The organism is Bradyrhizobium cosmicum (genome assembly GCF_032290525.1).
Lineage (GTDB): Bacteria > Pseudomonadota > Alphaproteobacteria > Rhizobiales > Xanthobacteraceae > Bradyrhizobium > Bradyrhizobium cosmicum_A.
On sequence record NZ_JASXTA010000027.1, the window covers coordinates 1 to 57,671 of the forward strand.

44 protein-coding genes, 1 tRNA gene and 2 pseudogenes (1 of these 47 running past the window's edge) are annotated in these 57,671 nt (G+C 63.2%); 21 read left to right on the forward strand and 26 right to left on the reverse strand.

What is annotated here, in order from left to right; translation table 11 throughout:
- Window positions 1–592: 592 nt before the first annotated feature.
- The 3 genes from QSV46_RS33655 to QSV46_RS33665 form a co-directional block, all read right to left on the reverse strand.
- Window positions 593–736, reverse strand: a complete 144-nt coding sequence (locus QSV46_RS33655) for a hypothetical protein (protein ID WP_314961788.1) — start codon at window positions 734–736, stop codon at window positions 593–595.
- Between the two features lie 468 nt (window positions 737–1,204).
- A complete protein-coding gene (locus tag QSV46_RS33660; protein ID WP_314961792.1) occupies window positions 1,205–4,525 on the reverse strand; it encodes an ATP-binding protein in 3,321 nt (1,106 codons plus the stop codon).
- Between the two features lie 276 nt (window positions 4,526–4,801).
- Window positions 4,802–5,320 carry a cytochrome c gene (locus tag QSV46_RS33665; protein WP_409997244.1) on the reverse strand — a complete coding sequence of 173 codons (519 nt, stop codon included), beginning with the start codon at window positions 5,318–5,320 and terminating at the stop codon, window positions 4,802–4,804.
- Window positions 5,321–6,111: 791 nt separating this feature from the next.
- Here QSV46_RS33665 and QSV46_RS33670 point away from each other — a divergent pair.
- A complete protein-coding gene (locus tag QSV46_RS33670) occupies window positions 6,112–6,852 on the forward strand; it encodes a methyltransferase domain-containing protein (RefSeq protein ID WP_314961795.1) in 741 nt (246 codons plus the stop codon).
- Here the strand turns inward: QSV46_RS33670 and QSV46_RS33675 are convergent.
- Entirely contained in the window at window positions 6,849–7,109 is a 261-nt protein-coding gene (locus tag QSV46_RS33675) for a hypothetical protein (RefSeq protein ID WP_314961798.1), read from the reverse strand. The genes QSV46_RS33670 and QSV46_RS33675 overlap by 4 nt on opposite strands.
- Window positions 7,110–7,134: 25 nt before the next feature.
- On the opposite strand from QSV46_RS33675, the gene QSV46_RS33680 reads away from it, so the two are divergent.
- A complete protein-coding gene (locus QSV46_RS33680; protein WP_314961800.1) occupies window positions 7,135–7,437 on the forward strand; it encodes a hypothetical protein in 303 nt (100 codons plus the stop codon).
- A gap of 452 nt (window positions 7,438–7,889) precedes the next feature.
- Window positions 7,890–8,840, forward strand: coding sequence for a P-loop NTPase fold protein (locus QSV46_RS33685; protein ID WP_314961803.1), 951 nt, complete (start codon window positions 7,890–7,892; stop codon window positions 8,838–8,840).
- Window positions 8,841–9,673: 833 nt separating this feature from the next.
- Here QSV46_RS33685 and QSV46_RS33690 read toward each other — a convergent pair.
- From QSV46_RS33690 to QSV46_RS33705, 4 genes are all read right to left on the reverse strand, one after another.
- Window positions 9,674–10,600 carry a hypothetical protein gene (locus QSV46_RS33690; RefSeq protein WP_314961805.1) on the reverse strand — a complete coding sequence of 309 codons (927 nt, stop codon included), beginning with the start codon at window positions 10,598–10,600 and terminating at the stop codon, window positions 9,674–9,676.
- A gap of 422 nt (window positions 10,601–11,022) precedes the next feature.
- On the reverse strand, window positions 11,023–12,135 hold the full coding sequence (locus QSV46_RS33695; RefSeq protein WP_314961808.1) for a hypothetical protein: 1,113 nt from the start codon (window positions 12,133–12,135) through the stop codon (window positions 11,023–11,025).
- Window positions 12,116–12,721, reverse strand: coding sequence for a DUF2924 domain-containing protein (locus QSV46_RS33700; RefSeq protein ID WP_314961811.1), 606 nt, complete (start codon window positions 12,719–12,721; stop codon window positions 12,116–12,118). The genes QSV46_RS33695 and QSV46_RS33700 overlap by 20 nt, the downstream gene beginning before the upstream one ends.
- A 731-nt stretch (window positions 12,722–13,452) precedes the next feature.
- Window positions 13,453–13,542, reverse strand: a tRNA-Ser gene (locus QSV46_RS33705).
- 194 nt (window positions 13,543–13,736) lie between these two features.
- Here QSV46_RS33705 and QSV46_RS33710 point away from each other — a divergent pair.
- Window positions 13,737–14,078: a hypothetical protein gene (locus QSV46_RS33710; RefSeq protein ID WP_314961814.1), complete on the forward strand. Its 342-nt coding sequence runs from the start codon at window positions 13,737–13,739 to the stop codon at window positions 14,076–14,078.
- A 64-nt stretch (window positions 14,079–14,142) separates the two neighbouring features.
- Here the strand turns inward: QSV46_RS33710 and QSV46_RS33715 are convergent, their stop codons facing one another.
- From QSV46_RS33715 to QSV46_RS33725, 3 genes are all read right to left on the reverse strand, one after another.
- Window positions 14,143–15,606 (reverse strand): trehalose-6-phosphate synthase, encoded by a 1,464-nt coding sequence (locus QSV46_RS33715; RefSeq protein ID WP_314961817.1) that lies wholly within the window; start codon window positions 15,604–15,606, stop codon window positions 14,143–14,145.
- A gap of 239 nt (window positions 15,607–15,845) precedes the next feature.
- Window positions 15,846–16,676: a trehalose-phosphatase gene (gene otsB, locus QSV46_RS33720; RefSeq protein ID WP_314961820.1), complete on the reverse strand. Its 831-nt coding sequence runs from the start codon at window positions 16,674–16,676 to the stop codon at window positions 15,846–15,848.
- 3 nt (window positions 16,677–16,679) lie between these two features.
- Window positions 16,680–18,161, reverse strand: coding sequence for an MFS transporter (locus QSV46_RS33725; protein ID WP_314961822.1), 1,482 nt, complete (start codon window positions 18,159–18,161; stop codon window positions 16,680–16,682).
- A 181-nt stretch (window positions 18,162–18,342) separates the two neighbouring features.
- Between QSV46_RS33725 and QSV46_RS33730 the strand changes: the two genes are divergently transcribed.
- A complete protein-coding gene (locus QSV46_RS33730) occupies window positions 18,343–18,729 on the forward strand; it encodes a DUF3175 domain-containing protein (protein WP_314961824.1) in 387 nt (128 codons plus the stop codon).
- Window positions 18,730–18,872: 143 nt separating this feature from the next.
- Here the strand turns inward: QSV46_RS33730 and QSV46_RS33735 are convergent, their stop codons facing one another.
- Together QSV46_RS33735 and QSV46_RS33740 are read right to left on the reverse strand one after the other, a co-directional pair.
- Window positions 18,873–20,900, reverse strand: a complete 2,028-nt coding sequence (locus QSV46_RS33735; protein WP_314961826.1) for a HAMP domain-containing methyl-accepting chemotaxis protein — start codon at window positions 20,898–20,900, stop codon at window positions 18,873–18,875.
- Window positions 20,901–21,060: 160 nt separating this feature from the next.
- Window positions 21,061–23,100 carry a HAMP domain-containing methyl-accepting chemotaxis protein gene (locus QSV46_RS33740; RefSeq protein ID WP_314961828.1) on the reverse strand — a complete coding sequence of 680 codons (2,040 nt, stop codon included), beginning with the start codon at window positions 23,098–23,100 and terminating at the stop codon, window positions 21,061–21,063.
- 232 nt (window positions 23,101–23,332) lie between these two features.
- Here QSV46_RS33740 and QSV46_RS33745 point away from each other — a divergent pair, with 232 nt between their 5' ends.
- From QSV46_RS33745 to QSV46_RS33760, 4 genes are all read left to right on the forward strand, one after another.
- Window positions 23,333–23,818 (forward strand): (2Fe-2S)-binding protein, encoded by a 486-nt coding sequence (locus tag QSV46_RS33745; protein ID WP_314961830.1) that lies wholly within the window; start codon window positions 23,333–23,335, stop codon window positions 23,816–23,818.
- A gap of 86 nt (window positions 23,819–23,904) precedes the next feature.
- On the forward strand, window positions 23,905–26,247 hold the full coding sequence (locus QSV46_RS33750; RefSeq protein WP_314961832.1) for a xanthine dehydrogenase family protein molybdopterin-binding subunit: 2,343 nt from the start codon (window positions 23,905–23,907) through the stop codon (window positions 26,245–26,247).
- A gap of 13 nt (window positions 26,248–26,260) precedes the next feature.
- A complete protein-coding gene (locus QSV46_RS33755; protein WP_314961835.1) occupies window positions 26,261–27,061 on the forward strand; it encodes a xanthine dehydrogenase family protein subunit M in 801 nt (266 codons plus the stop codon).
- Between the two features lie 199 nt (window positions 27,062–27,260).
- A complete protein-coding gene (locus tag QSV46_RS33760) occupies window positions 27,261–28,367 on the forward strand; it encodes a CaiB/BaiF CoA-transferase family protein (protein WP_314961838.1) in 1,107 nt (368 codons plus the stop codon).
- Between the two features lie 221 nt (window positions 28,368–28,588).
- Here the strand turns inward: QSV46_RS33760 and hppD are convergent, their stop codons facing one another.
- Window positions 28,589–29,707 carry a 4-hydroxyphenylpyruvate dioxygenase gene (hppD, locus tag QSV46_RS33765; protein ID WP_314961841.1) on the reverse strand — a complete coding sequence of 373 codons (1,119 nt, stop codon included), beginning with the start codon at window positions 29,705–29,707 and terminating at the stop codon, window positions 28,589–28,591.
- A 120-nt stretch (window positions 29,708–29,827) separates the two neighbouring features.
- Between hppD and QSV46_RS33770 the strand changes: the two genes are divergently transcribed.
- Complete coding sequence (locus tag QSV46_RS33770) at window positions 29,828–30,307, forward strand: Lrp/AsnC family transcriptional regulator (protein WP_314961843.1); 480 nt, start codon at window positions 29,828–29,830, stop codon at window positions 30,305–30,307.
- A gap of 72 nt (window positions 30,308–30,379) precedes the next feature.
- On the forward strand, window positions 30,380–30,691 hold the full coding sequence (locus QSV46_RS33775; protein WP_314961845.1) for a DUF1272 domain-containing protein: 312 nt from the start codon (window positions 30,380–30,382) through the stop codon (window positions 30,689–30,691).
- A gap of 116 nt (window positions 30,692–30,807) precedes the next feature.
- Here the strand turns inward: QSV46_RS33775 and fahA are convergent, their stop codons facing one another.
- The 5 genes from fahA to QSV46_RS33800 all read right to left on the reverse strand — a co-directional run bounded on the left by fahA (window position 30,808) and on the right by QSV46_RS33800 (window position 36,362).
- Window positions 30,808–32,079 carry a fumarylacetoacetase gene (gene fahA, locus QSV46_RS33780; protein WP_314961852.1) on the reverse strand — a complete coding sequence of 424 codons (1,272 nt, stop codon included), beginning with the start codon at window positions 32,077–32,079 and terminating at the stop codon, window positions 30,808–30,810.
- A 109-nt stretch (window positions 32,080–32,188) separates the two neighbouring features.
- On the reverse strand, window positions 32,189–33,535 hold the full coding sequence (gene hmgA, locus QSV46_RS33785; RefSeq protein WP_314961854.1) for a homogentisate 1,2-dioxygenase: 1,347 nt from the start codon (window positions 33,533–33,535) through the stop codon (window positions 32,189–32,191).
- A gap of 2 nt (window positions 33,536–33,537) precedes the next feature.
- Window positions 33,538–34,494 carry an MBL fold metallo-hydrolase gene (locus QSV46_RS33790; protein ID WP_314961857.1) on the reverse strand — a complete coding sequence of 319 codons (957 nt, stop codon included), beginning with the start codon at window positions 34,492–34,494 and terminating at the stop codon, window positions 33,538–33,540.
- A gap of 18 nt (window positions 34,495–34,512) precedes the next feature.
- The gene (locus QSV46_RS33795; RefSeq protein WP_314961860.1) at window positions 34,513–34,737 is read right to left on the reverse strand and encodes a DUF2783 domain-containing protein; all 225 of its coding nucleotides are present in this window, start codon (window positions 34,735–34,737) and stop codon (window positions 34,513–34,515) included.
- Window positions 34,738–34,745: 8 nt separating this feature from the next.
- Window positions 34,746–36,362 carry an FAD-dependent oxidoreductase gene (locus QSV46_RS33800; protein ID WP_314961863.1) on the reverse strand — a complete coding sequence of 539 codons (1,617 nt, stop codon included), beginning with the start codon at window positions 36,360–36,362 and terminating at the stop codon, window positions 34,746–34,748.
- A gap of 110 nt (window positions 36,363–36,472) precedes the next feature.
- Between QSV46_RS33800 and QSV46_RS33805 the strand changes: the two genes are divergently transcribed.
- Window positions 36,473–37,015 (forward strand): MarR family transcriptional regulator, encoded by a 543-nt coding sequence (locus tag QSV46_RS33805; protein ID WP_314961864.1) that lies wholly within the window; start codon window positions 36,473–36,475, stop codon window positions 37,013–37,015.
- 113 nt (window positions 37,016–37,128) lie between these two features.
- Here QSV46_RS33805 and QSV46_RS33810 read toward each other — a convergent pair whose 3' ends face one another.
- Window positions 37,129–37,935: an N-acyl homoserine lactonase family protein gene (locus tag QSV46_RS33810; protein WP_314961867.1), complete on the reverse strand. Its 807-nt coding sequence runs from the start codon at window positions 37,933–37,935 to the stop codon at window positions 37,129–37,131.
- A 368-nt stretch (window positions 37,936–38,303) separates the two neighbouring features.
- On the opposite strand from QSV46_RS33810, the gene QSV46_RS33815 reads away from it, so the two are divergent.
- The 6 genes from QSV46_RS33815 (at window position 38,304) to QSV46_RS33840 (ending at window position 45,530) form a co-directional block, all read left to right on the forward strand.
- Window positions 38,304–39,815 carry a caspase family protein gene (locus QSV46_RS33815; RefSeq protein WP_314961869.1) on the forward strand — a complete coding sequence of 504 codons (1,512 nt, stop codon included), beginning with the start codon at window positions 38,304–38,306 and terminating at the stop codon, window positions 39,813–39,815.
- A gap of 145 nt (window positions 39,816–39,960) precedes the next feature.
- A complete protein-coding gene (locus QSV46_RS33820; RefSeq protein ID WP_314961871.1) occupies window positions 39,961–40,632 on the forward strand; it encodes an OmpA family protein in 672 nt (223 codons plus the stop codon).
- A gap of 158 nt (window positions 40,633–40,790) precedes the next feature.
- The gene (locus tag QSV46_RS33825; RefSeq protein WP_314961875.1) at window positions 40,791–41,720 is read left to right on the forward strand and encodes an efflux RND transporter periplasmic adaptor subunit; all 930 of its coding nucleotides are present in this window, start codon (window positions 40,791–40,793) and stop codon (window positions 41,718–41,720) included.
- A complete protein-coding gene (locus tag QSV46_RS33830; protein ID WP_314961877.1) occupies window positions 41,720–44,863 on the forward strand; it encodes an efflux RND transporter permease subunit in 3,144 nt (1,047 codons plus the stop codon). The genes QSV46_RS33825 and QSV46_RS33830 overlap by 1 nt, the downstream gene beginning before the upstream one ends.
- Before the next feature lie 65 nt (window positions 44,864–44,928).
- A complete protein-coding gene (locus QSV46_RS33835) occupies window positions 44,929–45,168 on the forward strand; it encodes a DUF433 domain-containing protein (RefSeq protein ID WP_314961880.1) in 240 nt (79 codons plus the stop codon).
- The gene (locus tag QSV46_RS33840) at window positions 45,165–45,530 is read left to right on the forward strand and encodes a DUF5615 family PIN-like protein (protein ID WP_314961882.1); all 366 of its coding nucleotides are present in this window, start codon (window positions 45,165–45,167) and stop codon (window positions 45,528–45,530) included. The genes QSV46_RS33835 and QSV46_RS33840 overlap by 4 nt, the downstream gene beginning before the upstream one ends.
- A gap of 2 nt (window positions 45,531–45,532) precedes the next feature.
- Here QSV46_RS33840 and QSV46_RS33845 read toward each other — a convergent pair whose 3' ends face one another.
- Window positions 45,533–46,207, reverse strand: coding sequence for a Crp/Fnr family transcriptional regulator (locus QSV46_RS33845; RefSeq protein WP_314961885.1), 675 nt, complete (start codon window positions 46,205–46,207; stop codon window positions 45,533–45,535).
- A gap of 263 nt (window positions 46,208–46,470) precedes the next feature.
- Here QSV46_RS33845 and QSV46_RS33850 point away from each other — a divergent pair, with 263 nt between their 5' ends.
- Together QSV46_RS33850 and QSV46_RS33855 are read left to right on the forward strand one after the other, a co-directional pair.
- Window positions 46,471–48,552, forward strand: a complete 2,082-nt coding sequence (locus QSV46_RS33850) for an AsmA family protein (RefSeq protein WP_314961886.1) — start codon at window positions 46,471–46,473, stop codon at window positions 48,550–48,552.
- 237 nt (window positions 48,553–48,789) lie between these two features.
- A complete protein-coding gene (locus QSV46_RS33855; RefSeq protein WP_314961888.1) occupies window positions 48,790–51,237 on the forward strand; it encodes an adenylate/guanylate cyclase domain-containing protein in 2,448 nt (815 codons plus the stop codon).
- Window positions 51,238–51,390: 153 nt separating this feature from the next.
- Here QSV46_RS33855 and QSV46_RS33860 read toward each other — a convergent pair whose 3' ends face one another.
- The 3 genes and pseudogenes from QSV46_RS33860 to QSV46_RS33870 all read right to left on the reverse strand — a co-directional run.
- On the reverse strand, window positions 51,391–51,627 hold the full coding sequence (locus QSV46_RS33860; protein WP_314961891.1) for a hypothetical protein: 237 nt from the start codon (window positions 51,625–51,627) through the stop codon (window positions 51,391–51,393).
- A 22-nt stretch (window positions 51,628–51,649) separates the two neighbouring features.
- Window positions 51,650–52,696 (reverse strand): annotated as a pseudogene (locus tag QSV46_RS33865) (GIY-YIG nuclease family protein); the annotation flags it as partial.
- Between the two features lie 2 nt (window positions 52,697–52,698).
- Window positions 52,699–54,066, reverse strand: a pseudogene (locus tag QSV46_RS33870) (DNA methyltransferase); the annotation flags it as partial.
- A 322-nt stretch (window positions 54,067–54,388) separates the two neighbouring features.
- On the opposite strand from QSV46_RS33870, the gene QSV46_RS33875 reads away from it, so the two are divergent.
- Entirely contained in the window at window positions 54,389–55,216 is an 828-nt protein-coding gene (locus QSV46_RS33875; RefSeq protein ID WP_314961893.1) for a hypothetical protein, read from the forward strand.
- Here the strand turns inward: QSV46_RS33875 and QSV46_RS33880 are convergent, their stop codons facing one another.
- Window positions 55,217–56,500, reverse strand: coding sequence for a Spy/CpxP family protein refolding chaperone (locus QSV46_RS33880; RefSeq protein ID WP_314961895.1), 1,284 nt, complete (start codon window positions 56,498–56,500; stop codon window positions 55,217–55,219).
- 299 nt (window positions 56,501–56,799) lie between these two features.
- On the reverse strand, window positions 56,800–57,671 hold the 3' portion of the coding sequence (locus QSV46_RS33885) for a LysM peptidoglycan-binding domain-containing protein (protein ID WP_314961898.1). The gene runs 205 nt beyond the window's last position; only the last 872 of its 1,077 coding nucleotides appear in the window; its start codon lies beyond the right edge, outside the window; its stop codon occupies window positions 56,800–56,802.

Consider the following 57,671-nt stretch of genomic DNA (forward strand, 5'->3'; position numbering starts at 1 on the left):
CGAATCGTGGGAGCCTTAAACGGCGCCCAGTCTTTGGCACTCTCGTGCCCGTGGAGGAGCCGTCCACAGCATCAAAAGCGGACCTTGCTTGCGCGCCAGATGAGGCCGCCGCTGAGACAGCATCAAGCTCGTTGATTGCGAGTTCCGGGACGGTAGGTAGTGGGCTGGATTACTGCCGCGTAAGGGTGCGTAGCTCGGCTGCTAGCTCAGCTCTCAGTTCGTCCTCAAGCTCCCGGACGTGCTTCGCGGTTGGCCCCTCCGGAAACTCTTTCATGAGCTCGCGACAGCGCGCCAGCTTCCGTTTGATCGCTAAGATATCCTGATGATCTTCCATCTTCGGAAAATCCTCCACCCCAGCTAGTTCTTGTAAAGCAATATACCCTGTTCGCGAGCTTGCCGACGCACCGAGCTAACGCGGCGCCCCAACACCTTGGCCGCCTTGGCTGCGGTGGCCCGTTGTCTGGCAAGCAGGATTAGTCGGGCTAATTCGTGCTGCGTCCAAGCGGGCTTAGCTCTCGGCGAATCCTCGATGCTGTCCATGTCGCAAGGTGGCGCCTCATGGTTAACAAAGTGAAACTGGGCACTCCGTACTTCAAAGCCGGTCGCCAACGCCGAGCGGAATTTCGTTACCAGCGGTGGTGGCGCCAGCCGTAGTGATGGCCTCGGCCTCTGCTCCAACCGTAGTGATGACCACGCCCGCCGCGATGACCCCACCCGTGGCCACCGCCATGTCCATGGCCGCCCTTGACCTCAATAGGGGCAGTCTGAGACGCGCCCAGTGCGTCCGGCTTGGCAGCGGGCATTGCCGAAGCAGACGGCGCCGGAGTTAAGGCAACGGCGCCCGCCACAAAGCCGACCAAGCAAATCCACTTCATGTAAGCGCCTCCCGGTAAGAACGAGACCACAGGCCAGCCGGACACATTAGCCACCGCGTTTGCTCCAGCTCGTCAACAATGAAGCCGGGAAAAAGTTGCAATGAGGCTGACGATAATTGAGGGTAGGATGCCTAACCCCGATTTGAGAGCAGTCGGGGTCTGCTTCGGGTCAACAGCGGCGGCAGATGCCAAGTCAGACCGTAGTCCGGTTTGCCCCTGACACCGGACATGACGCGCGTTCAAGCGACCTTCGGCTACAGGCCAATAGCAGATGATCGTCGGCTGGAGAGGGCTGGCCGTCATTCCGGGCACCCGCGCTGACGCTTAACCTATCGGAGCAACGTCTCCAGCACTTTTCGAGCAGCGGCAAGATCGACGATTTCGTGCTTGGTGTCGAATGCGTCGATGATGGCGCGCAGGCGCGTCTCACCCTCCTGGGCCCGCCCTAGACTTGCGAGAACTGACGCTAGTTGTGTTGTGGCGCGGAGCTCGAATAGCCGCGCTTCCTGCCGCTGGGAAATCGCAATCCCTTTTTCGAATAGGCGCACCGCGTCGGTGAGATCGTTTCCGCCAGCGGCGATTTGGCCACGTATGCGGATGCATTCAGCCAAGGCGCGCGTTCCGTCCGTATTGATAGCGAGGGCATCGGCCTCATCCAGCAAGTGCGATGTTTCATCGAGACGGCCCGCTTGCACTAGAAGATCACAAAGCTGGCAAATTAGCTCTTGGGTATGAATTACCCCGCCCTGACCACGCCAAATCACCATTCCCTCGCGGACATCGTCGATGCCGGCGTCCAGTTCACCCAATCGGGATCGCGCTATTCCCCGCCATAAAAGACCATTGCCTTGCCGGGCCGGGTAACCATGCCACTCGCTGATCTCAATTATTTTCGTAGCGTCCTGCCGCAGCACATCGTTTTGGCCGAGCAGCGCGCATAAATTGCACTTCACGCTAAGGGCCCAGGCGATGTCGTAGGGCTGCTGAATCTGATCAATCTTTTGAACAAAGCGCTCTGTCGTTTCGACAGCCTCATCAATGAAACCCATCGCAAGCAGTGATCGGACAAGTATGTCCTGGGTCGGCATGAGTTGATCCGCGCCGCCCAGCAAAATACGACCGCCGGCGTCGGTCCGATCAATCAGATCTCGGGCCGTACGCAGGGCCTTGATCGCGAAGCGCCATTCTCCCCGATTGAAATGAGCAGTCCCCTTGCTTAACCAAAGGCCGCTCACATAGGCGGGAGATAGCAGATCGGTATGATTCTCCAGTTGTTCATCGGCGAGCGTCAGGTAATCGCGATTGCGTCCGGTGGCATAAAAAAACCCACCGGACGAAAGCGCCACTTCACACTGTAATTCGACCAATGCAGTGTCCGCCGCGGCAAGACGTGCATCTTCAAGCGCCTGACCAAGGCGCTCGGAACGATATCCTTCCGCCTGCATCAAGGCGTTGGCCATCGCCAGATGGAGACGTGTCATCCGTTCGGCGCCGCCGGGCACACTGACTAGCCTCTTGCTGCAGTCAATCGCGTTGCCAAAGTGCGATACGGCCTCTCGGCTGGCCGCCCTGGTCATGGCGGCCGCTCCCGCCTCTTGCCACTGTTCGAGCGCGCCACGCCAATCGCCGGCTCCCTGAAGATGGTGCGCCAGGAGCTCCGGGTTACGTTCGACTGCATCGGAGCGAAGCTCGACCAGGGCAACCGCGATCTGGCGGTGCAATTGAGCCCGTTGGTTACGAAGAAGGGTGCCGATGGCCGCGTCCTGGATCAGCGCGTGTTTGAATTGGTAGCTTTCGTGGGGATCTCTTCGCGGATAGATAAGCTCAGCCTCGATCAGCTCGTGCACCGCCCGTTCGACCGTGGCAGCATCTCGCTCGCTCGCCGCGATCAGAAGATCGGCATCGAACACGCGGCCCAAAAGCGCCGCCACCTGAATGATTTGCCGGATTGGCGCCAGACGATCCAAACGGGTATGAAGCGCGGCCTGCAAAGTCGCAGGGATCTCGATGGCTGCGCTGGAGCCGACGTTTTTGCTACTTTCGGCGACCGACTTGGTTAGCTCTTCGATGAATAGCGGCACACCGTCGGTCTTGGCGACCAATTGCGCCAGGATAGCTGCCGGCAGATCGGGCGCGACGCCACGAACCATCAATTCGGTCTCGCGGCGGCTCAGCCTAGCGAGCGGCAAGGTCACGATCTGCGACGAGTTCGACCATGGCGCCCGAAAGTCCGGTCGGGCGGTCAGCAGCACGAAGAGCCGTTGCGACGCCATGTCAGAGAGCAGCTGACCGACAAATTCGGTTGTCGAGGGATCGATCCAATGGGCATCCTCGACAATCACAAGCACCGGGCTTCGCCGCTGCATGGCAGAAATAATCCGCGACAAGGCAGCGAAGACAGCTCGGCGAACCTGTTCAGGATCCGCTCGGCCCACATCCCACTCCGGATCCGCAGAAAGACCCAGCAGCATGGCGAGCGGTTCGACCACGTCGGCGCTGTCCAAATCGAGATCGCCGAGAAAGTGTCGAAGGCGCTCCCGCCGCCCAATGTCGTTCTCTTCGCCGGCAAAGCCCAACGCCCGCTGCAAGTGTTGGATCACCGGCCAAAGCGTGCTGGTCTGATGTTGTGGAGAACTATAAAGGACAATGTCGCCGTGCGGCGTTTCGCGCAGCTGCATGCGAAGCGTCTGCAGTAAGCGGGATTTGCCGATGCCAGCCTCTCCCTGCAGCAGCACGGCTCGGCCTTCGCCTTCCATCGCGTTCTCCCACTCCCTGGTGAGAAAGCCGAGGTCGGTCCCGCGGCCGACGAGGGGGGTCAAGGAATGTCCACTTCTGGCCTCAAAGCGGTTGGGCGCTGCGCTGGGGCGCAACACCCGATAGATCGCAATCGGTGCGCTGACGCCCTTGAGCCCTTGCGGGCCAAGCGGCTCAACCTCGAAGAAGCCCTCCACCAGGCGATGCGTCGCTTCGCTCATGACCAGGTTACCCGGTGGTGCAAAGGCTTGTAATCGTGCGGCAATATTTGGCGCTTCACCAACGATGCCGTCGTACAGGCGCTTCGCGCCAACGCCCATTTCGCCGACCACAACCGGGCCAGTGTGGACACCGCAGCGGGCTTCGAGATGATCCGGTCCAAGCTCTGTTAATCCAGTCATGATGTCGAGGCCCGCTTGGACCGCACGCTGAGCGGAATCCTCATGGGCCCTCGGATAGCCGAAATAGGCGGTCACGCCATCGCCGATGAAAAGGCCGATTTGCCCTTCGTGGCGCTGAACCACTTCTGCGCACACCTTCTGAAAAGACAGCAGCAGGTTTCGCAGATCTTCAGCATCCAACGTCTCAGCGAGGGTGGTCGAGCCGACGACGTCGCAAAAAAGCACGGTCAGTTGCCGTCGTTCCGCTTCAGTTGCTCGCTCCGTTCTCGGGACGATCGGTGGCGACCCCATTGACTCCATCGCTGCGGCGGAGAGCTTGGGCAGTCCCTCAATCGCCCGGAGCAGGCGCTTGCGGGCACCAACGGGCAGACCGGCCGCCGTGAGGTCTGCATCTGTTAGTTGGGACAGGATGTCGAGCTCGATGTCCTGAGCCAGTAGCGCGTCCGCGTAGCGGCCCAGTCCTCGCGCCTCAAGCCACTCGCGAAGTTCTGCCATACTGGCCCTCGCGGAGTTTGACGTATATCTTCTTGGTATATGCGTCAGGATACACGCAAGTGCTGCTGCAGTCAGCAGTTATCAGCCAGCGTCTGTCTCGAGAGCATGGAGACATTTGGTCGATGCGTGTTGGATCTCGACGCGGTGTTGATTATGGGGCAGCTGCGCTGACCAAGCCCCCCCGGGGTCTCCGCCGGCTTACTCTCAACTCCGGACACCGAGTGTCCCCGCCACGATGGCCAAACAAGTGCGGGTATTGTTTTGGTCAGACCCAGCCTACTTGGCCGCAGCCTCTGCGGTTTCGCCCGGTGGCACAATCCGGAACATGAAGGTCGAAACCTTTTCCCCGGGTTTGAACGGACCGGGAACTTGGTTGCTGACCGGGTTCAAACTTCGGAGGAAAGCCGTGATCGCTATGGCGTCATCCGATGTGAGGTTCGCAAAAGCGTGCCAGGGCATGATCGCCGCCAGGATGCGGCCGTCCGGCCGTTCGCCGGTCTGCATCGCCTTCACGATCTGCTCTGGGGTCCAACTACCGATGCCGGTCTCTTTGTCGGGAGTAATGTTGCGGCCTACAAAGACACCTTGGCCCGGAATCTCGAAGCCCACATCCGAGCCGCCGAGAAAGCGTGACATGTCGGGATTCCCGAAGAAGTATCCCGGCGTGTGGCAGTCGTTGCAGCCGCCGAGCGTGACGAGATATTTGCCGCGCGTGATCTGTGAACCGTCAGCCATGGCCGCGAACGCTGGGAGCGCGATAACTGACGCGGTCAAGAACGCAAGACGAACTGACATCCGCAACATGGTCTGCTCTCCCTGGCTTTGCTTGGGTTTCTCCCTCGCCCTCTGCGCATAGAAGCAAAAGCATTATCACATAATCAGGATGCCTTCACTACGCTCGCGGTCAATTGGAGCCCGCACAGCCGAAGCGCACCGCCTTCTCTCTACCCTTCACGGACGCTTGCGCGGACCAACCGCAACAACCGGTTTGGGTCACGCGCAGACATTCTCAGCCCGGGATGCCTGCTCTCCCGCACGGATCGGACGTGACGGCCCAACACCAAGAAAACCTGGGCGCCACCGGGATCGCAAGCGCTGTTGCAGCGCACAGTCCGCCTCGCTCAATAAGCACGGCCGAAGATATCCTCTTTACCCCGCAGCCGCAGCGGACATTAATGGCTCCTTGACCCAGTGCGGCGGGTTGGGTCGATAGGATTACTCGCAGGTGTGATTGGTGGGCGTGCCCGGCCATCGCCTATGTGCTGCGACTCTGGCTCGGCATCTTCGGCAGTCCGTCCCAGTGGCCGTGGACGTACATATTCCTCGCGATGCTGACGTGTTTGTCATTGGGGGCGCCGGCCGTAGTCTCGGCTTTGCTGCTTCGCTGTGCGGCAAAGTTCGTTCCTGCATATTGCGGGCTAGTGATTTTCTCGGGAGTTTCTGACGCAGTAGTTGAGGCGCAAGGCGCACGGATGGAGTTGCCCGTCACGGTCAAACTCATTGACATCACGGTGGGCCTGAATCTTGAGTCCACAAAACCCGGACGACCGCGCCCAAACCGGCCGAGAAAGCTTCGCAGGCCTGTGATGGCACTGGCCCGTGCAGCGACGCTGCTTGTGGCGTTTTCCGCAACTCGCGCGCCCGCCGCCGACATCGGTTATCTGGCTCCCCCCGGGGTCGCGGCAAAGGAGTTTCCCTCGCCTCAGCGTCCTGTTGCGCGGATCGTCAGCCCACGCCGCTCTGCCGAAGAGCTCCGCGACGTCCTGAATGAAGCCGGCCAAATCGCCCGTCTTCTTGAACTGAAGCCGGGCATGACGGTCGGCGACATTGGTGCAGGCAGTGGCTACCACACGGTCAGACTCTCGTACCTCGTCGGGCCCGCCGGCTCTGTCGTTGCCCAAGACGTCAGGCGGGATTACCTCATGGAGCTTGCCAGGCGAACAGAACTTCTGAAGTTGACGAACGTGCAATTCGCGCTCGGCGAACCACACGACCCACGTCTGCCCGCTTCCTCGCTGGATGCCGCGATCCTTGTGCACATGTATCACGAGATCGCCCAACCCTATGCCTTCCTCTACAATCTCACGCCCGCCTTGAAGCAGGGTGCGCGGGTCGGAATTGTCGACCTTGAGCTTCCGACGTCGAAGCACGGCACGCCAATTGAGCTCTTGCGCTGCGAATTGACCGCCGTCGGCTACCGCGCGGTCGCCACATATGAGCTCGCCGGGGGCGGCGGATACCTCGCGGTGTTCTCCCCGCCGGAGGTAGCCCATCGAACATCTCCCCGGGATATCGTCGCTTGTGCGGACCATACCGGCGCGCGTTAACACGTGATGGACGCCGGCAGAAGGTTGGTCCACTCGGACGCCAGCCACCAGTAGCCTGGATGGGCATGTTCATCCTTGACCCGTCCTTTCGGCCGGTAGTGCTCCACATCAACCGGTGCCTGGGAGGCATAGAGCGATTCGCAATAGGCACATTTGCCGTGGAACAGCTCTTCTAGACGCTTCTTCACACCTTCTGCTTTGTAGGCCTGGAATGGAAATGCCTTCCGCTTCGTGCTCGGAGGAAGTATTTCTGCCATGTGAGCCCGCACTCGCTCAAGCTCCGTGCCCTTTCCACTTCGTGCGGCGAGAGCGGCAGGCGGCGGCTTAAATGAAGTAGACCCTGGCGTAGATGAGAAGGACCTGAAGTCGCTTCTGCGGCGCGCACCGCGGGTGCCGCCCGACCTCAAGGCCACTATCACTCTGCCCGACGACGTCTGGGTGCAGATTGAGAACATGGCGAGACGACGCGAAGCTCTTACCTACGGACGTGCGGATCCTGTGATCACCGGCACCGACCTTCAGGAAGCTGAAGACCTTGTCAAATTGGTGCTGATGAAGCTCCACCATATTCATCTGGATGCGTAGCGCATCTCGCCGCCTCTGTCGTGGCGAGCATCCAGCATCGGACCGCTGTCACGCTCGGCGTGCATGCGACCGCCCGCGCCGGCGTGAAAGGGTAGATGCTCGGATACAACTTCCGCCTCGAAGCCCCTGATCAAGTACGGAGGGAAAGCAGTTGAGCGTAAACAGCATGCGCGCGCAGGAGCAGACATTTGCAAATGAGATGTTATGGAAGAAGTTGGCCAATGGCCCAACATGGCCAGCGGCCCCATACTTTTTGTCGGGTTCAACAGCTCACATCCCGTGGTAGCATCCCCCTATGCTCACGAGATCACGATTCCGACTGAGTAGAATGATTGCGAGACCGCCCTCTCAAGCTCCACTCTTATTTGCCTTTACGACTTTCTGGAGCCATTCGAGTTTGCGGCTGAGTACGCTTATTCCAGAGATAGTACTGACCAACATCGATTCGCCACATGGAAGAGGTCACGGTGAGGCAAGCAGACCAAGATGATCCAAACAAGTCCGTGATGGAGTATCTCCATTACTATTGCGATCCAGACAGCAAATTTGACTACGCGGTTATGCTGAAGGGGAAATGGGGTTCCGGAAAAACTCACCTACTCAATGAATTTTTAAAACAGCGAGAAGAAAAGGACCTCGCGAAGAACCTGTACGTCAGCCTCTACGGCCTTACTTCGTTTCGTCAGATCGAGCAGGAGCTGTACCGGCAGCTTCATCCCGTATTATCGTCGAGGGGAATGAAAATTGCTGCTGTGGTCGGTAAGGGCCTACTCAAAGCTACTACAAAAATCGATTGGAATGGCGACGGCAAGGACGACGTAACGATCAACTCAAGCGTTCCTGAACTCGACTTGATGGATTACTTCAAAACGCCCAACGAATGCCTTCTCATATTTGACGACCTCGAACGGTGCTCCATGAGGGTGTCGGACGTGTTGGGCTACATCAACTCCTTCGTCGAACATGAAGGGTTCAAGTCCATCATAATAGCGAATGAGGATGAAATACTGAGGCGTGACGCGGCCAACACCCGAGAGAATCTGGAAGATCGAAATCGGCCAAGCGAAGAGTTACAAAGATACTCGCAGATCAAGGAAAAGCTGATCGGGCAAACTTTGAAGGTTCGATCGAGTGTTAGGGTAGCACTTCCGCATTTTCTGACGCTCATTCGTAGCAAGAAGACCGAGGCTTACCTCAAGGAGCACCTTGAGGATATTTACACGATCCACTCGCAATCTGAGACTGAAAACCTGCGCTTGCTGAAACAAGCGCTGTGGGATTTTGAGCGGTTTTCGTCGCAGCTCACTGACGTGCATTGGGCGAGCCTCTTCCTTTCTTACTTCTGTGTTCTTCGTGGTGCTCGCCATTTTCACAGAATTGGACCCTCTCAGGCGATGCGCTGACGGTGCGCGTGAAATCCAAGCTCGCCATTCTGGTGAGATAATTTCCACCAGATTGGTGAGGCTTTTGCGGCCTCGGATCGGGCGCTCGATGATCTTCAGATGGAGCAGCCGCCGGCCCTCATGCAAAGTGGTTTGAACGGTGGTCCGACCGACGCCGGCAAGAGCTGCAATCTTGCCGATCGGTAAATCGCACACGCCATGTAGCTTGACCTCGCCTCCGATGATGCAGAGGACGGACCGCTGTCCCTCCGTGTAGTATTGCCGAAGCGTGTCAGGCAGAGCGCTAGACCCACCGAGTCGGCGCCGCCTATCTCGGGAAGCCTGGCGATTGGCTGACCGCGGCTGTTGTCGCGGAATTAAGCGAGAGGCCTTTATTTGCTTTGCGGGAGCCGCTGGCGGCGCCCCCGGGTTCGTGGCTATCAAGCCCTGCTCATATGCCTGAACGATGGGCTCATTCCATGGACGAGCTTTTAGCCGCTCAATGCTCACGGCAAAATCAGGCGCGCGTGGGATATAGGAGGTCATTGCGCGCTGCCGCCTACCGTGGCCCGCGCGCCAGCGGGGCTGGTGGTCGGCTTGTCCGACCACTTTGCAAGCTCCCCCGTCGTGGCGACGTCCAAGAAATTGTGTCGCGTTGAGGGTTACAACGTCGCGAGGGCCGATGCCGCGGAGTTTCCGAGGATAGCGGAGACGAGAAGTTGTCTGATAAGGGGAGGTGATCTTGCTCCGCCGTCTGCAATGAATGTCTAGCTGTTGTGGGCATCAGCCGCTCTCCTCGAGGACACGGCTTACAACTTGAGCTAGGTCGATGATTCGAGCTTGCTGCCTACCTCCTACTTTTTCTTCGAGGTTGACGTTTTGACGCGCCCCAGGGCGGGCGTAAATACGGGTTCAAGCATTTGCTTTTGCTTGTCAAAATAGCGTTGCCGCTCGCGAAGTTTGGCGCACTCTGGGCCATCGCTTGCGAGGCCCCTAATTTTCATCTCGATAGCCCAATATCCCTTATCGGCTCTCTGATATTGATGGAGTGGCGTTATAAGAGAGCGGATCTTGTGGGACAGAGCCGCGCGATCCTCGTCATGCTCACCTGTCGCGTATTCATAAACCCTATGAGTGAACGTATGGAACGGCGCTCCTTCAGTCGAGCTTGCGCTCCGCGGATGATACGAATCAAAAAGACCAAAGGCTTCTCGAACGAACCTTGTTTTGGCGGTTCCTAAGAAGTGTTCATCATGATTTTGTCGTCCACCGCGATCGGCGGGCAGGGACAGCAGCACGCTATCGATTTTACTCACAATTTGCGCAGCGTTCCCAGCAAAGCCTCCGCAACCGAGTTCTCCGACCGGCGGAAGCAATTCGGAGGCAAGCTGCGGTCCCGATGGACTGTGAAGGTGAAGCCGTGACCAGTCGTCGAGTGAAGCGAGTTCATCATAGATATCAAGTAATTTACCACGAAGTCGCTTGTAGTTGGTCTTGATCTCTTTGCTTCTTGGCGCGACACGCGCACGATACAGCAATAAGTTCAAACGCTCGGCCAGATTTTCGACCCACGTCCTGGCTAACGCCTCTGGATCAAATGACAGCAGTTCACTTGGATCCAAACCCGGCCGCTTTTCGGGACGGAATCTAAACGGCGCGAGGAGCGCGACAGCTTCCTCAAGTGCTCGCAGCGGCCCTTGCGCTCGTGATTCATGCGCGGGAATTTCAAATGTGCACGAGCTTCTCAATTGCCTCTCTCTCCCGATGAACCCTGCGGACATCCTGAGTGCATTCAGGATATTTCATGCGCAAACTCGAAGCGCGAACCGGTGCTTCAACTATTGGACGTTACTATGGGAGCGCTTACCGCGAATAAAAATGATAGGCACCTTCTTCCAGGTGCTTCAGATGTGAAGAAGGAATTGTCCCACTACGCTCTCAGCAAGCTAGGCATCAAGGACATCCATAAGAATTACGACAACGGCAGAACGCTATCGGTTTGGAATGTCATTCCTAAGAGGCGCGGCCCAATAGACTAGGTCGCTGAAAAGCAACCGGTTCGGAAGCCCCCGACTGTTCGCCTATTGGGCGACAGAATCATAGCGGATCTGCCTCAGTTTTCAATGACAGCTAAGTCGTTGATAAGACTCACGTCGGCTGTTGAGAACCCTCCCAAGAAGAATTTTGGACCGGTTCTTCGTCGTCATTCTCGCGCTACGACCGTGTCGTAGAGTCCATAGTGAGTGAGACCCTCGTGGCTCTCAATTCCTGTGTAGCGCAGAGAAGCGTCCTCGTAGCGGCGGAAGGCGAAGACAGCCTGATTCATCTGCTCGGTGTTAAACACTTTGAGACGCACGAGAAGGTGAAAGTCCTTCACAGTGAGGCCCGTGACGGTCAGGAACAAATCTGGCTCGAGTTTCGTAATTACGTCTTGGAGCGTGTTCTCGCGGAAGTCGGTCAGATACATGAAGGCGGGGATACGGGTTGCGAACTTAATTAGCTTTTCCTGAATGAGCTTTCGTTTCGACTTGTATTCCTTTTCTTCCTCGGTGAGTTGCTTTTTCTCCTTGGCCGTAAGGTCTTTCGACTTTGCCTTGTTCTTCAGTTCTTTGACCTTGTCGCTCTTGTTTATGATGGTCTCGATGATGTTTTCGCCGAGCGACCGCCAGCCCTCAATACGTTCGACAGCTGCCATAGCCTCGGGGTTGTCGAGGATACGTCGCAGCGTATCGTTGTCGACATTCACCAGCACTGCGCTCTCCCACTTACGCGCCAGCAGTGTGGCCGAGGTGCCCGCCATTGCTATATCCAGAATGCCGCCTGCGTCGATCTGCGTCATGTTCGCGCCATCGTAGGCCAGCACGGGAAGAAAGGAGACGAGTTCCTTAACGGCGTTCTCCGGGTTCTGCTCGTTTGGAGAGAGCCCGATTCCGTATTCGGAGAGTTGCCGTAACGCCCGGGTGGGCGCAAAGTCGAATACGAAGCAGGCGGGTTTGAGGACTTCTTCTTCGTTGGGATCGTCGCCATTTGGGTTTTTGATCGACCATGGCGACTGGACGCGAAAGGCCGCTTGAAAGTAGGTCTCAGGGCTCTTCAAATTTCGCAACATGAGGATCGATGACCACTGCGGTACGGTCACGCCGGTCGTAAGCTTGCCGCACGATAAAGTAATGGACTTGGTTACGAATCCGCTTCCGATGGCTTTGCGAACGGGGGGCAACGCGTCCAGCCCAATCCCTGCCGAAGCTCCGGCCGCGACGATAATCTCGAACTGATGCCAGAACGTGTTGTGCTTCTCAGCGAGTAAACTCGCCATTGCGCGGCAGGCTGCTACGTCGGGCAGAAACCAGAAAGAGTGCTGCAGGTAGGGCAGAAGGCGCACGTCTGAATAGGGAAACGGAGGTCGCGTCCCGACCTTGAGGCTTTCGACAGCCTTCGGCGCGTACTGGCCGCGAATGATGTCTACCCACCGAGTTCTTTAAGCCGAAGAAGACCCAGCCATTCCATTTGGTGCCCGTGATCTGGCGGGCCACCGAGGACAGGGACTTGTAGGGGCGGCCGAGATACTCGAAATCCTCGTAACGAACGGTGACGCAGTGCTCCACACCTTCCCATTCGCGGATCAGCTTCGTCCCGGCGACAGGCCGTAAAACCGGTCGAGCCTTGCGGTCCGCCGGCTTCTGGTCGGCATACTGCTTGGCCAAGGCCTTGAGCCGCTCGGTGGTTTCGCGGGAAAGGCCGCCATAGGCTAATTCTTGGATTCGGAAGGCCAGTCGGCTCTCCAGGAAGCGTCGGTTGTAAGCGGGCGGCTCGGTATCGAAAAGCTCGCGCCAGCGGGCCTTTAGAGCGGGGGCGGGGGCGCCCTTAAGGGCCGCCAGCTGGGCCAAAACAGTGTCTTTCACGGGGTAACTTCCTGGGCTCTTAGAGCCACATCACCCCCACCTGGCCCGGCACAGTCGAGCAGAGTTTTTGCCTCACAGCCGCTTTTTTGACTGGACTTTCGATCGGTAAGACGCTGTTGGGCGGCGGCCAGAATGGCGGCTAGCCTGGGTGCCAGGGCTGCGGCTTGCAGACCGCTCAAATGCGCCAATGAGATTCTCAGAAATCGTGATCTGGTGAGTTCCACAACCTATCCGAGTCGTGGAACTTACAATAGGCCTCGGCGTGTAGCCCAACGACTTCACCTCGCTCCCCCCTCAATTCGTCGATTCGATATTCTAGAAAAAATTGAGAAGGCGGACGCGGGATTCTACACTCGGATTCCCCTGGCCGGACCGGGTCGTGCCGAAACGACGTGCGGCGGCCTCACACGTGCCTCACTTCGGCCGCCTCGGGCTTCGTGACGACAGGCAATCCTTTTGGATTAGAAGCAAGCAGCTCAGCTGGCTCGGCGCAGTAGGTTGGTTCAGCAAGAGAGGTCCAAACCGCCCCACAGCCAAGCCGTTGATGTTCCGAAGAAATGCCGTACTAGACCAAATTTGCGGGTTCAAAGATTCGGAGAAAATTCGGTTCTCCGGCTTATCCCGGCCCGCGTTTGGATGAAGAATGGGAGTTCTCCGCATGAAGAAAAGTGGAAAAACGGCCGAGTTTCCGGCCTGTCTCCCGTTTCTCGTACGAAACTAATTTTGTGAGGTGGCGGAGAGAGTGGGATTCGAACCCACGGTACGGTTTCCCGCACACACGCTTTCCAAGCGTGCGCCTTAAGCCACTCGGCCATCTCTCCGGAGCGCCCTCTCTTGAAGGGGCGCCGGTGATTTTGCAAGAGATCGCGGGGAAATCGGGTGATTTTTCCGTAAACTATTGTATTTTAATAAGAATATCTGATGCCGATCGATTCTTCGGAACCAGCATCGGCTGAACCGACGGCCGGTTTGGCGCGACGATTCACTTAAGGATGCCAAACACGACCGGTACGCCATGACCATCCGCAAGACCATCGCCGCCCTTGGCCTGATTTCCGCCCTTGGCTCCGCCTTCCCCGTGCCGGTGCTCGCCCAGGTCTGCACCCGGCAAGGGGGCGATGTGAGCTGCGATGACGGGCGGCGCGGAATGCTTTCGGGCGATGCCATCCTCTGGCCGGACGGCACGCGCTCGAGCTCGACGCCGCATCCAAGCGTGATCATCGGCAACAAAAGCTCGGTACATGTCGGGTCCGGCGTGTTCGTCGGCCAGGGCAAGGGCATGGTGCCGCTGGATGATCCCAACGCGCCGAACAAGCGGCAGTGCGCGACTCTGGATGGCGTGCCGTACTGCCATTGAAGGCTTGTTGCCGTTGAGGGCTTGGCGCCCGCTCGCGGGCCGCCTGCGGGCCGCAGGAGACGAGCTAGATCAGCCGCACGCCAGAGATGGCCGACTTCAGCCAGCGCAACGCTTGCGGCGGCTGTGTTGCGAGCGGCGCGACGGTTGCCTTCTCAGTCCGGCACTTCTCCAGCTCGGCGACGAAATCCGTCGACCATTGCTGGATGGTGTGGCCGCGCAGCGTCTTCATCATCGCGTCCCAGCGCATCTTGCGCTCGGTGAGCGGCATCGCGGCCGCAACCGCGATCGCACGGGCCATGCCGTCGATGTCGTGCGGGTTGACCAGCAGCGCGGCGTCGAGCTCGTTGGCGGCGCCGGCGAATTTCGACAGCACCAGCACGCCGGGGTCGGCCGGATTTTGCGCGGCGACATATTCCTTGGCGACGAGGTTCATGCCGTCATGCAGCGGCGTCACCACGCCGATCTGCGCGGTGCGGTAGAGGCCCGCGAGCACGGCCTGGCTGAAACCCTTGTTCAGATAGCGGATCGGCGTCCAGTCCACCTCGCCATGGCGGCCGTTGACGTCGGTGACGAGACGCGCAACCTCGTTCTGGAGATTGCCGTAGGCCTCGATCGCCCCGCGCGAGGGATTGGCGATCTGGAGCAGCGAGATGCTGCGCGCAAATTGCGGTTGGTCGGTCCAGAGCCGGTCGAACGCGCTGATGCGGTTGACGAGGCCCTTGGAATAGTCGAGCCGGTCGACTCCGATCGCGAGCCGCTCGCCATTGAGGCTGCGACGCAGCCGCGACACGTCGGGATGCGAGGCCGACTTCGCAGCGTAAGCTGCGAACTTTTCCGCATCGATGCCGATCGGAAAGACCTCGCAGCGCGTACGGCCATACTGCGAGAGCACGACCCCGTCCTCGATGGCAAGGCCAAGCTCGCCGCCGGCATAGCCGAGGAAATTCTGGCAGTCCTCGTTGGTCTGGAAACCGAGAAGATCGTAGGCCAGCATCGCCGTGATCAGTTCGCGATGATTGGGCACGCCCTGCATCACCGCGGTCACCGGCCACGGCGTATGCAGAAAGAAGCCGATCGGATCGTCGACGCCGAGATCGCGCAGCTCCGCGCCGAGCGCGAGGAAATGATAATCCTGCACCCAGAACGCGGTCTTGACCTTTCGGAAGCGCATCAAGGCGCGCGCCATGAAGGCGTTGACCTCGCGATAGCTGACATAGTCGTCGCGAGAGACGCGGATCAGGTCGCTGCGCGAATGCAGGGCCGGCCACAGCGCCGAATTGGCAAAGCCTTCGTAATAGCCGCCGTAATGCGCCGCCGGCAGATCCAGCGTCGCAATCGCGCCCGTGCCGAGCGCTTCGATCTCGGCGAAGGGTTCTTTCTGGTGGCCGTCGCGCACGCGGCCGGAGGACCCCACCCAGATAGCTCCTGAATGCTCCACGACGGGAAGCAACGCCGCCGCAAGGCCGCCGGTCATGGGTTCGTTGGGTTTGCCGCGCGCAACTCGATTCGAAACGACGACTAAGTTCACAGGCCGTTCCCTCCTGTTCATTCCACCTCGTTTAACTGCCGTTCATCAATATGGTTCCTGATCATCATTTGTACGAAATGAAACCAAAATCAGGCGCATGCATTGGAAATGCGATTTCCTTGCGGGAACCCGCCGATTTCACTCAACAAACTCTGTTTTCGTGTGGCTGCGTTGCGTCGCGTCAATTGCGCGCACGAGGGAAGGACGCCCAGACAATGTGGCCCTGAGGTGACGGCGCCCTATTCGAGCCTTGTATCGTCGAGCAGACGCGCGAGGAACGCGCGCACATCGTTCGGCGTATCGAAATGACCATTGACGCCGACGCTGCGGCGGCCGACCGAGAAGGCGAGCCCGTTCATATCAGGCATGATTGCGAACACGGTTTCATCCGTGACGTCGTCGCCGATGAAGATCGGGCGGCGCCCTTTGAAGGGCTCGTGTTTCATCAGTTCGCGCACGCCGGTCGCCTTGGTGAAACCGGAATGCTTGATCTCGCAAACGAACTTGCCCGGCAGCACCTCGATCGGCGCATTTGGCAGGTCGGCGCGGATCAGCGAGACGGCTTCGTAGATCGCCTTCTCCGCATGCGGCGCGAGGCGATAATGCAGCGCCAGCGAATAGCCCTTGTCCTCGAGCAGAATGCCGGGGCTGAGCTTTGCGATCGCGGCCAGACGCCGCTTCAACTCCTTGTCCATCGGCGGCGCGTGCACGTCATCCGCCTCGTTGTCCACCGACAGGCGCATCTCTGCACCATGTCCGGCGACGGCACGAAAGACATCGGGCGCAAAGATCAGATCGATGTCGTTGAGCGAGCGGCCGCTGACCATCGCCAGCGCGCCCGACGTGCGCTCAGTCAGCCGGTTCAGCGTTTCCGACAGGCCCGGCGGAACCCATACCTCGCGCGGCGTCGGCATCAGGTCGAGCAGCGTGCCGTCGATATCGAGCAGGATCGCGGTTTCGCCGAGATGCGGCACGAGCGCGTGCGGCACCGGCACCGCGTCGGGCGCTTCGTCATCGTCGAGCATGGTGGTGGTGGGCTTCTGATCCAGTTCAGCGAGTTCCGATTTCATAGTCTACTCCAAGAAGGCAAGCGGCCGCGCGATTTGTTCGAGCGATTTGCGTTCCGCAGCGATGGCGTAGCGCCACGCCACGATTGCGGCCGCGATCATCAGGAATGCCCCCAGCAGATAGCCGGCGAACACGCTCGTGCGTGATCCCGTATCGATCAGTGCGCCGAACAGCGCGGGTCCGATGACGCCGCCGATGCCGGTGCCGACCGCATAGAACACCGCGATCGCCAGCGCGCGGACTTCCAGCGGAAAGGTTTCGCTGACGGTGAGATAGGCTGCGCTCGCGGCGGGCGAGGCAAAGAAGAAGATCACCATCCAGGCGACCGTCTGCCCCTGCGCGCTCAGTGCGCCGATCGAGAACAGATAGCCTGACAGCGCCAGCAACAGGCCCGACACACCGTAGGTGAACATGATCATGACGCGGCGACCAAGCGTGTCGAAGAGACGGCCGAGCAACAATGGCCCGAGGAAATTGCCGGCGGCGAACGGCAGGAGATACCAGCCGACATGGTCGGCGCGGATACCGTAGAAATCGGTCAACACCAGCGCGAAGGTGAAGAAGATCGCATTGTAGAAGAAGGCCTGCGCGACCATCAGAACCAGGCCGACCAGCGCGCGCTGGCGATAGGCCCAGAACAGCGTGTGCACGACCTCACGGATGGGAGTGTGATCGCGCATCTTCAGGCGAACCTTGGTGAAATGGCCTTCGCCCACGTCCTGGTCGCGTCCGATCACCGAACGCTCGATTTCGTCGACGATGGCGTGGGCCTGTTCGGGACGGCCGTGGATCATCAGCCAGCGCGGACTTTCCGGAATCCACATCCGCATCAACAACACGACAAGGCCGATGGTGGCGCCGATGAGATAGGCCAGGCGCCAGCCGAGATCGGGGCCGATTGTGGCGGGATCGAGCAGCACGATAGCCGCCACCGCCCCCATCGCAGCACCGATCCAGAAGCTGCCGTTGATGACCAGATCGGTCCAGCCGCGATAGCGCGCCGGCACCAGTTCCTGGATGGTCGAATTGATCGCGGTATATTCGCCGCCGATCCCCGCACCGGTCAGAAAGCGGAACAGCGCGTAGCTTGCGACATCCCACGACAACGCGGTCGCGGCCGTCGCCGAGAGATAAAGCGCAAGCGTAATGAAGAACAGCTTCTTGCGGCCAATCCGGTCGGTGAGCCAGCCGAAGCCGAGCGCACCAAGCACCGCACCGGCGAGATAGGCCGAGTTGGCGACACCGAGATCGAGATTGGAGAACTGCATCGTCGGGCTCTGCTTGAGCGCGCCGGAGAGCGCGCCGGCCAGCGTCACCTCGAGGCCGTCCAGAATCCAGGTGATGCCGAGCGCCAGCACGACGCGGGTGTGAAAGCCGCTCCATGGCAGCGCATCGAGCCGCGAGGGAATGCTGGTCTCGACAATGCGGTCGGTCGCGGCCGCTGCCGCAGATCCATAGTTCAGCACCTGGCTTTGCTGCAATTCCATCGCGCTGTTGCGTTTGACCAATGAAGGCGGCCCGGTTCACACGGTGTGGACGCGGCCGATCCGATCATGGGGATGCGACATTCCGCCTGTCCCCTGCGACAACGTCCGCGGCATCGGCAGGTTCCCACAGGAACGCCCGCGGAGGCCGCCCGTTTCCGATGGAGCTGCAAGGAGTTCACGCATGGCTCACGTCAGAAAGACGACACATTCGCGAAAAGCTGGCGCGCGCAAGACAGCGGGCAGGAAGACCAGCACGGGGCGCAGCACCGCTGCGCGCAAGAGCACGAAGCGCGCCGCGCCAAAACGCTGGTCGCAGCGCGTGACCAGGGAGAGCGACGCGCTCGACCTCAAGCAGGGCGTGTTCAAGCTGACCAGCCCGAGGAAGATTGCCGCCTCGCTGAAGCGCTCGGCCGAGCACAGCGCGCGCCGCAAGACCGGCGCCTACCGCTCGGCGCTGTCGATGCTGACCTTCTACATCAACCGCGCCGGCACGACGCTGCCGAAGACACAACGCACGCGGCTGGAGCGGGCGAAGGTGGAATTGAAGCGGGCGTTCGGGAGGGAGTGAGACTCGGAAGCCGCCGCTCGCTCCGCGAGTCGTCCCGGACAAGCGCAGCCTCGGGCAGCGCGTAGCGTTGCTCGAAGCGGCGCGCAGATCCGGGACGACAGTGGAGGGCTGAGCGACAGCGAGGGTTCAGGACCGCAGCGATCCTATGCCGCCCTGATATTGCCCATGAACCGGTCGAGCTCGGCACGAAGACGGGTGCTTTCGCTGGACAGGGTTTTTGCCGAGTTCAGCACCTCTTCCGAGGCCGAGCCGGTCTCGGCGGCTCCGCGGTTGACCTGGCCGATGTCGGTGGCGGCGGTCTGGGTGCCCTGCGCCACGGTCTGGACGCTGCGCGCGATCTCCTGCGTCGCCGCGCCCTGCTGCTCGACGGCGCTGGCGATCGACGTCGAGATCGACGAGATCTGGCCGATGGTCGCGCCGATCTCCTTGATCGCGGCAACCGATTCGGCCGTTGCGCCCTGCATGCCCATGATGTGGGAGGAAATCTCGTCGGTGGCCTTGGCGGTCTGGCTCGCCAGCGACTTTACTTCGCTGGCGACAACGGCGAAGCCGCGACCGGCTTCGCCGGCGCGCGCCGCCTCGATGGTGGCGTTGAGGGCGAGAAGGTTGGTCTGCTCGGCGATCGCCGTGATCAGCTTGACGACCTCGCCGATCTGCTGGGCGGCATGCGAAAGCTTGCCGATCCGGCCGTCGGTTTCCCTGGCCTGCACCACGGCATTTTCCGCGATACGACTGGAGTCGCGGACCTGACGGCCGATCTCCTCGACCGAAGCAGACAATTCTTCCGTTGCGGTCGCGACCGACTGCATGTTGGAAGAGGCCTGCTCGGAGACGCCGGCAACCTGACTCGACAGGTTCTGCGTGGTCTCGGCCGTGCGCGTCAGCGTCGAGGCCGCCGATTCGAGCTGTACGGCGGAGGCCGAGACGTTGGAAACGATGGCGCCGACCGCGCTCTCGAAATCATCGGCGAAACGGATCAGCTCGGAGCGGCGCCTTGCGGCCTGCTCCCGGTTCTGCGCTTCGCTGGCAGCGGCATCGCGCTCCGCTTTCGCTATCGCCTGCACCTTGAATTCCTCGACCGCGCCGGCCATCTCGCCGATTTCGTCCTTGCGGCCGAGCCCCGGCAGCACGACGTCGAAATTGCCCGACGCGAGTTCGCGCATCGCCTTGCACATCGCGATCATCGGACGCGAGATGCCGTTGCCGAGCATCAGGGCCAGCACAGCGCCGATGGCGAGGCCGCCGAGTGCCAGCATCAGCATCAACCGCTCGGTCTCGACGATCGTGGTATTTGTGCTCGCCTCGATGCGCTGCTGATCGGCGGTCAGTTCCGAGCGCAGCTCGCCCGAGAGCTTGAGAATGGACGCGGCCGTCTTGGTCATCTCGCCGTTCGACTTGACGATGACCTTCACATTCTCCGTCAGCTTCGAGAAGGACGTGCGGTACTGCTTCAGCAGATTGCCGATCTCGGTGACGCGGTCGGTGATCTTCTGGTCGTTGGCATAGATCGAGACCAGCAGGGTCTCCAGGAACTTGATGCGGGCGATCACGCCGTCGGCGGTCTTCGGCTCCGGCTTGGCGACGAAGGCGCCGACTGAGGTTGAAACCGCCAGATATTGCGAGGTGATGTCCTTGGCGGTGGTCTGAACCGAGTTCAGGCCCGCCAGCGCCGCAGTGTCGGCGAGGTCGTCGAACTTGAAGCGGATCTTGTTGCCGACGCTGTTGAGCTCATCGGCTGCGATCTTGTTGTTCTCGCGCGTCAGCGTGATGATCTCGCTGAACACTTTCGTGAAGCGTTGAAACTCGGCCTCGAGCTTGCCGACCTGCTCGCGGCGGGCGGCGCCGGTCGTGGCCGCCACCGACTTGGCGATCGCGCCCTTCAGATTCTCTTCGGCCGCCTTGGCCGCGGTCTCGTCATCCGCCGCGCCGGTCAGCGTATAGGCCCGCGTCAGGCCCTGGTAAGCGATCAGATCCCGATCGACCGTCCGCGCGAGGTCCGCTTCGGCGACGCTGGAGCGGTAGGAGGCCACGGCGGCCTGGATCCGCTCGAAGCCGAAATAGGCGAAAGCCATGCTGACGGCGAGGATGGCCAGCACCGCCACGAAGCCCAGGATGATTTTTGCACGAAAACGCAAGGTGAGCAGCTTCGATGTGTTCGACTTGACGGGCATTCCCCACCCCATTCCATTCGCGGAAAACCAGGCGCAGCCGGGAAGCAGCCCGCTGCCCGACTCGCCGGTACGTTACGGGGCAAAGGATAAGCTGTGGTAAATTTGTGGCGCCGCAACTCGCTTGTCCGGGACGAGATCGAGCGAGCGGCGCGGTCCAGCCTTACGCCGCCCTGATATTTGCCATGAAGCGGTCGAGCTCGGCGCGCAGGCGCGTGCTTTCACTGGACAGGGTCTTGGCCGAATGCAGGACCTCCTCCGAGGCCGAGCCGGTCTCGGCGGCGCCGCGGTTGACCTGGCCGATATCGGTGGCGGCGGTCTGGGTGCCCTGGGCGACGGTCTGGACGCTGCGGGCGATCTCCTGCGTCGCCGCGCCCTGCTGCTCGACGGCGCTGGCGATCGACGTCGAGATCGACGAGATCTGGCCGATGGTTGCTCCGATCTCCTTGATCGCTGCGACCGACTCGGCGGTCGCGCCCTGCATGCCCATGATGTGGGAGGAAATCTCGTCGGTGGCCTTGGCAGTCTGGCTTGCCAGCGACTTTACTTCGCTGGCGACTACCGCGAAGCCGCGGCCGGCCTCACCGGCGCGCGCCGCCTCGATGGTGGCGTTGAGCGCGAGCAGGTTGGTCTGCTCGGCGATCGCGGTGATCAGCTTGACCACCTCGCCGATCTGCTGGGCGGCGTGCGAGAGCTTGCCGATCCGGCTGTCGGTCTCCCTGGCCTGCACCACGGCATTTTCCGCGATTCGACTGGAGTCGCGGACCTGGCGGCCGATCTCCTCGACCGAGGCGGACAGCTCTTCGGTCGCGGTCGCGACCGACTGCATGTTGGAAGAAGCCTGCTCGGAGACGCCGGCAACCTGACTCGACAGGCTCTGCGTGGTCTCGGCCGTGCGGGTCAGCGTCGAGGCCGCCGATTCGAGCTGCACGGCGGAGGCCGAGACGTTCGACACGATGGCGCCCACCGCGCTCTCGAAATCGTCGGCAAAGCGGATCAGCTCGGACCGGCGTGCGGCGGCCTGCTCCCGGTTCTGGGCTTCGCTGGCAGCGGCATCGCGCTCGGCCTTGGTCACGGCCTGGACCTTGAACTCCTCGACCGCGCCGGCCATCTCGCCGATTTCGTCCTTGCGGCCGAGACCCGGCAGCACGACGTCGAAATTGCCTGACGCGAGTTCGCGCATCGCCTTGCACATCGCGATCATCGGACGCGAGATGCCGGTGCCGAGCAGGAAGGCGAGGACCGCACCGAGCAGCGTGCCGCCGACCGCGAGCATCAGGACCAGTTGCTCGGTCTGCCCGATGGTCGCTTCCGACTCCGAATCGAGTCGCTGCTGTTCGGCGACCAGATCCGCCTTCATGGCGGTGGCGCCCTGAAGGATCGCGCCGGCCGAGCCGCTCATCTCGGTCACGAGCTCGTCGATCATCTTGGCGTTTGCGATCAACTTCTCCAGTGATTCCCGATACGCACCGAGCAATCCCTTGGCATCCTTCAGGCCGGCGACGATCTTATCGTCCATGGAATAGATCGCGCCGAGCGAGTTCTCGACGAATTTCAGCCGCGCCAGCGCGCTGGCGGCAATCGCCTGATCGGACGTCAGCACGAAATTGGTCGCCGCAGCGCTCGCGGTCTGGAATTGGGCGTTGACCTGCTTGGTCCCGAACTCGATCGCCTGCGCCTCGGAATCGGAGGCGTTGTTGCCGATGTCGTCGAGCTTGTACTTCAACAGGTTGGCGTTGCGCGTGAGCTGGTTCTGCACCAGCAGCGCGCTATCGCGCTTGGCCTGGAGGACTTTTGCGAAAGTCGCGGAGAAGTTCGAAAACTCCTTGGCGAGCTTGCCCAGGCTCTCCTGCCGCGCCGGCCGCTTGGCACTCTTGACCGCTTGGTCGATGGCACTCTTCAGGCTGGCCTCAGCGTCCAGCGCCGCCTTGGCATCGTCCTCCTTGCCGGTAACGACGAAATATTTGACGGCCGAACGGTAGGCGAGCAGTTCGCGGTCGATGTTGCGGGCGAGATCGGCCTCGGAAACGCTGCTGCGATAGGAGCCGACCCCGGCCGAGACCCGCTCGAAGCCGAAATAGGAGAAAGCCATGCTGCCGGCGGAGATCACCAGCACTGCGGCAAAGCCCAGGATGATCTTGGCGCGGAACCTGAGGGTCGGAAATATTGTACGCTTCGACGGCGACGCGATACGCCCGGACATTCCCAACCCCCAATTTTCTATTCAGCCGTGGTCCGGAAAGCGCCCCGCCTCCAGACCCGGATGCGCAAAACTAGGGCAGAATGGATAAGGGGCGGTAAATTCGGCGCGCCGGTACGATTTCCGGCTTTATCGGCCAAAGGCCGACCCGGGCGGCCAAAATCCTAGTTGCCAAGCCCGGGGGCAGCGGTCTCTAATTAGAAACAATCAAAATCATCCCGGGAGGACTCCAACCGTGTCTACAGTCAAACTGACGGTGAACGGCAAGGCCGTTGCCGTCGATGTCGAGGACCGCACGCTGCTGGTCCAACTCCTCCGCGAGAACCTCAACCTTACCGGAACCCATGTCGGCTGCGACACCAGCCAGTGCGGCGCCTGTGTCGTGCATATGGATGGCCGGGCGGTGAAATCCTGCACCATGCTGGCGGGCCAGGCCGACGGCGCCAGCATCATCACCATCGAGGGCATCGCCAAGGGCGACGAGCTGCACCCGATGCAGGCGGCTTTTCGCGACAACCATGGCCTTCAATGCGGCTACTGCACGCCGGGCATGATCATGTCGGCGATCGACATCGTGCACCGCCATGGTGGCCAGCTCGACGAGGCCACCGTCCGCCAAGAGCTGGAAGGCAATATCTGCCGCTGCACCGGCTACCACAACATCGTGAAAGCCGTGCTGGATGCGGCCGGACGCATGAAGGTCTCGCAGGCGGCCGAGTAACGGCGGCGCGCCTCGATAGAACAAATCACCGCTGCCGCTCTCGAAGGAAAGCGCAGCCATAAAATTTCCGGTCGGGAGGACCAGTCATGGGTGTTGAAGGCATCGGCGCGCGCGTCGTGCGCAAGGAAGACAAGCGTTTCATCACCGGCAAGGGCCGGTACGTCGACGATATCAAGCTGATGGGCATGACCCATGCCCATTTCATCAGAAGCCCGCATGCCCATGCCAAGGTGAAGGGAATCGATTCCTCCGCCGCGCTGAAGATGCCGGGCGTCGTCGCGGTGCTCACGGGCCAGCAGATCGTCGAGGACAAGGTCGGCAACCTCATTTGCGGCTGGGCCATTACTTCCAAGGACGGCAGCCCGATGAAGATGGGCGCATGGCCCGCAATGGCGCCCGAAACGGTGCGCTTCGTCGGTCAGGCCGTCGCGGTCGTGATCGCCGACAGCAAGAATCTCGCGCGCGACGCGGCGGAAGCCGTGGTCGTGGATTATGAGGAGTTGCCGGCAGTCGCCGACATCCACTCCGCGATCAAATCAGGCGCGCCGCAGCTGCACCCCGAAGCTCCCGGCAACCAGGTCTATGACTGGGTGCTCGGCGACGAGGGCGCGACCGATGCCGCCTTCGCCAAGGCCGCCAACGTCGTCAAGCTCGACGTCACCAACAACCGCCTCGCCCCCAACGCGATGGAGCCGCGCGCGGCGATCGCCGATTACGACACGGCGGAAGAGCATTTCACGCTGTATACGACGTCGCAGAACCCGCACGTCGCCCGCCTCGTGCTGTCGGCGTTCTACAACATCGCCCCCGAGCACAAGCTGCGCGTGATCGCCCCCGACGTCGGCGGCGGTTTCGGCTCGAAAATCTTCATCTATCCCGAGGAGATGGTGGCGCTGTGGGCTTCGAAGAAGATCGGCCGTCCGGTGAAATGGACTGGCGACCGCACCGAGGCCTTCCTCACCGACGCGCATGGGCGCGACCATGTCACTCATGCCGAGATGGCGTTCGACGCGAACAACAAGATCACCGGGCTCAAGGTGAAGACCTACGCCAATTTCGGCGCCTACATGTCGCTGTTCTCGTCGTCAGTCCCGACCTATCTCTACGCCACGCTGCTGTCGGGCCAGTACAACATCCCGGCGATCCACGCCGAGGTGATCGGCGTCTACACCAACACCACGCCGGTCGATGCTTATCGCGGCGCGGGCCGTCCCGAGGCGAGCTATCTGATCGAACGTCTGATGGAGACGGCGGCGCGGCAGTTGAACGTCGATCCGGCTGCGCTGCGCCGAACCAACTTCATCACCCAGTTCCCGCACCAGACGCCGGTGATCATGGCCTACGACACCGGCGACTTTAACGCCTCGCTCGACGCCGCGATGAAGGCGATCGACTATGCCGGCTTCCCCGCCCGCAAGGCCAAGGCGAAGGCCGACGGCAAGCTGCGCGGCATCGGCGTCTCCTGCTACATCGAGGCCTGTGGCATCGCCCCGTCCAAGGCGGTCGGCAGCCTTGGCGCCGGCGTTGGTCTTTGGGAGTCCGCAGAAGTGCGCGTCAACCCGGTCGGCACCATCGAGATCCTCACCGGCTCGCACAGCCATGGCCAGGGTCACGAGACCACATTCTGCCAGCTCGTCGCCGAGCGCTTGGGCGTTCCCATCAGCCAGGTCTCGATCGTCCATGGCGATACCGACAAGGTGCAGTTCGGCATGGGCACCTACGGCTCGCGCTCGGCCGCCGTCGGTCTCACCGCGATCCTGAAGGCGATGGAGAAGATGGAATCCAAGGCCAAGAAGATCGCAGCGCATGCGCTGGAAGCATCCGAGGGCGACATCGTCATCGAGAACGGCGAGTTCAAAGTCGCCGGTACTGACAAGGCGATCGCCTTCCCGATGGTGGCGCTCGCGGCCTACACCGCGCACAACCTGCCTGACGGGATGGAGCCGGGCCTGAAGGAGAGCGCCTTCTACGATCCCACCAACTTCACCTTCCCGGCCGGCACATATATCTGCGAGCTCGAGGTCGATCCCGGCACCGGCAAGACCTCCTTCGTCAACTTCGTCGCGGCCGACGATTTCGGTCGGCTGATCAACCCTATGATTGTCGAAGGCCAGGTCCATGGCGGCCTTGCTCAGGGAATCGGACAGGCACTGCTTGAGCACGCCATCTACGACGCTAGCGGCCAGCCGGTCACGGCCTCGTTCATGGACTACGCCATGCCGCGCGCCGACGATTTGCCATCGTTCAATCTCTCCCACACCACGACGCTCTGCCCGGGCAATCCGCTGGGCATCAAGGGCTGCGGTGAGGCCGGCGCGATCGGCGCCTCTGCTGCCGTGATCAATGCGATCACGGATGCGATCGGCAAGAACAATCTGGAAATGCCCGCAACCCCTGATCGGGTGTGGCGCACGATCCACGCGGCCTGAAGGAGGAACGAAGATGTACCAGACCACTTATCATCGCGCCTCCACCGTCGACGAAGCGGCAAGCTTGTTCGCCAAGAGCAGCGAAGCAAAGTTCCTTGCTGGCGGCCAGACGCTGCTGCCGGTGATGAAGCAGCGACTCGCCAGCCCCTCCGATGTGATCGACCTCGGCAAGATCAAGGAGCTGCAGGGCGTCGAGCTGTCGGGCGACGTGCTGACCATCAAGGCCGGCACGACCTATTTCGACATCATGCAGAATGCGGACGTGAAGAAGGCGATCCCCGCGATTGCCTATCTCACCTCGGTGCTTGGCGACCCCGCCGTGCGCTATCGCGGCACGATCGGCGGCTCGATCGCCAACAACGATCCCGCTGCCGATTTCCCGGCCGCGTTACTCGCGCTCGGCGCGACCGTGAAGACCAACAAGCGGTCGATCTCGGCCGAGGACTTCTTCCAGGGCCTGTTCACCACGGCGCTCGGAGACGGCGAGATCATCACCGCCGTGTCGTTCCCGGTTCCGGCGAAGGCAGGCTACGAGAAAATGCGGCACCCGGCCTCGCGCTTCGCGCTGACCGGCGTGTTCGTGGCGCAGACCAAGTCGGGCGAGGTCCGGGTGGCCGCCACCGGCGCCTCCCAGAGCGGCGTGATGCGGGTCCCCGCGATCGAAGCCGCGCTGAAAGCGAACTGGTCGCCGTCGGCGATCGACAGCGTGAGCATTTCGGCGAGCAATCTGCTGGCCGATATCCACGGCACGGCCGAGTACCGCGCCAACTTGATCAAGGTGATGGCACAGCGCGCCGTAACTGCTGCCGGCTGACGGCGCCTCAACACAAATTTTCCGCGGCGCGCACTTCGGTGCGCGCCGCTTTTATTTTGGCCATGCGGCACGAATACCGCTTGCCTCGCTGGCGCGAAGGCGAGAAAAGTTAATCAGCCAATTAACTCGCCCACAGAGGAACGTCAGAGGTAGTTGCCGGACCATCCGGCACTTGCCTGCGACCCGAGGAAACAACAACGTGCTCGACAAATCCGCTCCCACCTCCTCCGTCCGCACCTCCGGTCCCCTTTCCGGCTTCCGCATCGTCGAGTTCGCCGGCATCGGCCCGGGCCCGTTCGCCTGCATGATGCTGGCCGACATGGGTGCCGACGTCGTCACGCTCGACCGCGTCGGCGCGAAGAAGAGCATGAAGTCCGTGGCAGGCCGCGGCCGCAAGGTGATCGAGCTCGACCTCAAAGACAAGGCGGCGATCGCAGAGGTGCTCGACCTGCTTGCCAACGCCGATGCGCTGGTCGAGGGCTTTCGTCCCGGCGTGATGGAGCGGCTCGGGCTCGGCCCTGATGTCGTGCTCGCGCGCAATCCAAAGCTCGTCTACGGCCGCATGACCGGCTGGGGCCAGGAGGGCCCGCTTGCCAACGCCGCCGGCCACGACATCAACTACATCTCGATCACCGGCGCGCTGGCAGCGATCGGACCGAAGGAAGCACCGGTGCCGCCGCTCAACCTGGTCGGTGATTTCGGCGGCGGCGCGCTCTATCTCGTCGTCGGCGTGCTCGCCGCGCTGTTGGAAGCGCAGAGATCCGGCAAGGGCCAGGTCGTCGACGCCGCGATGTGCGACGGCGCGGCTTCGCTGATGTCGTTCTTCTTCGACATGAAAACGATTGGCCGCTGGACCGAAAACCGCCATCAGAACTTCCTCGACGGTGGCGCGCATTTCTACGGCGTCTACGAATGCGCCTGCGGCCATTTCGTTTCGATCGGCTCGATCGAGCCGCAATTCTACGCGCTGCTGCGCCAGCATGCGGGCCTGACCGATGCCGATTTCGACGCTCAGATGGAGCCCAAGGCCTGGCCGGCGCTGAAGCAAAAGCTGCAGGCCGTGTTCAAGAGCAAGACCCGCGAGGACTGGTGCAGGATCATGGAAGGCACCGACATCTGCTTCGCACCGGTGCTGACGATGTCGGAAGCGACCGAGCATCCGCACATGGTCGCCCGACAGGTGTTCGTCGAGCGCCACGGCGTGAAGCAACCGGCGCCCGCGCCGCGCTTCTCGCGGACGCCGTCGGCGGTTCGCGAGCCGGAGGGAGCGGAGATCGGAGCGGTGACAGCTGCGTGGAAGAGGTAAAGTCTCCGCTACCGCGCCGAATTCAAATGTCGTCCCGGACAAGCGCAGCGAAGCGGAGCGCAGATCCGGGATCCATATCCGCAGGGCGTGGTTTTGGCGGGGACCGGCCGTTCGGTACTTCTACCGATCTCAATCGATGGCTTCCGCGGTATGGGTCCCGGATCTGCGCTTACGCTTGTCCGGGACGACACCTGTTTTGATGCGGCAGCGCGACCTACGACTTACGCCGCCGTATCCACCTTCAACACCCCGCGCCGGATCTGGTCTTCCTCGATCGATTCGAACAGCGCCTTGAAATTGCCCTCGCCAAAGCCGTCGTCGCCCTTGCGCTGGATGAACTCGAAGAAGATCGGGCCGATCGCGTTCGACGAGAATATCTGCAGCAGCACCTTGGTCTGGCCGCCGTCGACCACGCCCTCGCCGTCGATCAGGATGCCGTTCTTCTGTAAGCGACCGATATCCTCGCCGTGCCCGGGCAGGCGCGCGTCGATGCGCTCGAAATAAGTCTCGGGCGGCGCCGGCATGAACGGCAGGCCGGCCTCGCGCAGGCCTTCGATGGTGCCATAGATGTCGCGGCAACCGCAGGCGATGTGCTGAATGCCCTCGCCGCGATAGATTTTCAGATATTCCTCGATCTGCCCGGAATCGCCGGCGTCCTCGTTGATCGGAATCCTGATCTTGCCGTCCGGGCTGGTCAGTGCACGCGAGAACAGGCCGGAGGCGCGGCCCTCGATATCGAAGAAGCGGATCTGGCGGAAGTTGAAGAGCCTCTCATAGAAGCCGGTCCACACATCCATGCGGCCGCGATGGAGGTTGTGGGTGAGATGGTCGAGATAGAACAAGCCGGCACCGTTGGGGCGCGGATCGCGCGCGCCGAGCCATTCGAACTCGGCATCATAGGCCGAGCCCTTGGCGCCGTAGCGATCGACGAAATAAAGCAGGCTGCCGCCGATTCCCTTGATGGCGGGCACGTCGAGCGTCTTCTGCGCGGACGACACGTCCGCAGGTTCAGCACCGAGCGAAATCGCGCGCTCATAGGCCGCCTTCGCATCGACCACGCGAAACGCCATCGATGGCGCGCACGGGCCGTGCGCTGCGACGAACTCGAAGCCGTGGGTGCCGGGCTGCTCGTTGACGAGATAGTTGATGTCGCCCTGGCGGTAGACGGTGATTGCCTTGGTCTTGTGGCGCGCGACGGGCGCATAGCCCATCAGCTTGAACAGCGTATGCAGCTCTTCCGGATTGGGGTGGGCGTATTCGACGAACTCGAACCCGTCGGTGCCCATCGGATTGTCGGCCGTGATGGTGGCCGGCGGTGCATCGTGCGGAAACGGACCCATGTGCTCTCCCAATTTGCTGCTGCCCTGAACTATCCATCACGGAGCGCGCAATGAGCGTGCAAACGGGACTTGTTTTGGATATATTCTGCACACTCCGTGCATCAAATGGACAAACGACGCATGATTTCGGTTGACGCCTTCGACCTCAAGATCCTCGGCGCGCTCCAGGACGACGGCCGCCTCACCAATCAGGAACTGGCCGACCACGCCGGTCTCTCGGCCTCGCAATGCTCGCGGCGACGGATGCGGCTGGAGGAGGAGAAGGTGATCTCAGGCTATCACGCCGATCTCTCCAGCGAGGCGCTCGGCTTCGGCGTGATTGCCTTCATCCAGGTCGGCCTTGCGACCCACTCGCCGGACAATTCCAAGCGGTTTCGCACACTGGTTGGCCGCATCGACGAAATCCAGGAAGCCTATTCGCTGACGGGCGACGCCGATTACGTGCTCAAGGCCGTGCTGCGCGACCTCAAGGGTCTCTCCAACCTCGTCAATGACGTCCTGATGCCGCACCAGAGCGTGGCGCATGTGCGCTCCTCGATCGTGCTGGATCGGCTGAAGGAAAGCTCGAAGCTGCCGCTGAAGGATTTGAAAGCTGGCTGAAATTGAGGGAACTACGGCATTCGCACGTGACGCGCTGTCTGCGATCATCAGCCCCTCCGCGGAGAATCAACCATGGCCCTCCAGCTACGACCGAACTGCGAATATTGCGACCGCGATCTGCCGCCTGATGCAACGGACGCGCGGATCTGTTCTTATGAGTGTACGTTCTGTGCGGACTGCGTGGAGACGAAGCTCTCCAATGTCTGCCCGAATTGCGGCGGCGGCTTTGCCCCGCGCCCGATCAGACCTGCGCAGGAATGGCGGCCTGGCGTATGCACGACCAACCAGGCACCGTCGGACAAGCGGGTGCATTTGAAGTACAGCGTGGAGGATGTCGCGGCGCATTGCGCGCGGGTCAAGGACGTGCCGCCGGAGATGCGGTAGCTTTCGTAGGGTGGGCAAAGCGTAGCGTGCCCACCATAGCCATCGCGACCGGGAAGATGGTGGGCACGGCGCTATCGCACCTTTGCCCACCCTACGAAACCTGTGTGTGTCGCTCCCTACTCCGCCGCCAAAATCGTCCCCTCGACCTCGCCGAACCCGACCCGGTAACCATTTCCCTGGCACCAGCCGCGCATCACGAGGCTGTCGCCGTCTTCCAGGAACGAGCGTGTGACACCGCCGGGCAGTTCGACCGGCTCGGTGCCGTTCCAGCTGATTTCCAGCAGGCTGCCGCGCTGGTTCTTCTCGGGACCGGAGATGGTGCCGCTGCCTAAGAGATCGCCGACATTCATGGCGCAGCCGCTCGACGCATGATGCATCAGTTGCTGTACCGACGACCAGTACATGTATTTGAAATTGGTGCGGCTGATGCTGGCGGGCGCGTTGGCGCCGGGGGCGCGCAAGGAGACATCGAGCTCGACAGCGTAGTTCTGCGGCTTTCCCTGCCTGAGATAATCGAGCGGCACCGGGTCCTGCTCCGGTCCCTTCAGGCGGAACGGCTCCAGCGCCTCGCGCGTCACCACCCACGGGCTGATCGAGGTCGCAAAGGCCTTGGCGAGGAACGGGCCGAGCGGCACGTATTCCCACTGCTGGATGTCGCGCGCGCTCCAGTCGTTGAGCAGCACGAAGCCGAAGATCATCTCCTCGGCCTGTTGCTCCGTGAGCATGCCACCCATCGGCGACGACTGGCCAACTACGACACCCATCTCCAGCTCGAAGTCGAGCCGCTTGCACGGCCCGAAGCTCGGCACGTCGACATTCGGCGGCTTCAACTGTCCGCGCGGACGCTTCACCTTTGTGCCGGAGACCACGACCGTCGAGGCGCGACCGTTATAGGCGATCGGCATATGCAGCCAGTTCGGCTGCAGCGCATTGTCCTTGCCGCGGAACATCACGCCGACATTGGTGGCGTGTTCTTTCGAGGAATAGAAATCGGTGTAGCCGGAAACTGCGAACGGCAGATGCAGTTTGGCGTCGCGCATCGGCACCAGCGCCGCCTTGCGCAGCTCTTCATTGTCGCGCAGCTCCGGATGATCGGCACGTAAGAGCTCGCTGATCCGCGCGCGCGTCTTGGTCCAGACCTTCGGTCCCAGTGCCATGAACGGATTGAGCGAGGCCCCGGAGAACACACCGAGTGGCCCGACATCAAGCCGGGAATCCTGCTCGATCTCCCAGAGATCGAGCACATAACTGCCGATCGCGACGCCAACCCGCGGCGTCGGATTCACCGCGGTCGAGAACACGCCATAAGGCAGGTTCTGGATCGGGAAGTCGGAAGCGGGATCGACGCCGATGAAGGAGCGGAGGCTGGGGTCGTTGGGGTGGGGCACATGAGTCTCCAATCAAATAGTCGTCATGCCCGGGCTTGCCCCGGGCATCCATCCTTTCGAAGAGGGATGGATCGCCGGGTCAAGCCCGGCGATGACGAGTAACAGAACATCACGGCTTCTTCGGATCGAACCTTTTCTCCAGGCCCTTCCAGCAGTCCGCGTAGTCGTCCTGCAACGTCGCGGCGTTTGCGGCGTGCGCGGTGACACGCTGCGGGTAGCGGGTCTCGAACATGAACGCCATGGTGCCGGTCAGCTTCACCGGCTTCAGCTCCCCATTGCTGGCGTGCTCGAAGGCGTCGCGATCCGGGCCGTGCGGCAGCATGCAATTGTGCAGCGAGATGCCGCCCGGGACGAAGCCCTGTGGCTTCGCATCATACACGCCGTAGATCAGGCCCATGAACTCGCTCATGATGTTCATGTGATACCAGGGCGGACGGAAAGTGTTGTCGGCCACCATCCAGCGCTCAGGGAAGATGACGAAGTCGATATTCGCGGTACCCGCGGTCTCCGACGGCGAGGTCAGCACCGTGAAGATCGAGGGATCGGGGTGATCGAAGCCGATCGCGCCGACCGGAGAGAAGGTGCGCAGGTCGTATTTGTACGGCGCGTAATTGCCGTGCCAGGCGACGACGTCGATCGGCGAGTGGGCGAGCTGTGTCTTGAACAGCGCGCCGCCCCATTTCACGTAGAGCTCGGTCGGCGTGTCCTTGTCCTCGTAGTTCGCGACCGGCGTAAGGAAGTCGCGTGCATTGGCGAGGCAATTCGCGCCGATCGGCCCGCGTTCCGGCAGCGTGAAGGCGCCGCCGTAGTTCTCGCAAAGATAGCCGCGCGCCGGTCCCTTCGGAATCTCGACGCGGAACTTGACACCGCGCGGGATCACGACGATCTCGCCCGGCTCCGCATCGATGCGGCCGAACTCGGTCACGAGGCGCAGATTGCCCTGCTGCAGCACGAACATCAGCTCGCCGTCGGCATTGTAGAAATGCTGGTCCACCATCGATTTGGTGATGAGATAGACATGCGCGGCCATGCCGGCCTGGGTGTTGACGTCGCCGGCCGTCGTCATGGTCTGCACGCCCTGCAGGAAGGTCATATCCTCCTTCGGGATTGGCGCCGGGTCCCAGCGGAGTTGCGCGATCGGCAGATCGTTTTCATGGCAGGGCGCGGAGCGCCACAGGCCAGTGTCGGCCTTCTCGAAGCGGCCGGAATGCTTCACCGAGGGCCGGATGCGATAGAGCCAGGAGCGCTCGTTGCTGCCGCGCGGGGCGGTGAAGGGCGAACCGGAGAGTTGCTCGGCGTAAAGACCATAGGCACAGCGCTGCGGCGAGTTGCGGCCGATCGGCAGCGCGCCCGGCAGCGCCTCGGTCTCAAAGCTGTTGCCGAAGCCGGACATGTACCCCGGCGTCACCTGCGCCGAGCTTCGAATAATCTGATCAGGCGAGGTATTGATGTTCATGTCTATCCTCCTCCTTGCAAAGCAGCCCACATTTCCTGATCGCGCTTGTCGGTCCAGATCACGGGGTCATCGATCCCCGAGGCCTCGTCGAAGGCACGCGAAACGTTGAACGGCAGGCAGTGCTCGTAGATGGCGAAACTGTGGAATTTCGGATCCATCACTTCGCGCGTCGCCGCCATTGTCTCTTTGAGTGTGCGCCCCTTGGCGACCGAGATTTCTGCCGCGCCATAGAGCGAGGTGACGAAATCGCGCGTCATCGCGATGGCTTCGCGCACCGTGGCGACGCCCTTGAGCGCATCGCCGCGGCCCGGCGCGATTGCCTTGGGATTGAAGTTGCGGATCTCGTTCAGCGTCAGCGGCCATTCGCGCAAGTGCGCGTCGCCGCAATAGCAGGCCGAGTGGTATTCGATGAGATCGCCGGAGAACATGACCTCGGCATCCGGCACCCAGGCGACGATATCGCCCGAGGTGTGACCGGCCCCTAGCTGCATCAGGCGCACCTCGCGCTTGCCGAGATAGATCGACATCTCGCCTTCGAAGGTCAGCGTCGGCCAGGTCAGGCCGGGAATGCTTTGCGCATCCTGGAACAGGCGTGGAAAGCGGCCGTATTCGGAATCCCAGTCCTGCTGACCACGCTCCGCGATCAGCCGATAGGTCTCCTGCGAGGCGACGATGCCCTGCGCCTTGTAGGCGGAGGCACCCAGCACGCGCACGGCGTGATAATGCGACAGCACGACGTATTTAATCGGCTTGTCGGTGACCGTGCGGACACGCTCGATCACCTTGTTCGCCATCGCCGGCGTCGACTGCGCGTCGAAAACGAGACAGCCGTCGTCGCCTACGATGATGGCGGTGTTCGGGTCGCCCTCGGCAGTGAAGGCGTAGAGATCGGTGCCGATCTCGGAGAAGGTGATCTTCTTCTCGGAGAGATCGCCGGTGGATGCGAAATTCTTCGCCATCAGTTCATCCTTATAAGGTTATTGCTGTTGCTGTTGTTGCTGCTGGCCGTCGATCATTCGGCGTTTCGCCAGCACAAGCGCCTCCCTCAGCACGTCAATGTCGCCGATATGATTGGCGAGAATCAGCACCAGGGCCGCGTCGAAATCCGCGCTATGTTCATCCGTGAGGCCGCGATGCGCCTCGACGATGGCGCGAAACGCGTCGTCGGGCCGGGCGAAGTTCGAGCTGGTGGAAAGCGGCATGCGAAACCTCAATTCAGACCGACTGCCCGGGACAACGCTGCCGCAATTGCCTCGCGCGTCGGATGACGGAAGCGTGCCGCGACATAACCGTCGGGCCTGAGCAAATATGCGGCGCCCGGTTCCGCGTCATAGCGCTTCGCGACGAGGCCCGACGGATCGCCCAACCCGCCCCCGCCGCCGATGCGGATCTCCTTGACACCATCGGGCGCGCCGATCGCCGCGCCGTTGCTGAACGACAGCAAGGTGAAATCCGTTCCGCCCTTGCGGAATGCATCCGTCAGATAGGCTTGCGCGGCAACGGGCGCGTCGAGCATGGAACAGCCGGGAGACGGTCCGCCGCTCCACGCATCCGCATCGGGCGATGACAGCGGCGAGTCGTAGCTGCACGGCACCGAGAGCCGACCGCCATTGACCATGCGCTTGCCGAATTCGGTCTCCTTGGCGAGCGACAGCACCGCCTTGCGCAGCCGCGCTTCCTGATGCGAGTTCGGCGCCATGAAATCGGTCGAGCGGGTGGATTCGCGGATGTTCTCGTCGGCCGCGAGACTCCGCTCGACATGGTAGCTCTCGAGCAGGCTCGCGGGCGAGGTCCCGCGCAGCACCCGGTCGAGCTTCCAGGAGAGATTTTCTGCGTCCTCAAGCCCGGAATTGGCGCCGCGCGCACCGAAGGGCGAGACCTGATGCGCGGAGTCGCCTGCAAAGATCACGCGGCCATGGATGAAGCGATCCATCCGGCGGCACTGGAATTTGTAGAGCGAGATCCACTCGAACTCGAATTTGTCGTGACCCAGCATGCGCGCGATCCGTGGGCGCACGTTTTCGGGTCGTTTCTCGACGATCGGATCGGCGTAACGATTGAGCTGGAGATCGATGCGCCAGACATCGTCGGGCTGGCGGTGCAGCAGCGCCGAGCGTCCCGCATGAAACGGCGGATCGAACCAGAACCAGCGTTCGGTCGGAAACTCCGCCGTCATCTTGACGTCGGCGATCAGAAACTGATCCTCGAACACCTGCCCGGCAAACTCGGCGGCGACCATCTGCCGCAGCGATGAGCGTGCCCCGTCGCAGGCGACGACATATTGCGCGTGCAGACGGTAGGCGCCCTCGGGTGTTTCGATCGTCACCGCAACGGAATCGTTGCGCTGCTCCAGCGCCGTCACCTTGTTGCGCCAGCGCAGGTCGATCCCGGGCAGATCACCGATGCGATCGACCAGATAGGCTTCGGCGTAATATTGCTGGAGATTGATGAACGCCGGCCGCTTGTGGCCGTCCTCGGGCAGCAGGTTGAATTGATAGAGCTGCGACTCGCCGTGAAAGATGCGGCCAACGCTCCACACCACGCCCTTCTCGACCATGCTGTCGGCGACGCCGAGCCGGTCCCAGTATTCCAGCGAGCGTTTCGAGAAGCAGATCGCGCGGGATCCCTCGCCGATGCGGTCGGCATCGTCCAGAAGGATGACGCGCTGGCCGCGCTGGGCGAGGTCGATGGCGAGCGACAGTCCGACCGGGCCCGCGCCGACGACCACGACGGGATGCTCGGCCGGGCTTTGGGCCGGACGGTCCTGGTCGGGGTGACGGCGATAGCCGAACTGGGTTTTAGCCTGCTGCGTATTGGCCTGCGCCATGCGCTAACCTCGGCTCTGGTCAGGAGAGGACCAATCTGCTAGATAGTCTCACGTGCAACTATTTTGGACGGGAGCCGGCCGGCCGTCAACTGGAATTCGGAGTGCTGTTCTTGGCGAGGACATCCAGCGACATCGCGCTGAAGACGCGGAACGCCGATGAGGCTTCACCGCGGCCAAAGACCCGGCTCGATCTGTTCAAATTCGTCCCGTTCCGCCTGAACCGGCTCGCAGCGGAGGTGAGCGCCGCGCTTTCGGTCGAATATCAGGAGCGGCATGGTCTCGATATTCCGGCCTGGCGCGTGATCGCCACGCTCGGCTTCCGTAACGATGCCTGCAGCGCGCAGTACGTTTCGCAATGCACCCGCACGCACAAATCGACCATCAGCCGCGCGGTGACCACGCTGCTCAATGAGGGCTTGATCGAGCGCGTCGAGAACGAAGCCGACCGCCGCGAATTCCGCCTGCAACTGACGAAGAAGGGCCGCGCGCTCTATGAGGAGCTGTTCCCGCAATTGCTGCGGCGGGAGGACGAGATCCTCGCCTGTCTCTCGGCGCAGGAGCGCAAGCAATTATCGGCGCTGCTCGGCAAGATCGAGCAGAGCCTCGATCTGATCCAGACCAGCGAAGAGGCCGACGCGAAGCAGGCGTATTAGTCATCGCTGTCATTCCGGGGCGCGCGTAGCGCGAGCCCGGAATCATACTCCCGATCGTGATTATGGATTCCGGGCCTGCGCCGTCGGCGCATCCCGGAATGACGGCTGCGCCGTCACTTCGCAAACGACCGCGACGGCGGCAGGTGCAGCGCGAAGGCGTCGATCTTGTCGCTGGCGCGCGGATAGATCTCGGTTACGATCGGATCGTGGCCGGGAATGAACCTGTCGGGATTGCCGGCGAGACGCTCGATCGTCTCCCAGCCCTGCGCCATGTCGCCGATATTCAGGACGATCGGGAACGGGCTGCGGCGCTGCAGATTGGCGTAGTAATGCGCGGCATCGGACGCCAGCACCACCGGCCCGCGCGCGGTTTCGACCTTGACGACCTGCAAGCCGTCGGAATGGCCGCCGACCCGGTGCACGGTGACGCCGGGCGCAACCTCGCCATCGCCGGAATAGAAATTGACGCGCTCGCCATAGACATGGCGCACCATCTGCGTGACGTGCTCGACCGAGAACGGATGTCGCAGCAGTCCGTTGCACATGCAGCGGCCCGTCGCATAAGCCATCTCGCGCTCCTGGAGATGGAAGCGCGCATTCGGAAAGCGATCGAGATTACCGGCGTGGTCGTAATGCAGATGCGTCACGATGATGTCGCGGACGCTCGGCGCCGCGACCCCGAAGCGCTCCAGCGCATCGACCGGATTGAGCGTCAGCTTGCGCGCCCGCGCGCTCGCCTCCTCGGCATTGAAGCCGGTATCGACGAGAATATCGCGGCCGCCGCCGCGGATCAGCCAGACGAAGTAGTCGAGGTCCTGTGCCGCGCTGTCATGCGGGTCTGGCGCCAAAAAATTCATATGGGGGGTGCGCGGCGACATCGTCGCATAGCGCAGCGCGTAGATTTCGTAAGCGTTTCCCATGGTCTTACTTTTTTCTGAGTTGGATCGCGGGATGACCGGGCGCACCAAGCCATTGCCGGCCGGAAAGGTCAAACGCCGCGCGTTGCGGCCGAGACGGGCCTGCAATGTGAGAACAATCACACTATCGTCGCCGCAACTGCCCTAACGTGGCCGCTGGAATGCCCAACCAGATCGTGTCGAGTGCCACCGTGACCGTCCGTTTATTCCCCTCACTGCGCACCCCTACGTCGCGGTCAATTGTCGCGATAATGCCGAATCTCCAAGCGGTTGACGCCCCCCTTCCCCGGTTTGATAATGCACATTGCGTACGTTAAGGTCGCCGCGGCGCAAGCTGGTAACGGCGCCTTTTTGGCTGGACCGCGCTCATTATGAAAATTCGCTTCCTTTTTCTTCTCTCCTTGCTCGTTTCGCTCGTTCCGGCCGCGCCGTCCCTGGCCGCCGGGGACCGCTTTGCGCTGGTCATCGGCAACGCCAAATATCCGGATGCGGATGCCCCGCTGAAGGAACCGCTCAACGACGCGCGCGATGTCGCCGACGAGCTTAAGCGCGACGGCTTTTCGGTCGAAATCGGCGAGAACCTGACCGGCGATGGCATGCGCCGCGCCTTCGACAAGCTCTACGGCAAGATCAAGCCCGGCTCGGTGGCGCTGGTGTTCTTCAGCGGCTTCGGCATCCAGTCGGCGCGCCAGAGCTACATGCTGCCGATCGACGCGCAGATCTGGACCGAATCCGACGTGCGCCGCGACGGTATCAGCCTCGAGACCGTGCTCGGCGAGCTCAACACCCGTGGCGCCGGCGTCAAGATCGCGCTGATCGACGCCTCCAGGCGCAACCCGTTCGAGCGCCGGTTCCGCAGCTTCTCGGCCGGCCTGACCCCGGTCATCGCGCCGAACGGCACGCTGGTGATGTACTCGGCGGCGCTGGCCTCGGTGGTCTCGGATGCCGGCGGCGAGCACAGCCTGTTCGTCCAGGAGCTCCTGAAGGAAATTCGCGTCCCCGACCTGATGGCCGAGGAGACGCTGAACCGCACCAAGATGGGCGTCACCCGGGCCTCGCGCGGCGAGCAGGTGCCGTGGATCTCCTCTTCATTGGCGGAGGATTTTTCCTTCATTCCGGGCGCGGCTGGATCTCGCCCGCCGGTGGCGACACAGCCGCCTCCCGCGCCGCCCGTGGTCGCGAACAACCCGCCGCCGTCACCGCCCGCACCGCCTCCGACGCCGAAGCCGGCCGAAACGGTCGCAGCTCCCGCGCCTCCCCCTGCGCCCGCCCCGGCCCCGAAGCCCCAGGTCGAGGCCGCCCTGCCTCCGGCGCCTCCGCCGGTGAAACCGACCGAGGCCGCCCCCGCGCCGAGCACGGATAGCGGGCCGAACCCCGCCGTGCTGGCGGAGGATCCCACCATCAAGGGCCTGACGGCCAAGATCGCCGCCAATCCGGATGACGTGAACGCGCTGTACCGGCGCGGCCAGGTCTATGCCAGCAAGGGCGCCTACAACCTCGCCATCAAGGATTTCGACGACACGCTCCGGATCAACGCGAAGGATGTCGAGGCGCTGAACAACCGCTGCTGGACCCGCACCGTGATCGGCGATCTCCAGGGCGCGCTGAAGGATTGCAACGAGGCGCTGCGGCTGCGGCCGAACTTCGTCGATGCGCTGGACAGCCGGGGGCTCGTCAATCTGAAATCGGGCGCGGTCAAGAACGCCATCGCCGATTTCGACGCGGCCCTGAGGATCAACCCGCGCCTGACCTCCTCGCTCTATGGCCGCGGCATCGCCAAGCAGCGCAACGGCTCGGCCCAGGAAGGCGCGCTCGACATCGCCAATGCCAAGGCGATGGACCCGAACATCGTTCAGGAATTCGCAAGCTACGGAGTGCGCTAGTATTTTTTTGAGTTGAGGCGCCAGATGCCTCGAACCCCGGTGCCCCAAGAATGACTAATGGACGGATGCCGCAGGTCGCCGTTCCGGGGGGCCGATTGCAGGAATTTTGGAAGCACGCAGGTCTGCTGCGAAGGAGGGACTCGCAATGAATTTGGTTGCAAAGGGATTTACCGCAATCCTGTCCATCATCACGGTCGGCGCCGCTCTGTCGCTGACGACCCCGCCCGCATTCGCGGGCGATGCCGGCAACAGCAAGAACGTTACCGAGGATGAGATCGTCCGCGCGCTGGCGCCGACGCCGAAGAAGCCGCTGACCCGCGGCCTCTCGATCGCTCCGCAGGCCGATCCCACGCCGAACGCGGCAGAAACCAAGTTGATCCAGTCCGTGCGCGGCCGCTCGACGCGTTCGCTGTCGTCGACCGAGCGCGAGGAAATCGCATCGGTCGCCAAGGACAAGCCGAACATCGATCTCGAGATCACCTTCGACTACAACTCCGCAAACATCAGCGCCAAATCGCTCGCTTCGGTGCAGGCGCTCGGCCGGGCGCTGACCAGCCCGGACCTGAAGGGCTCGACCTTCGTGGTGGCGGGCCACACCGATGCCGCCGGCAGCGAGGCCTACAACCAGGACCTGTCGGAGCGCCGCGCGGATTCGATCAAGCGCTACCTCGTCGACAAATACGGCATCTCCGCGACCGACCTCGTCACGGTCGGCTACGGCAAGAGCAAACTGAAGGACCCGAGCCAGCCGGTGGCAGAGGTCAATCGCCGCGTGCAAGTCGTCAACATGGAAAACAAGACCACCGCATCGAAGTAAGCACCACGCAATCCTCTGAAGTGACCGGTCGTGATGTGGTGTAAAGTCTTGCTTCCAACGCGCGTCCCGCAGCCTTGCGGGACGCTGCTTCGTTTCAGGGAAATACTCTCAGCGGGCCTCGTACGGACGGCCGTGAGCCAGGCCAGGATGATCCGGCGATGAACCTCTCCGACTATCTCAAGCCGGCCGGAACCGTGGTGTTCGTCGTGGCCCTCGGCGTCGGCTATTATCTGTTTGAGCATCGGCATCGCCCCGAGGCGAAGGAAACGCCGGGCGAGGCGCTCGTCATCGTGACCAAATCGACCAACGCGTGCTTCTCGGACCTGGTGCGGGTGACCGGCTTCTTCGTGCCGCGCCGCGAGGCCGTGGTCGTGGCCGACCAGGAGGGATCCAGGGTCACCGAACTCTTCGTCACCGAAGGCACCCTGGTCACCGACAATCAGGAGCTGGCGCGCCTGACGGCACCGCCGCAGATTCCAGGCCAGCCGCAGCGACCCGGCCCGCAAGGCCCGGTCTCGCTGAAGGCGCCTGCGCCGGGCCTCGTCACCGAGGTCCGCACCATCGTCGGCGCGCCGGCCTCGCCGCAGGCCGGCCCGATGTTTCGCATCGCCGTCAACAACGAGATCGAGCTCGACGCCCAGGTCCCGGCGGTCCACATGCCCAAGCTCAGCTCCGGCGCGACCGTGCGCATCAGCCGCGACGACGCGCCCGATCTGATCGGTAGGGTCCGGCTGGTTGCGCCCGAAATCGACCGCGCCACCCAGCTCGGCCGCGTTCGCATCAGCGTCACCAACAATCCCTCGGTGAAGGTCGGCGTGTTTGCCCGCGCCTCCATCGACGCCAAGCGAAGCTGCGGCGTCTCGATCCCCAAGACCGCGATCGATCATCTCACCGTGCAGGTCGTCAAGGGCAACACCGTCGAAACGCGCAAGGTACGGGTCGGACTGTCGTCCGACAGCGCGACGGAAATTCTGGAAGGCCTCGCCGTCGGCGAAATCGTCGTGGCCGACGCCGGCTCTTCGCTCCATGACGGCGACCAGATCAAGACCATGTTCGCCGATGAACTCGATCGCACGCGGGTACGCTAATGGCTCTCAATATCTCGGCATGGTCGATCCGCAATCCGCTGCCCTCGGTCGTCTTCTCGATCATCCTCCTGATCCTCGGCTGGGTGTCCTTCACCAAGCTCGCGGTGACGCGGCTGCCCTCGGCCGACATTCCGGTGATCTCGGTCGCGGTGTCGCAGTTCGGCGCAGCACCCGCGGAGCTCGAATCCCAGGTCACCAAGACGGTTGAAGACGCCGTCTCCGGCGTCGAAGGCGTGCGGCACATCACCTCGCAGATCACCGACGGCCTGTCGGTGACCACCATCCAGTTCGCGCTGGAAACCAACACCGACCGCGCGCTCAACGACGTCAAGGACGCGGTGACGCGCGTGCGCTCCAACCTGCCGCAGAACGTCACCGAGCCGCTGATCCAGCGCGTCGACGTCATCGGCCTGCCGATCGTCACCTATGCCGCGATCTCGCCCGGCAAGACGCCGGAGCAGCTCTCTTATTTCGTCGACGACGTGGTCAAGCGCGCGCTGCAGGGCGTGCGCGGCGTCGCCCAGGTCGAGCGCATCGGCGGTGTCGAGCGCGAGATCCTGGTCTCGCTCGATCCCGACCGCCTGCAGGCGATGGGCCTGACGGCCGTCAATGTCAGCCAGAGCCTGCGCGGCACCAATGTCGACGTCGCCGGCGGACGCGCCGAGATCGGCAAGAACGACCAGGCGATCCGCACGCTCGCGGGCGCCAAGACGCTCGGCGACCTCGCCGGCACCATGATTCCCCTGTTCGGCGGCGGCGAGGTCCGGCTCGACGATCTCGGCACCGTCACCGACACCATCGCAGACCGCCGCACCTTCGCCCGCTTCAACGGCGAGCCCATCGTCGCGCTCGGCATCAAGCGCTCCAAGGGTGCCAGCGACGTGAAGGTGGCCGAGGCCGTGCAGAAGCGCATCGACGCGCTCAAGGCCGCCTATCCCGACGTCGACCTGAAGGTGATCGACACTTCGGTCGAATATACCAACGGCAATTACCACGCGGCGATTTCGACGCTGTTCGAAGGCGCCATCCTCGCCGTGGTCATCGTGCTGTTGTTCCTGCGCGACCTGCGCGCCACCATCATCGCCGCGATCTCGCTGCCGTTGTCGATCTTCCCGGCGTTCTGGGCGATGGACCTGCTCGGCTTCTCGCTCAACCTCGTCAGCTTCCTCGCCATCACGCTGTCGACGGGTATTCTCGTCGACGATGCCATCGTCGAGATCGAGAACATCGTCAGGCACATGAACATGGGCAAGTCGCCCTATCGGGCCGCGCTCGAAGCCGCCGACGAAATCGGCCTCGCGGTGATCGCGATCTCGCTGACGATCATCGCGATCTTCGCACCCGCGAGCTTCATGTCGGGCATCGCCGGACAGTTCTTCAAGCAGTTCGGCATCACCGTCTCGGTGCAGGTGTTCTTCTCGCTGCTCGCGGCGCGCTTCGTCACGCCGGTGCTCGCCGCCTACTTCCTCAAACATGGCCATCACGAAGAGCCGCCGCCCGGCCGCGTGCTGCGGTCCTATCACAGGATCGTGGCCTGGTCGGTGAAGCACTATTTCATCACGGTGCTGGTCGGCTTCGGCGTCTTCGCCGCCTCGATCTGGAGCATCACGCTGCTGCCGCAGGGTTTCCTGCCGGCGCAGGACAGCTCGCGCTCGCTGGTTGCGCTCGAGCTGCCGCCGGGCACCCAGCTCGCCTACACCGAAAAGGTCACCGAAGACATCGTCGCGCGCCTGCGAAAGCGGCCCGAGGTGAAGAGCATATTCGTCGACGGCGGGCGCGTTCCACCGGGGACCCAGGAAGTCCGGCGCGCCGCCTTGATCATCAACTACACGCCCAAGGACAGCCGCGACATCACCCAGCGCGAGCTGGAATTCTCGATCAGCCAGGAGCTGGAGAACATTCCAGACATCCGCTTCTGGTTCCTCGACGAGAACGGCCTGCGCGCCATCTCACTGGTCGTGACCGGCGCAGACGCCAATATCGTCAACAACGTCGCCAGCGAGCTCGCGACGCAGATGAAGCGAATCCCCACCATCTCCAACGTGATCTCGGAAACCACGCTGGAGCGGCCCGAGCTGCGCGTCGAACCACGCGCCGATCTCGCCGCACGTCTTGGAGTCTCGACCGAAAGCCTGTCGCAGACCATCCGCGTCGCCACCATCGGCGACGTCGGTCCCGCCCTCGCCAAGTTCGACGTCGGCGACCGGCTGGTGCCGATCCGCGTCCAGCTCGAGGACGCCGCCCGCGGCAATCTCAAGACGCTCGAACAGCTGCGCGTGCCGCTCGGCGAGCGCGGCGAGAAGGGCGGCGTGCCGCTCTCGGTCATCGCCGACGTCAAGCTCGACCAGGGGCCGACCAGCATCAACCGCTACGATCGCGAGCGGCAGGCGACCGTCGCCGCCGACCTCGTCGGCTCCGCAGCGCTCGGCGACGCCACCAAGAAAATCTACGACCTGCCGGTGATGAAGAGCCGGCCGAAGGGTGTGAAGGTCTCGCCCTCCGGCGACGCCGAAAGCCTCAACGAGCTGTCCGACGGTTTTGCGACCGCGATCACGGCCGGCCTGATGATGGTCTATGCAGTGCTGGTGCTGCTGTTCGGCACCTTCCTGCAGCCGATCACCATCCTGTTCTCGCTGCCGCTCTCGATCGGCGGCGCCATCGCGGCTCTCCTCATCACCGGCAAGCAGCTGACGACGCCGGTCTGGATCGGCATCCTGATGCTGATGGGCATCGTCACCAAAAACGCGATCATGCTGGTCGAGTTCGCGATCGAAGCCATTCGCGCCGGCAAGCCGCGCGAGGAGGCCATGATCGACGCCGGCATGAAACGCGCCCGCCCGATCGTGATGACCACCATTGCGATGGCCGCGGGCATGATGCCGAGCGCGCTCGCGGTCGGCGCTGGCGGCGAGTTCCGCTCGCCGATGGCGCTCGCGGTGATCGGCGGCCTGATCTTCTCGACCATCCTGTCGCTGGTGTTCGTGCCCGCGATGTTCATGGTGATGGACGACCTCGGCGCCCTGATCTGGCGCTTCGCCAAGCGGCTGATCGTGCACAGCGAGGATGCGGAGGCGGACGGTCATCACGGAGCCGCGGAAGCGACGCCGGGGCGGAAGAGCGTGGTGCATCCGGCGGCGGAGTAGATTCCGGACAAGCAGCCTGACGGCGCGCACTGGCGAAGAGCTCCCCGAGGCGCTATCTTACCCAAATGACTTTCACGCGCATCACGATCGACCCCGCCGTCTGCACCGGCAAGCCCTGTATTCGGGGCCTGCGGTTCCCGGTCGCACGACTGCTTGGCCTGCTGGCGGCAGGCGAGACTCGTGAATCCGTCTTGTGCAACTACCCATACCTCGAGCGCGAAGACATTGACGAAGCATTGCGCTACGCGGCCCTTCTTGCCGAGGATGAAGCTGTCGAGCTCCACCCCATCGTTCCGGCAAAGTGAAATTCCTGATCGACATGCCCCTTTCGCCAGTGCTGTCGCACTGGCTGACAGAAATGGGGCATGATTCAGTCCACGCCTCCATGATCGGGCTTCACGGTGCGAGTGACGCTGAAATCATCGATCGCGCCAGGCAGGAGGCGCGCACGGTCGTGACGGCAGATCTCGATTATCCTCGCCTGCTCGCAACCGCCGGCAGCGACAGCCCAAGTCTCATTCTTTTTCGAGGCGGCGACTGGACAGAGGTGGCCGTCCGGACCCGTCTGGCAGATGTTCTATCCGCCCTGACCGAGGACGACATCCAAGGCAGCATTATCACCATAGACCGGGATCGTGTCCGCCGACGCAGGCTCCCGATCGGCTGATCCTACTCGTTCCGAGCGATCGCCGTCAGCTTGGTCATGTTCCTCAGCAGGATGCGCCCACGCTGCAGATCGAGGATCGCTTCCTTGCGCCAGGCCTGAAGCTGGCGGTTGACGCTCTCGCGGGCGGCGCCGACGAAGACGCCGAGCTGCTCCTGCGAGATGTGCACCTCCGAGCCGAAATCAGCGGCGAGCGCGCAGAGCCGCCGCGCAAGGCGCACCGGCAGCGGCTGCAGCATGGATTCCTCCATGCGCTCGCTCTGCCAGCGGATGCGCTGGCACAGCAGTGCGATGATCTTGATCGCGACCTTCGGCTCGCGCTCGAGGAAGGCGAGGAAATCTTCGCGCCGCAGCACGAACAATTCGCTGGCTTCGCCTGCGGTCGCGTCCGCGGTGCGGTTCTGGCCGTCCAGCACCGCAACCTCCCCGAACAGGTCGCCCGGCCCCATGAAGTTCAGCGTCAGCCGGCTGCCGTCCGAGGCGCCGGTCTCGATGCGCACTTGGCCGCGGCGCACACCGAACAGCGCGTCCCCGGCGTCGCCCTTCTGGAACAGCACCTCGCCGTTGCCCAGATGCTGGGTATGGCAGAGACTGGACAGCCGCTGGATCTCGTCTGCGCCGAGATCGGCGAACATCGTGTTCATCTTCAGAATGACCGCAAATTCGGCCTGCTTGCTCATTTCAATGTCCTTGTGAATCTCATTGGCCAGTATCCCTGGCCGATGACCTTGGCAAAGTCGCCTGGAGCCATCGACGTCAGGATCGCGTAAAACCGCGCCGGGGAAGTGTGTCATAAGTCACATAACTTTGCAGCTCCCTCCGACTATTTTTACACGCTTGGAGCCGCTTCCCGTCCGGGGATAAACTCAGGCGCAAAGGACGGGCGCAAAGCCCGATGTTCTACCGGATTCGGCGCCGATCTGTCCGCCGTTGGAAAGTCGACATGAGAGCAGTGAAATTCGCCGGCGCGGCTTTGGCCGCCGTCATCATCGTGATCGCACTCCTGCTGGTGGTCGGGATTCCCTCGGGATTCCTGACCGCGACGATTGCATCCCGGGTCGAGAGCGCGACCGGCTATCGCCTGTCGATCGACGGCACCACGAAGATCAGCCTGTGGCCGACACTGAACGTCACGCTGAACGACCTCACGCTTGCCGACCCGAAGGACCGCGGCGGCATCACGCGCCTGACCATCGACAGCGTGCAGGCCGACATGACGATCTCGAGCGTATGGTCGGGCCGCCCGAAGATCAGCGAGCTCGTCGTCACCCATCCCGTGCTGTACCAGCCGCTGCTGCGTGAGCGCCTGCCGAATGCCGGCACCTCGCCCAAGCCGCTCGCGCTCGACACCAATGGCACGACCATCGATCGCGTCAAGGTCACCGACGGCGAGATCGCATTCGCGCGCGTGCGCGACCGCGTCGAGGGCCGCATCAGCGCGATCAACGCCGATGCCGTGATCGGCCGCGACCGCAAGGTCGACATCGCCGGCACCGCGCGCGTCGGCGATCATCCGACCAAGTTCGACATCAAGGCGACGACGCCCGCGTCGCAGACCGACCGGCCGACCATTCCGGTGGATTTCGCCATCGACATGCCTGACGTGCTGAAGTCGCAGCTCACCGGTCATGCCGAGATGCGGCTGAGCGGCGATGTCGTGATGATCAGCGGCGTCAACGGCAGACTCGGCGACGGCGCCTTCAACGGCTGGGCTTCGGTCGATATCGCGAGCAAGCCTCTGGTCAAGCTCGATCTCGATTTCCAGCGGCTCGCGATCCCGCTGGCCAAAACGCCGGAGGGCGCGTCCGGGCAGCCCTGGAGCGATGCGCCGATCGACGTGTCCGGGCTGAACTATGTCGATGCGCAAATCAGGATCTCCGCGAACGAGGCCGTGATCGGCGATGCGCGCATTGCGCCGCTGGCGCTTGATGCGAAGCTCGCGGGCGGCGTGCTGAAGGCCGGCACCGCCAATCTCGGCGCCTATGGCGGCCAGGTCTCCGGCGAGGTGATCCTCGACGCCACCAGCGGCGCGCCGAGCTTTGCCATGCATTCCGATCTCGTCGGCGTGCGCGCGCTGCCGCTGCTCCAGGGCCTTGCCGGGTTCGACCGGATCGACGGCAGGCTGCAAGCCAAGCTTGCGCTGCGCAGCGCCGGCACCAGCCAGCGCGCGCTGATGGCGAACATGCAGGGCACGGCCTTCGTCAATTTCCAGGACGGCGCCATTCGCGGCATCAATGTCGCGCAGATGGTCCGCTCGCTGACGACGGGCACGCTGTCCGGCTGGCAGGAAACCCAGGAGCAGAGCACCGATCTGTCGCAGCTCTCGGCTTCCTTCCGCATCGACAAGGGCCAGGCGGTGACGACCGACCTCAACCTGATCGGACCGCTGGTGCGCGTGACCGGCGCCGGCACCATCGCGCTCGACACCAAGATGATGGGTTTCCGGGTCGAGCCGAAGCTCGTGATGACGACCGAAGGCCAGGGCCGCGCCTCCGAGCCGGTCGGCTTCGGCATCCCCGTGATGATCCAGGGCAGCTGGTCGCAGCCGAAAATCTACCCTGATATGGCCGGTATGCTGGACAATCCGGACACCGCCTATGCCAGGCTGCGCGAGATGGGTAAGGGCCTGTTCGGCCCCGACGGTGCCGGGCTCGGCAATATTTTGGGCAGCCTTGGTGGTAATCTTGGTCTCGGCGGCACGACGGCGCCGGGCGGCAACGCTGCCGGCAATGCAAATCCGCAAACCCAGCAGCCGGGTCAGACCAATCCGCTCGGCGGCCCCTTGGGCGAGGCGATCGGCAATTTGATCCAGCAGGGACTTTCCAGCGGCGCGGGGACCAGCACTGGCCCTGGCGCGGGGACTGCCACTGGCACCGGCCGCAGCCGCAGCCTGCCGGCAACGCCAACCGGCCCCGCGCCGCAGGCCTCTCGGGCGCCCCAAGCCCAGGTCCCGGACGACGCGCCGGCGGCGCAGCAGGACAGCCAGCCGATGAACGACGTGCTGCGGCAGCTCTTTAATCGATAATTGGCGGACCAACGCTCCGGACTCCACGCCCGTCCCTTACATCGGCCTCCCCGCCCGCCGCTTCACCCGAACGGATGAGGCTGCGACAATTCATCACCCTTCCGGCCCGTCCCGCCGTCCACAGCGGGTAACCACGCCGCCCGGTCCACCCGTCCCCCGGACCAAACTATGGTAGAAGGGCGGTCGGGCCGGTACGGCCGGTAGCGCCGGCGTCGATGGCGGCGCAAGAGGATCGGGATGGCAGGGGCGAAAGACAAGACGAGGTTTCTGCGCGAGGGACTGTTCGCCAAATATGTCGTCTCCCTCGTCGGCCTCGTCGTGTTCGTGCTTGCCGTCAACGGCGCGATGGAGACCTGGATCTCCTACCGTGCCACCAAGACCCAGCTGACCGACGGGCTCGAGGACAAGGCGCAGGCCGCCGCGCGGCGGATGGAACAGTCGATCTCCGAGCTCGAGCGCCAGATCAGCTGGGTGACGCGCGCGAGCCAGGACACGCTCGAGAAGCGCCGCGCCGATTACGCCCAGTTGCTGCACCAGGTCTCGGTCGTCAATCAGCTGTTCCAGCTCAACGGCGAGGGCCGCGAGGTGCTGCGCGTCTCGCGCCAGTCGACCACGACCGGCGGCAATGCCGACCTCTCGCGCGACATGCGCTTCACCGACACGGTTGCCCGCGGCGTCAGTTACGCGCCGGCCTGGTTCGTGGACCGGACGCCGTTCATGTCGATCTCGGTGGCGCATTCCGGCTTCAACGCCGGCGTCACCGTGGCCGAGCTTGATCTCAGCTTCCTCTCGGACTTCCTGTCCGATGCCCAGGTCGGCAAGGCGGCGTTCGCCTATGTGGTCGATCCGCGCGGCCGCGTGCTGGCGACCTCGTCGAAGGGACCCGACGTCGGCAAGGACCTGTCGAAACTGCCGCAGGTCGCGGCCGCGATCGCCCCCGGCCGCGAGCCCGACACCTCGGGCACCGACTTCAACGGCCATGCGGTGATGAGCGCCGCCAGCACGGTGCCGAAGCTCGGCTGGAGCGTGATGTTCGAGCAGCCGACCACGCAGGCCCTGATGCCGATCCGCGACCAGCTGGTGCGCATCGCGCTGCTGATCGGGATGGGCCTGATGGTCGCGATCCTCGCCGGCACACTGCTGGCACGCCGCATGATCATCCCGATCACCGCGCTGCGCGACGGCGCGCACAAGCTCGGCGAGGGCGATTTCAGCCACCGCATCGACGTCCACACCTCCGACGAGCTGGAGGATCTCGCCGGCCAGTTCAACCGCATGGCCGACCAGATCCAGGAGACCTATTCGAACCTCGAGACCAAGGTCGACGAGCGCACCCGCGATCTCGCGCAGTCGATCAACGAGCTGAAGGTGCTGGAAGAGGTCGGCCGCGCCGTTGCCTCCTCGCTCGATCTCAATGCCGTGCTGCCGACCATCGCCGCGCGCGCGATCGAGATCACCCATGCCGATGCCGTGCTGATCTACGGCTTTGATGCCGAGACGCGCCGCTTCAACCTGGTCGAGGCCGGCGGCATCGACAAATCGGCCGATGGCGCGCATGTCACGATCGAGGAAGGCGCCAACATCCTGAGCGATGCCGCCGTGAGCGGTGAGCCGATCGCGATGGCCGATCTCGACCACGCCGCCGAGCAGCCGCTGCGCGATGTCGGGGTCGAGGCCGGCTTCCACTCGGTGCTGGTGGTGCCGCTGGTCGACCAGCAGGGCACGCTCGGCTCGCTGGTCGTGCTGCGCCGCGCCAGCGGCGAATTTGCCGGCAGCATCATCGGCCTGATGCGCACCTTCGCCAACCAGGCGGTGCTGGCGATGCGCAATGCGCGGCTGTTCACCGAGGTCGATCACAAGGGCCGCGAGCTCGCCGCGGCGCACGAGACCGTGCAGCAGCAGGCGGCAAAGCTGAAGGAGCAGACCGAGCAGCTCAAGGACTGGAACAAGTCGCTGGAGGAGCGTGTCGCGACGCAGCTCGGCGAGATCGAGCGCATCCGCAAGCTCGAGCGTTTCCTGGCGCCGCAGGTGGCGCAGCTGATCGCCTCCTCCGACAGCCCCGAGGGGCTGCTCACCAGCCAGCGCCGCGAGGTGACCGTGGTGTTCTGCGACCTGCGCGGCTTCACCGCGTTCACGGAAGCGACCGAGCCGGAAGAGGCGATGAACGTGCTGCGCGAATATCACGCCGCGCTCGGCACGCTGATCTTCAAATACGAAGGCACGCTCGACAAATATGCCGGCGACGGCGTGATGATCCTGTTCAATGCGCCGATCCAGTTCGAGGACCACACCAAGCGCGCCGTCAAGATGGCGCTGGAGATGCGCGACACCATCGGCCCGCTGACCGAGCGCTGGCGCAACCGCGGCCACAGCCTCGGCTTCGGCATCGGCATCGCGGTCGGCTATGCCACGCTCGGCCAGGTCGGCTTCGAGCAGCGGCTGGAATATGCCGCGATCGGCAGCGTCACCAACCTCGCCTCCCGCCTCTGCGGCGAAGCCAAGGCCAACCAGATCGTGGTCAGCCGCCGCGTCTACGGCATCGTCGAGCCCTGGGTCGAAGCCCGCCCGCTCGACGACCTCCAGCTCAAGGGGTTCAATCACCCCGTGCTCGCGATGGAGATCTTGTCTTGGCACGAGCAGGTGGAGAACGTTGTGGATGCCGCAGCCGCAAGGCGACTGGGGTAGCCAAAACAAAAACTGCGAAAACAACCCCATGCACAGTAGGCGGGGTCTGCGGAATCAATGAGTTACGCGGGCCTCATGTAGGTGCCGGAGCGGTTTGACGCGTCGGGCAAAACACTGGCAGAATGGTATGGTCAGGCGATTGCGCGAAAACCTCTACTGCCTCCGCTTGAGACGTTCCTTGAGCAGCATATTCACCAGGGCATTCAGCGAGATTCCCCGCGCGGCGGCGAGTTCGGATAGAGAGACCAAGACTTCAGGATCAAGATGAACCGGCGGCACGACGGGTGCGTCGCCTCGAGAGAACCTGCCGCGCATAGCGGTCGAGAAATCATACTCATCCTTCATCGGATCATCCGCTTCTCCCGAAGGCAGTTCCAAACGTCTCGCCACGTCACTTCCCGCCGATGGGAAATCAGCTCCCGTCCGCTCTCACCAGAGCAGCTTTCTTCGGGTCGTAGACGTAGTCCGTAATCGTGCCGTCCTTGATACGGTCCACTGCCTCGTCGACGACGAATAGTGGGACCAGAAACCACTCGCGGGGAACGATGGGATGTCCGAACCGATCCTTGATTTCGAGGTCGAGCTGGGCGCGGCCAAAGACGCGATGGATCAGGTTTTCTAGCCTGATACGGTTGACGTTGTAGAGATTGTAGGTCGCGACAATTTCGACGTCGGCCATCAGGTAGGTCGGGTCGATCTTGGCATTTGCGATACGCTTGGCTACGTCTCCTCCCGTAACCCCGATCTTGTGAAGAACTTCCCGATTAGCCGCAACGAGGGGATGGTCGGACTTGCTGCGCAACACGTAGATCGTGCCGCTGGCCAGATCTCCATCCTGACTCTCGTCGGCGAACAGCGGCCCGGCGTTGGGATCGGTGATGCGACGCCCCGCATCGTCACGGTGAAGTGCACGCTGGAGCGAGCGAAGCAGCACGTCGCTCTCCGTGCCGTTGTCGTAGATCACACGCAACCGGCTGTCGCGACGATCATACTGTGAGATGAACTCCTCGCCGACCTCTGCGACATAGGCGATCTGTCCGCCGACGATGAAGAACTCGCCTTTCTTGATCTCGGCCATGGTCTGGAACGGCCGCGTTTCGCGGATGCCCGCGTCGAGCTCCCGTTTCACCTTGGCGAAGAGGGGCTGAAACCGGTCGAAATCCTCGCATTTCTGGCGATTGGCGATCTCCTCGGCGGCGCGCTTGTCCGCTGCAGAGCGGACGTGGCGAAGTTCGGTGATGTCTGTCGGTGCTTCGGCGCCGACGCCAAGCTGGGACAGCAGGGCATCATCATCGAGTTCTTCGGCGAAACCCATCGGCGAGGACGCTGTGCTTTCCAGAAGCCCTTGACGATCAAGCGGTTCGAGCAAGGCGCGACAGTCGGAGAGTTCTCGCAGGCGATCCAGACGCACTGCGTACAAGCGCTCGAAAATGTCGCGATCTTCGCCATGCTGCGGAGGATGACTGCCGTTCCGGTCGGCGAACAGACGCTCAGCCAATCCAATCTCAGAGCATTGCCGCAGGTGATCCAATTTTCAGCGTCGAGCGGCAAGAAATCTCGCAGCGCCTCTTTCTGGCCGCGATAGAGGACATCGCACTGATATTCCGCAATGATCAGCGCCAACCGCGCGATCTCGGCAGGAAAATCGCGCAGTTCGATGCCCCGAAAGTTCGTCAGGGGGATTTCTGTTCGTAGCTCCGGCTCGCCTCGGCGCTTGTTGATCTCAGCCTCGATCGCGCGCATCTCCTTGTACGCGATGACGAGAAAATTCCCCGAGCCACACGCTGGATCGAACACCCGGATTCGCGACATGCGGTTGCGAAGATTCAGGAGCTTCCGCGAATTGCCCTCCGCTTCCGCAAGGCGCTCGCGCAGATCGTCGAGGAACAGCGGGTTGAGCACCTTCAGGATGTTCGGCACGCTGGTGTAGTGCATGCCCAGCGCGCCGCGCTCCTCGTCCTCCGCCACGGCCTGGATCATCGAGCCGAAGATATCCGGGTTGATCTTCCTCCAGTCCAGACTGCCGATGTGAAGCAGATAGGAGCGTGCTATCCGGCTGAAGCGCGGGACATCGAGGCTGCCGGAGAAGAGACCGCCGTTGACGTAAGGGAAGGCGTCGGCCCAGCGCGGGAGGTTCGCCGCGGACTTATCCTTGATCGCGGTGTTCATGGCGCGGAAGACGGCCCCGATCACCTCGTGCGCGTTCGTGGCATCGCTCATCTGCGTGATCGTCGCGGTGAACAGGTCGTTGCCGTTGAAGATGTCGGTGCTCTCGGCAAAGAAGCAGAAGATCAGCCGCGCCATGAAATGGTTCATGTCATGGCGGCGCTCCGACGTGCCCCATTCGGGATTGGTCTTCAGGAGCTCGACATAGAGCCGGTTGAGACGGCCGGTGGCGCGGATGTCGAAGGAGTTCTCGCGGACCTGCTTGACGGTAGTGATGCCGGCCAACGGGAGGAAGAAGCCGAAGTGATCGGGAAACTCGGCATAGGCGCAGGCGACGGTCTCGCCGCTCGTCAAATCCTCGGCCTCGAACGCCTCGCCGTCGGTTGCGAGCACGAATTCTGCCTTGGCCCGGGTCGTCGCCGGGCTCGCCCTCAGCGCAGCAAGGGTCTTGGGGACCTCGCCCGGCGAGGCAACCGCAATGTGGATGTTGCTGGTCTGGAGGACGCCACCCAGATCGGACTTGTTAGTCTCGCCCTTGCGCAGGCGCTTGAGCGTCGTCTCCTTGTTTCCGAAGGCTTGCAGGAAGGCGAAGGGGAACTCAGCGGCGTCAAACGGTTGTTCGGCCAGCGCGGAGATGGCCTCTTCGATTTCAACGGCGTTCATACGACCTTGGCCCAACGTCAAATTCGGCTGTAGGAGTGCCTCAGAAGATGCGCTGTGGCAACCCAGCGATCTGGCTGAGACCGTCTTCGCGGCCCCCTTCCCCCACCCTCCCCCGCATCCGCCTTCGCCAAGGCCTCGGCGGGCAAGACGGGGGAGGGAGCGCAGTGAAGGCAAGCCGCACACCCGTCGCGACTCTCGCAACGGCTCCACGAACCACATCCCCTCTCCCCGCGACTAATCCTCGCCTCAACATCGAAGCCAGAATCCGGATGGGAGACGCCCCGTGGCGTTTGCATTGCCTTCGCGTGCTTATGATTTGCAGATGCTGGACCGTCCCGTCGATCGCGCGCGTGACCACGGCTGGGTCTATGGCTTGCCACCCGGCATCGCATCCGAGCAATGGCCGCTCGATCCCGTCACCGGCTATCCGCTGATGCACGGTTTTACGCTGCTGCTGCCGGAGGATTATCGCGTCCATGGCGAGGACATCGTCGCGGTGTCGTTCTTTGCGACTGCGCCCGATCACAATGACGGCGGCGCGCCCGACGATCCCGAAATCCGCGAGGCGGTGGCGGCGCGGCCGGCGCATCCGCGTTTGTCGCGCATGACCGACATCCTCGACTACGAATATGCCGCGCTGCTGTTGACCAAGGCCGAATATGAGGGCCCGTTCGCGATCCCGCCGGCACCGCTTGCGCTTGCGGCGGCGGAGCGGCCGCGCTGGCTCGATGTCGGCGGCGCCAGCGCTTTCTTCGAGTCCGCCCCGCCCTTCGCACAGAAGATGTTCGCCAGTCCTCCGCGGGCCGATCTGGCGGAAAACCTCGCGATCGCCTTGACGCCGCGCGCGACCGATCCCAACGCCGGCAAGGCCCCGCAGGACCCGCACTTCCCACGCAACCCGCCGAGCGACTACCAGTCCTACTATTATTTTGTCGACGGCGTTCCGACCACCGACAATTACCGCCTGCACGATTGGGCCAAGGACCACGCCCACAACCATCTCGGCGGCACCATGCGGCCCTGCCAGGCGGTGCCGGCGATGAGCCCGTTCTACATCGAGTTCGAAGAATATTTCGGCGGCTACAATTTCGGCACCGGCAACGCGCAGCTCGACTTCAAGGACATGGAGTTCGAGTGGGCGTGCGGGTGATCACGCCCCGCGCTTCGGCCCGATCGCCTCGAAGCCGGCCTTCTGCTCGTCGCTCAAGTCAGCCTCGAAATCGTCGAGCGCGTCGCCGACGCCTTTGACCGCCTGCAGCATCGCCTGCAGCCGCGCCTTCACGTCGGCGAGGCGGGCCTGCGGTGTTTCCGCTGCCTTCGACGGGCAGGCGCTCAGCGTCTCCATGGTGCGCAGCGTGGTGTCCTGGAGCACCTCGAGCCGCGCGCGGGCGACCTCGTCGAGCTTGAGCGTGGAGGCGATGTCGGCGGCGGGCCATTGCTGCGCGACGAGCTGCTCATATTGGCGCTGCGCCTGCACATCGTAGCGGGGATCGCTGCTGCCATCGCAGGCGGCCTGAGCCTGCGTGTCCTTTGCCTGCGTGTCCTTTTGCCGGGCCGCGGCGAGCGCGGCGCGGCGGTCGTTGGCGAGTGCATCGAGCCTGGTCTTCTGGCCGTCGTCGAGAGACTCGACGAATTTTGCCAGCGGCGGCGCGATGGCATCCGCCGCCTTGATCATGGCCTCGAGCCGCGCCTGCATCAGGCCGAGGCGATCCGAGGCATTCGCCGGCGCCTGCGCCGGGCAGGCGTTGCGGATGGTGTCGCGCGCGGCATTCCAGGCGGAGCCGAGCTCGTCGAGCGCGGTGCGCTGCAAGTCGTTCGGCTGCACGGCCGCAGCGATGCGATCGACCGGCAAGCCGCCGGTGTCGCTGGCATCGCAGATGCCCTCCAGGGTCGGGACTTTTCGCCCGCGCCTGACCTGCGGCGAGGCGTAGGCGGCGAGCTCGGCTGCCGCATAGGGCGCGAAGATCGCGGCGTAGATGTCGCCATAGCCATAGAGCGAGAGGCTGGTCGTATCGGCGAAAATGACCGCATTGGTGAGATCGTCATGTGCGAACGGCCAGAACACCGGGCCGACCCAGCCGTAGCTGCCGTCGGGATGACGCCACCAGCCCTGCGGGCGCCGGCCACCACGCCAGCCGGACAGCGCCGCCTGCGCCGTGAGCGCCGCACGCAGGATATAAGGGTTTGAGGCCTGGCCGCGCTCGGCCCCACGCGGAGCCCCACGTGGATCCTGGGACCGCAAGGCGGCGGAGCGATAGCGGCCGCCGCGCACCGCCATGCGGGAATGCCGCAGGCGCGACATGCCGATCACGTGGCCGACCGCAAAGCGGGCAACGCCGAGCGGCCCGCCGCGCATCCCGAACTGCGCTTCCGCCCTGGTCGGCAGCAGCACGGCCAGAATGACGAGGGCCGCGCCTGTCAGCGCCAGTCCCATGCGAGGCCCCGGAACGACCGCTGACCTGACCAATTTGGCCTCCCTCCCGGCGCCAAGCGTGCACTCGCGTCGCGAGGGAGAAGACTCGCGGCGGAACCAAATGTTCCGAACGCGCACAGGGCAAAGCGTCGCGGGGAGCCCGGTTAACCTCGCCCCGCTTGCGGGGAGAGGTCGGATTGCATCGAAGATGCAATCCGGGTGAGGGGGTACAGGTCTCTCGACAGTCGCCCGTGCTGACAGAGCCCCTCACCCCAACCCTCTCCCCGTAAGAACGGGGAGAGGGAGAGGAGAGACCGCGCTTATTCCGCCTTCTGCGGCACCACAAACGTCTGGCCGGGATAGATCAGATTGGGATTGTGGATCTTGTCGCGGTTGGCCTTGAGGATCACGGCATAGCGGGCGCCGTCGCCATAGGCGAGCCGGCTGAGGGCCCACAGGCTGTCGCCGCGAACGATCACCCGGCTTCCACCCGCCTCCGCCGGCGTACCGGTGAGGACGTCCGCGGGCGAGGCCGATGCAACTGTCGTCGCCCCGGGTGCGGCCGGCGCGCGGGCCATGACACCTGATTTCGGTGCACCCATCTGTCTCGGCCGGGCCGCGGGCTTGTCCGTGGCCGAGGCGAGACGCGGCGACGGCAGCGACGCCACGACATCCGACTTGTCGTCGGGCTTCTCAGCCTGCTTCGCCTCCTGCCGCGCCGCAGCTGGAAGGGGACGTGCGGGCGGCGGCGCGGCTTCGGCAATGGTCACCGGCATGCCGCGGCCGGATTGCGTCACGGTGCCGTCAGGCGCCTTCGCCCGCAGGGTCAGTTCATAGGAGCCGGCGGGAAGTTTTGGCGGGGTCATCACGAACTGGCCCGACGCATCGGCCACCACCGTGTCGAGCGGCTTGCCGTCGCGCAGCAGCTCGACCCTGGCGCCCGGCGCGGCCCGCCCCGCGATCACCGCCGCCTCGCCCTGATCGTCGATGCGCCCTACGTCGAACCGCGGGCCGGTCTCGGCCGCGACCGCCGGCCTGGCCGGCACGAGATCGGCCAGCGCGGTGACCTGCTTCTGCGTCTCGGCCAGTGCATCCGGCTTCGGCGCGGGGGCCGGAGCGGTGGACGCCGCCGGCGCCGTGCCGGCGGCAAGCTTCGGCTCGTCCGGCCTGGATTCGCCTTTGGGCGCCGCCT

Bases quoted from the DNA above. Each gene is read 5' to 3' on its own strand.
- QSV46_RS33655 (WP_314961788.1), bottom strand. From the start codon at position 736: ATGGACATGGCGGTGGCCACGGGTGGGGTCATCGCGGCGGGCGTGGTC.
- QSV46_RS33660 (WP_314961792.1), bottom strand. From the start codon at position 4,525: ATGGCAGAACTTCGCGAGTGGCTTGAGGCGCGAGGACTGGGCCGCTAC.
- QSV46_RS33665 (WP_409997244.1), bottom strand. From the start codon at position 5,320: ATGTCAGTTCGTCTTGCGTTCTTGACCGCGTCAGTTATCGCGCTCCCA.
- QSV46_RS33670 (WP_314961795.1), top strand. From the start codon at position 6,112: ATGGCACTGGCCCGTGCAGCGACGCTGCTTGTGGCGTTTTCCGCAACT.
- QSV46_RS33675 (WP_314961798.1), bottom strand. From the start codon at position 7,109: ATGGCAGAAATACTTCCTCCGAGCACGAAGCGGAAGGCATTTCCATTC.
- QSV46_RS33685 (WP_314961803.1), top strand. From the start codon at position 7,890: ATGGAAGAGGTCACGGTGAGGCAAGCAGACCAAGATGATCCAAACAAG.
- QSV46_RS33690 (WP_314961805.1), bottom strand. From the start codon at position 10,600: ATGTCCGCAGGGTTCATCGGGAGAGAGAGGCAATTGAGAAGCTCGTGC.
- QSV46_RS33695 (WP_314961808.1), bottom strand. From the start codon at position 12,135: ATGGCGAGTTTACTCGCTGAGAAGCACAACACGTTCTGGCATCAGTTC.
- QSV46_RS33710 (WP_314961814.1), top strand. From the start codon at position 13,737: ATGACCATCCGCAAGACCATCGCCGCCCTTGGCCTGATTTCCGCCCTT.
- otsB (WP_314961820.1), bottom strand. From the start codon at position 16,676: ATGAAATCGGAACTCGCTGAACTGGATCAGAAGCCCACCACCACCATG.
- QSV46_RS33725 (WP_314961822.1), bottom strand. From the start codon at position 18,161: ATGGAATTGCAGCAAAGCCAGGTGCTGAACTATGGATCTGCGGCAGCG.
- QSV46_RS33730 (WP_314961824.1), top strand. From the start codon at position 18,343: ATGGCTCACGTCAGAAAGACGACACATTCGCGAAAAGCTGGCGCGCGC.
- QSV46_RS33735 (WP_314961826.1), bottom strand. From the start codon at position 20,900: ATGCCCGTCAAGTCGAACACATCGAAGCTGCTCACCTTGCGTTTTCGT.
- QSV46_RS33740 (WP_314961828.1), bottom strand. From the start codon at position 23,100: ATGTCCGGGCGTATCGCGTCGCCGTCGAAGCGTACAATATTTCCGACC.
- QSV46_RS33750 (WP_314961832.1), top strand. From the start codon at position 23,905: ATGGGTGTTGAAGGCATCGGCGCGCGCGTCGTGCGCAAGGAAGACAAG.
- QSV46_RS33755 (WP_314961835.1), top strand. From the start codon at position 26,261: ATGTACCAGACCACTTATCATCGCGCCTCCACCGTCGACGAAGCGGCA.
- hppD (WP_314961841.1), bottom strand. From the start codon at position 29,707: ATGGGTCCGTTTCCGCACGATGCACCGCCGGCCACCATCACGGCCGAC.
- QSV46_RS33770 (WP_314961843.1), top strand. From the start codon at position 29,828: ATGATTTCGGTTGACGCCTTCGACCTCAAGATCCTCGGCGCGCTCCAG.
- QSV46_RS33775 (WP_314961845.1), top strand. From the start codon at position 30,380: ATGGCCCTCCAGCTACGACCGAACTGCGAATATTGCGACCGCGATCTG.
- hmgA (WP_314961854.1), bottom strand. From the start codon at position 33,535: ATGAACATCAATACCTCGCCTGATCAGATTATTCGAAGCTCGGCGCAG.
- QSV46_RS33790 (WP_314961857.1), bottom strand. From the start codon at position 34,494: ATGGCGAAGAATTTCGCATCCACCGGCGATCTCTCCGAGAAGAAGATC.
- QSV46_RS33795 (WP_314961860.1), bottom strand. From the start codon at position 34,737: ATGCCGCTTTCCACCAGCTCGAACTTCGCCCGGCCCGACGACGCGTTT.
- QSV46_RS33800 (WP_314961863.1), bottom strand. From the start codon at position 36,362: ATGGCGCAGGCCAATACGCAGCAGGCTAAAACCCAGTTCGGCTATCGC.
- QSV46_RS33810 (WP_314961867.1), bottom strand. From the start codon at position 37,935: ATGGGAAACGCTTACGAAATCTACGCGCTGCGCTATGCGACGATGTCG.
- QSV46_RS33815 (WP_314961869.1), top strand. From the start codon at position 38,304: ATGAAAATTCGCTTCCTTTTTCTTCTCTCCTTGCTCGTTTCGCTCGTT.
- QSV46_RS33820 (WP_314961871.1), top strand. From the start codon at position 39,961: ATGAATTTGGTTGCAAAGGGATTTACCGCAATCCTGTCCATCATCACG.
- QSV46_RS33825 (WP_314961875.1), top strand. From the start codon at position 40,791: ATGAACCTCTCCGACTATCTCAAGCCGGCCGGAACCGTGGTGTTCGTC.
- QSV46_RS33830 (WP_314961877.1), top strand. From the start codon at position 41,720: ATGGCTCTCAATATCTCGGCATGGTCGATCCGCAATCCGCTGCCCTCG.
- QSV46_RS33835 (WP_314961880.1), top strand. From the start codon at position 44,929: ATGACTTTCACGCGCATCACGATCGACCCCGCCGTCTGCACCGGCAAG.
- QSV46_RS33845 (WP_314961885.1), bottom strand. From the start codon at position 46,207: ATGAGCAAGCAGGCCGAATTTGCGGTCATTCTGAAGATGAACACGATG.
- QSV46_RS33850 (WP_314961886.1), top strand. From the start codon at position 46,471: ATGAGAGCAGTGAAATTCGCCGGCGCGGCTTTGGCCGCCGTCATCATC.
- QSV46_RS33855 (WP_314961888.1), top strand. From the start codon at position 48,790: ATGGCAGGGGCGAAAGACAAGACGAGGTTTCTGCGCGAGGGACTGTTC.
- QSV46_RS33875 (WP_314961893.1), top strand. From the start codon at position 54,389: ATGCTGGACCGTCCCGTCGATCGCGCGCGTGACCACGGCTGGGTCTAT.
- QSV46_RS33880 (WP_314961895.1), bottom strand. From the start codon at position 56,500: ATGGGACTGGCGCTGACAGGCGCGGCCCTCGTCATTCTGGCCGTGCTG.